The sequence below is a fragment of the Nitrospirota bacterium genome (genome assembly GCA_026387665.1).
Lineage (GTDB): Bacteria > Nitrospirota > Nitrospiria > Nitrospirales > Nitrospiraceae > Palsa-1315.
In genome coordinates this window covers 57,672-115,342 of sequence record JAPLLG010000008.1, presented here as the reverse complement: position 1 = coordinate 115,342, position 57,671 = coordinate 57,672, and the positions used below count along the sequence as shown (strand labels likewise).

49 protein-coding genes and 1 pseudogene (2 of these 50 cut by a window edge) are annotated in these 57,671 nt (G+C 58.1%); 22 read left to right on the top strand and 28 right to left on the bottom strand.

Annotation, left to right across the window (positions count from 1 at the left end):
* Positions 1 to 113 carry the 3' end of a hypothetical protein gene (locus tag NT179_07935; GenBank protein MCX5721942.1) on the top strand. Its footprint begins 262 nt before the window's first position, so only the last 113 of its 375 coding nucleotides appear in the window; the start codon falls outside the window, past its left edge; its stop codon occupies positions 111 to 113.
* 187 nt (positions 114 to 300) lie between these two features.
* Here the strand turns inward: NT179_07935 and NT179_07930 are convergent, their stop codons facing one another.
* Together NT179_07930 and NT179_07925 are read right to left on the bottom strand one after the other, a co-directional pair.
* Positions 301 to 942, bottom strand: coding sequence for an MBL fold metallo-hydrolase (locus NT179_07930; GenBank protein MCX5721941.1), 642 nt, complete (start codon positions 940 to 942; stop codon positions 301 to 303).
* Between the two features lie 25 nt (positions 943 to 967).
* The gene (locus tag NT179_07925; protein ID MCX5721940.1) at positions 968 to 1,657 is read right to left on the bottom strand and encodes a hypothetical protein; all 690 of its coding nucleotides are present in this window, start codon (positions 1,655 to 1,657) and stop codon (positions 968 to 970) included.
* Positions 1,658 to 1,763: 106 nt separating this feature from the next.
* Between NT179_07925 and NT179_07920 the strand changes: the two genes are divergently transcribed.
* The 5 genes from NT179_07920 (at position 1,764) to NT179_07900 (ending at position 5,439) form a co-directional block, all read left to right on the top strand.
* Positions 1,764 to 2,699: an SUMF1/EgtB/PvdO family nonheme iron enzyme gene (locus tag NT179_07920; GenBank protein ID MCX5721939.1), complete on the top strand. Its 936-nt coding sequence runs from the start codon at positions 1,764 to 1,766 to the stop codon at positions 2,697 to 2,699.
* Between the two features lie 50 nt (positions 2,700 to 2,749).
* Positions 2,750 to 3,430: an NlpC/P60 family protein gene (locus tag NT179_07915; protein ID MCX5721938.1), complete on the top strand. Its 681-nt coding sequence runs from the start codon at positions 2,750 to 2,752 to the stop codon at positions 3,428 to 3,430.
* A gap of 81 nt (positions 3,431 to 3,511) precedes the next feature.
* Positions 3,512 to 3,946: a hypothetical protein gene (locus tag NT179_07910; protein ID MCX5721937.1), complete on the top strand. Its 435-nt coding sequence runs from the start codon at positions 3,512 to 3,514 to the stop codon at positions 3,944 to 3,946.
* A 304-nt stretch (positions 3,947 to 4,250) separates the two neighbouring features.
* Complete coding sequence (locus NT179_07905) at positions 4,251 to 4,703, top strand: hypothetical protein (GenBank protein ID MCX5721936.1); 453 nt, start codon at positions 4,251 to 4,253, stop codon at positions 4,701 to 4,703.
* A 373-nt stretch (positions 4,704 to 5,076) separates the two neighbouring features.
* Positions 5,077 to 5,439, top strand: coding sequence for a PilZ domain-containing protein (locus NT179_07900; protein MCX5721935.1), 363 nt, complete (start codon positions 5,077 to 5,079; stop codon positions 5,437 to 5,439).
* Between the two features lie 388 nt (positions 5,440 to 5,827).
* Here NT179_07900 and NT179_07895 read toward each other — a convergent pair whose 3' ends face one another.
* From NT179_07895 to gltB, 6 genes are all read right to left on the bottom strand, one after another.
* On the bottom strand, positions 5,828 to 6,235 hold the full coding sequence (locus NT179_07895) for a hypothetical protein (protein MCX5721934.1): 408 nt from the start codon (positions 6,233 to 6,235) through the stop codon (positions 5,828 to 5,830).
* 32 nt (positions 6,236 to 6,267) lie between these two features.
* Complete coding sequence (locus NT179_07890; protein ID MCX5721933.1) at positions 6,268 to 6,585, bottom strand: hypothetical protein; 318 nt, start codon at positions 6,583 to 6,585, stop codon at positions 6,268 to 6,270.
* 500 nt (positions 6,586 to 7,085) lie between these two features.
* Complete coding sequence (locus NT179_07885; protein ID MCX5721932.1) at positions 7,086 to 7,316, bottom strand: YgiT-type zinc finger protein; 231 nt, start codon at positions 7,314 to 7,316, stop codon at positions 7,086 to 7,088.
* Between the two features lie 3 nt (positions 7,317 to 7,319).
* The gene (locus NT179_07880) at positions 7,320 to 7,637 is read right to left on the bottom strand and encodes a DUF4258 domain-containing protein (protein ID MCX5721931.1); all 318 of its coding nucleotides are present in this window, start codon (positions 7,635 to 7,637) and stop codon (positions 7,320 to 7,322) included.
* A 51-nt stretch (positions 7,638 to 7,688) separates the two neighbouring features.
* Positions 7,689 to 9,125 carry a glutamate synthase subunit beta gene (locus tag NT179_07875; protein ID MCX5721930.1) on the bottom strand — a complete coding sequence of 479 codons (1,437 nt, stop codon included), beginning with the start codon at positions 9,123 to 9,125 and terminating at the stop codon, positions 7,689 to 7,691.
* 75 nt (positions 9,126 to 9,200) lie between these two features.
* A complete protein-coding gene (gene gltB / locus NT179_07870; GenBank protein ID MCX5721929.1) occupies positions 9,201 to 13,718 on the bottom strand; it encodes a glutamate synthase large subunit in 4,518 nt (1,505 codons plus the stop codon).
* Between the two features lie 245 nt (positions 13,719 to 13,963).
* On the opposite strand from gltB, the gene NT179_07865 reads away from it, so the two are divergent.
* The 3 genes from NT179_07865 (at position 13,964) to NT179_07855 (ending at position 17,838) form a co-directional block, all read left to right on the top strand.
* Positions 13,964 to 14,968 (top strand): polyprenyl synthetase family protein, encoded by a 1,005-nt coding sequence (locus tag NT179_07865; protein MCX5721928.1) that lies wholly within the window; start codon positions 13,964 to 13,966, stop codon positions 14,966 to 14,968.
* 106 nt (positions 14,969 to 15,074) lie between these two features.
* A complete protein-coding gene (locus NT179_07860) occupies positions 15,075 to 16,394 on the top strand; it encodes a DUF1015 domain-containing protein (protein MCX5721927.1) in 1,320 nt (439 codons plus the stop codon).
* Between the two features lie 73 nt (positions 16,395 to 16,467).
* Complete coding sequence (locus NT179_07855) at positions 16,468 to 17,838, top strand: sigma-54 dependent transcriptional regulator (GenBank protein ID MCX5721926.1); 1,371 nt, start codon at positions 16,468 to 16,470, stop codon at positions 17,836 to 17,838.
* A 222-nt stretch (positions 17,839 to 18,060) separates the two neighbouring features.
* Here the strand turns inward: NT179_07855 and NT179_07850 are convergent, their stop codons facing one another.
* The 6 genes from NT179_07850 to NT179_07825 all read right to left on the bottom strand — a co-directional run bounded on the left by NT179_07850 (position 18,061) and on the right by NT179_07825 (position 26,816).
* Complete coding sequence (locus tag NT179_07850; GenBank protein MCX5721925.1) at positions 18,061 to 18,801, bottom strand: NDP-sugar synthase; 741 nt, start codon at positions 18,799 to 18,801, stop codon at positions 18,061 to 18,063.
* 105 nt (positions 18,802 to 18,906) lie between these two features.
* Positions 18,907 to 20,010 (bottom strand): phosphotransferase, encoded by a 1,104-nt coding sequence (locus NT179_07845; GenBank protein ID MCX5721924.1) that lies wholly within the window; start codon positions 20,008 to 20,010, stop codon positions 18,907 to 18,909.
* Between the two features lie 291 nt (positions 20,011 to 20,301).
* Positions 20,302 to 21,282 (bottom strand): hypothetical protein, encoded by a 981-nt coding sequence (locus tag NT179_07840; protein ID MCX5721923.1) that lies wholly within the window; start codon positions 21,280 to 21,282, stop codon positions 20,302 to 20,304.
* A 165-nt stretch (positions 21,283 to 21,447) separates the two neighbouring features.
* Positions 21,448 to 25,092: a Fic family protein gene (locus tag NT179_07835; protein MCX5721922.1), complete on the bottom strand. Its 3,645-nt coding sequence runs from the start codon at positions 25,090 to 25,092 to the stop codon at positions 21,448 to 21,450.
* Positions 25,093 to 25,214: 122 nt separating this feature from the next.
* Complete coding sequence (locus NT179_07830) at positions 25,215 to 26,117, bottom strand: HNH endonuclease (protein ID MCX5721921.1); 903 nt, start codon at positions 26,115 to 26,117, stop codon at positions 25,215 to 25,217.
* 321 nt (positions 26,118 to 26,438) lie between these two features.
* Positions 26,439 to 26,816: a VanZ family protein gene (locus NT179_07825; protein MCX5721920.1), complete on the bottom strand. Its 378-nt coding sequence runs from the start codon at positions 26,814 to 26,816 to the stop codon at positions 26,439 to 26,441.
* Positions 26,817 to 26,937: 121 nt separating this feature from the next.
* On the opposite strand from NT179_07825, the gene NT179_07820 reads away from it, so the two are divergent.
* From NT179_07820 to ilvD, 9 genes are all read left to right on the top strand, one after another.
* Positions 26,938 to 29,139 (top strand): glycoside hydrolase family 57 protein, encoded by a 2,202-nt coding sequence (locus NT179_07820; protein ID MCX5721919.1) that lies wholly within the window; start codon positions 26,938 to 26,940, stop codon positions 29,137 to 29,139.
* A gap of 134 nt (positions 29,140 to 29,273) precedes the next feature.
* Complete coding sequence (locus NT179_07815; protein MCX5721918.1) at positions 29,274 to 30,278, top strand: DUF4931 domain-containing protein; 1,005 nt, start codon at positions 29,274 to 29,276, stop codon at positions 30,276 to 30,278.
* Positions 30,279 to 30,460: 182 nt separating this feature from the next.
* Complete coding sequence (locus NT179_07810) at positions 30,461 to 30,679, top strand: MoaD/ThiS family protein (GenBank protein ID MCX5721917.1); 219 nt, start codon at positions 30,461 to 30,463, stop codon at positions 30,677 to 30,679.
* A complete protein-coding gene (locus NT179_07805; protein ID MCX5721916.1) occupies positions 30,676 to 31,614 on the top strand; it encodes a phosphoadenosine phosphosulfate reductase family protein in 939 nt (312 codons plus the stop codon). The genes NT179_07810 and NT179_07805 overlap by 4 nt, the downstream gene beginning before the upstream one ends.
* 116 nt (positions 31,615 to 31,730) lie before the next feature.
* Entirely contained in the window at positions 31,731 to 32,762 is a 1,032-nt protein-coding gene (locus tag NT179_07800; protein ID MCX5721915.1) for a J domain-containing protein, read from the top strand.
* A complete protein-coding gene (locus NT179_07795; GenBank protein MCX5721914.1) occupies positions 32,759 to 33,394 on the top strand; it encodes an NAAT family transporter in 636 nt (211 codons plus the stop codon). Before NT179_07800 ends, NT179_07795 begins: the two co-directional genes overlap by 4 nt.
* A 51-nt stretch (positions 33,395 to 33,445) precedes the next feature.
* Positions 33,446 to 34,018 carry a Spy/CpxP family protein refolding chaperone gene (locus tag NT179_07790; protein MCX5721913.1) on the top strand — a complete coding sequence of 191 codons (573 nt, stop codon included), beginning with the start codon at positions 33,446 to 33,448 and terminating at the stop codon, positions 34,016 to 34,018.
* A gap of 162 nt (positions 34,019 to 34,180) precedes the next feature.
* Positions 34,181 to 34,519, top strand: coding sequence for a PepSY domain-containing protein (locus tag NT179_07785; GenBank protein MCX5721912.1), 339 nt, complete (start codon positions 34,181 to 34,183; stop codon positions 34,517 to 34,519).
* 178 nt (positions 34,520 to 34,697) lie between these two features.
* Positions 34,698 to 36,371, top strand: coding sequence for a dihydroxy-acid dehydratase (gene ilvD, locus NT179_07780; protein MCX5721911.1), 1,674 nt, complete (start codon positions 34,698 to 34,700; stop codon positions 36,369 to 36,371).
* Positions 36,372 to 36,492: 121 nt separating this feature from the next.
* Here ilvD and NT179_07775 read toward each other — a convergent pair whose 3' ends face one another.
* From NT179_07775 to NT179_07725, 11 genes and pseudogenes are all read right to left on the bottom strand, one after another.
* Complete coding sequence (locus tag NT179_07775; protein ID MCX5721910.1) at positions 36,493 to 37,482, bottom strand: serine protease; 990 nt, start codon at positions 37,480 to 37,482, stop codon at positions 36,493 to 36,495.
* A gap of 136 nt (positions 37,483 to 37,618) precedes the next feature.
* Positions 37,619 to 38,737, bottom strand: coding sequence for a DegT/DnrJ/EryC1/StrS family aminotransferase (locus NT179_07770; protein MCX5721909.1), 1,119 nt, complete (start codon positions 38,735 to 38,737; stop codon positions 37,619 to 37,621).
* 123 nt (positions 38,738 to 38,860) lie between these two features.
* A complete protein-coding gene (locus NT179_07765) occupies positions 38,861 to 39,622 on the bottom strand; it encodes an ABC transporter permease subunit (protein ID MCX5721908.1) in 762 nt (253 codons plus the stop codon).
* Complete coding sequence (locus NT179_07760) at positions 39,619 to 40,584, bottom strand: ABC transporter ATP-binding protein (GenBank protein MCX5721907.1); 966 nt, start codon at positions 40,582 to 40,584, stop codon at positions 39,619 to 39,621. The genes NT179_07765 and NT179_07760 overlap by 4 nt, the downstream gene beginning before the upstream one ends.
* A 16-nt stretch (positions 40,585 to 40,600) precedes the next feature.
* The gene (locus NT179_07755) at positions 40,601 to 41,533 is read right to left on the bottom strand and encodes a hypothetical protein (GenBank protein ID MCX5721906.1); all 933 of its coding nucleotides are present in this window, start codon (positions 41,531 to 41,533) and stop codon (positions 40,601 to 40,603) included.
* Positions 41,534 to 42,119: 586 nt separating this feature from the next.
* Positions 42,120 to 42,254, bottom strand: a pseudogene (locus NT179_07750) (prepilin-type N-terminal cleavage/methylation domain-containing protein).
* Between the two features lie 357 nt (positions 42,255 to 42,611).
* The gene (locus tag NT179_07745; GenBank protein ID MCX5721905.1) at positions 42,612 to 44,441 is read right to left on the bottom strand and encodes a tetratricopeptide repeat protein; all 1,830 of its coding nucleotides are present in this window, start codon (positions 44,439 to 44,441) and stop codon (positions 42,612 to 42,614) included.
* A gap of 94 nt (positions 44,442 to 44,535) precedes the next feature.
* On the bottom strand, positions 44,536 to 45,882 hold the full coding sequence (gene dnaB / locus NT179_07740; GenBank protein MCX5721904.1) for a replicative DNA helicase: 1,347 nt from the start codon (positions 45,880 to 45,882) through the stop codon (positions 44,536 to 44,538).
* Between the two features lie 5 nt (positions 45,883 to 45,887).
* Positions 45,888 to 47,291 (bottom strand): ATP phosphoribosyltransferase regulatory subunit, encoded by a 1,404-nt coding sequence (hisZ, locus tag NT179_07735; GenBank protein ID MCX5721903.1) that lies wholly within the window; start codon positions 47,289 to 47,291, stop codon positions 45,888 to 45,890.
* 27 nt (positions 47,292 to 47,318) lie between these two features.
* On the bottom strand, positions 47,319 to 48,902 hold the full coding sequence (gene serA / locus NT179_07730; GenBank protein MCX5721902.1) for a phosphoglycerate dehydrogenase: 1,584 nt from the start codon (positions 48,900 to 48,902) through the stop codon (positions 47,319 to 47,321).
* Between the two features lie 49 nt (positions 48,903 to 48,951).
* Positions 48,952 to 50,091, bottom strand: coding sequence for an alanine--glyoxylate aminotransferase family protein (locus NT179_07725; GenBank protein MCX5721901.1), 1,140 nt, complete (start codon positions 50,089 to 50,091; stop codon positions 48,952 to 48,954).
* A gap of 251 nt (positions 50,092 to 50,342) precedes the next feature.
* Between NT179_07725 and NT179_07720 the strand changes: the two genes are divergently transcribed.
* Complete coding sequence (locus NT179_07720; protein MCX5721900.1) at positions 50,343 to 51,752, top strand: transglycosylase SLT domain-containing protein; 1,410 nt, start codon at positions 50,343 to 50,345, stop codon at positions 51,750 to 51,752.
* Between the two features lie 104 nt (positions 51,753 to 51,856).
* On the opposite strand, the gene NT179_07715 is transcribed toward NT179_07720, so the two are convergent.
* Positions 51,857 to 52,645, bottom strand: coding sequence for a tetratricopeptide repeat protein (locus NT179_07715; GenBank protein MCX5721899.1), 789 nt, complete (start codon positions 52,643 to 52,645; stop codon positions 51,857 to 51,859).
* 126 nt (positions 52,646 to 52,771) lie between these two features.
* On the opposite strand from NT179_07715, the gene bioF reads away from it, so the two are divergent.
* The 3 genes from bioF (at position 52,772) to NT179_07700 (ending at position 56,371) form a co-directional block, all read left to right on the top strand.
* Entirely contained in the window at positions 52,772 to 53,932 is a 1,161-nt protein-coding gene (gene bioF / locus NT179_07710) for an 8-amino-7-oxononanoate synthase (GenBank protein ID MCX5721898.1), read from the top strand.
* A gap of 169 nt (positions 53,933 to 54,101) precedes the next feature.
* Positions 54,102 to 55,160 (top strand): type IV pilus twitching motility protein PilT, encoded by a 1,059-nt coding sequence (locus NT179_07705; GenBank protein MCX5721897.1) that lies wholly within the window; start codon positions 54,102 to 54,104, stop codon positions 55,158 to 55,160.
* Positions 55,161 to 55,195: 35 nt separating this feature from the next.
* Positions 55,196 to 56,371, top strand: a complete 1,176-nt coding sequence (locus tag NT179_07700; protein ID MCX5721896.1) for a PilT/PilU family type 4a pilus ATPase — start codon at positions 55,196 to 55,198, stop codon at positions 56,369 to 56,371.
* 13 nt (positions 56,372 to 56,384) lie between these two features.
* Here the strand turns inward: NT179_07700 and NT179_07695 are convergent, their stop codons facing one another.
* Entirely contained in the window at positions 56,385 to 56,837 is a 453-nt protein-coding gene (locus NT179_07695) for a hypothetical protein (protein ID MCX5721895.1), read from the bottom strand.
* A gap of 39 nt (positions 56,838 to 56,876) precedes the next feature.
* Positions 56,877 to 57,671 carry the 3' portion of a formylglycine-generating enzyme family protein gene (locus tag NT179_07690; protein ID MCX5721894.1) on the bottom strand. The gene runs 39 nt beyond the window's last position, so 795 of the gene's 834 nt are visible here — the last part of the coding sequence; the start codon falls outside the window, past its right edge; it ends in the stop codon at positions 56,877 to 56,879.

Sequence of the window (57,671 nt, the reverse complement as noted above, 5' to 3'; positions counted from 1 at the left end):
GAGAAGAAGGCAAAATCAACGCAGAGCAACATCTCTCCGAAAACATGACCTTCATCAAACAGTCCACCCAGAAACGCCTCGAACGACTCCGCGCCAGGATGGAAAAAGAATAGCCCTCACAAGTCTCTCGCCTTCGGCGAGCCGCAGATGCGGCCCAACAAGAAACGCTCTCCCGTAGAACGCTCAAAAAGACTGTCCGGCGAGGCCGCAGGCGAGTCGAAACCGAAGGCGTGCCCTCAGGGGCACGTTGAGGATTTCGATGAGCCGAGAACGAAGCTGGCAGGCTTTTTCAGCGTTCTACTAAAGACGGACAAACTGATTCGTTTCTTTTTCTATCCCGATCTCTGTCTCCGGTCCATGCCCGGTCACGACGATCGTGGCATCGTCCAGACTATAGAGCCGCTCGCGAATGGATTGCTCGATCGTATCGAAATCTCCGCCCCAGAGATCCGTGCGCCCGATGCTGCCGCGAAAAAGCGTGTCACCGGCCAAGACTAATTTGTCGCCGGGGAAATGAAAGCTCATCGACCCTCGTGTGTGACCGGGCGTGTGGAGCGCGACCACCGAGACTTGCCCGATCAGCAGCTTCTCCTCATCCTTCAACCAATAGTCCGGCAGCGGCACCGGCACATAGGCGACGCCGAAGAGCTCACATTGCACCTCCAGCATCTTCCAGAGGTCCAAGTCATCGTGATGCAAGCACAGGGTCGCCCCTGTCGCCTGCTTCATGTCACCTGATGCCAGAAAATGGTCGAGATGGGCGTGGGTATGGAGAATATGCGTGACCGTCAGACCGAGCTGCTGCACCTCGCGCAAAATCCGCTCCGGCGCGCCGCCCGGATCGACCACGATCGCCTGTTTCGTCACAGGGTCTCCGATGATCGAGCAATTGCAGCCGAGGGGCGGGACGGAAAATGTTTTGCGGATCATCCGTGGCATCATGCCCGCATGCTACAGTCCTGGCCCCTCACGGCGCAAGGAGCGGAGCCTCTTCCTCCGGTCCTGCAAGCTCCTTCTCTTCTTCCGGAGCTTGGATGGCCCAGACGACTTCCGTATCAAGGATCGTCCATTCTCGTCCCCGGCGAACAAACCAGAATAGAAAACCCGCGCCAGTCCCATCAGGACGAAGGATTTCGACATAGAGCAGGGCCTGATCGTTACGAGGACTTCGCGCCACGCGAGAAAAGGCCAGGCGCTCCAGAACTGAGGGTGCTTGAACCGACCTCCCATAGGCCACCGTGACCGGACGAGCCAGGGACACTTCCGGTTCTTCAATCGTATCCCCCGTGGCGAACCGGTAGCCGACACCGAAATGAAATCGCCCTGCAAGCCGGCTCGGCTGCCGATTGAGCAGGATAAATCCCCGGATCAGCTCCAATGACAGTTCGTCGCCGAAATAGCCCCCTTCACGAAAGTTTTCGACCGTCGGCGATTCTTCCTGATCCGGAGCGAGACGAAACCTCGTCATTCGTTCGATGACGACGAGCCGAGCCGCCGACGTCAGGAACTTGCTCGTCACCACCTGGTCATAAAGCGCGTAATCTTCGGCGGGAATGACCGCGCCGTTCTGATCCGACCCGGCTATCGCCCCAGACAGACAGAACAACCCCGTCACCAGCGATAGGACCATGACCAGAACCCTACGACAAGTCATCATGGTGCGAGCATAACGCCGGACAGCAACACGGTCAATTCATGGAACCCGGCGTGGACAAGCTGGAACGAAGCGTGGATAATCGAGAACATCGGATGGAGGGACGTGCGTGCGGGATAAGACTCAGCCGAATCAATGGCCCGAGTGGATCGGAGCGAGCGCGCTCTTGCTCCTCATCGTCATGGGAGGGCCGCAAGACGTGATGGCCGGGGCCAAGTCATCGCCGGAACTGGCCCGCCATTTGGCCGGAATCGCAGCACTGGCTCAGGCCTCGCCAATCGTCACAATCCCAGCCGGTCCGTTCCTGCTCGGCAGCAAGCGAGTGGATGACGACCCCTATGGAAACTGGACCCAGTTCGACAATACGGAGCTGCCGCAACATCGCGTCTGGCTGGACCGCTACGAGATCGATCGCGACGAAGTGAGCCTCGGGGAATATCTGGCTTTCCTGCAACAGCAGAAGCTCCATCCGTCGGACGAGCTGCAAAAACTCATCTGGCACGTCATCACGATCCATTCCGTCTCGGACCAGACTCTCAGCCGGTGGCCCGCCCTCTATGTCACCTGGACCGAAGCGAAAGATCTCTGCGCGGCAAAGCACAAACGGCTTCCGACGGAAGCGGAGTGGGAGAAAGCGGCGAGAGGACCGGACGGCGGACTCTTTCCCTGGGGGAAAGCGGATCCCGACCAAACCCTCGCCATGTTCGGGCAGCACCACATGCATGAAATCCCCATTCTCGCGGCGGTGGATTCGCATGACGCAGGCAAGAGCCCCTATGGCCTCCACCATACAGCGGGAAACGTCGCCGAATGGGTGCAAGACTGGTTCGGGTTCGACTACTACGCCTATATGCCGGAGCGCAATCCGCCTGGCCCGACCAGCGGGCGCTACAAGAGCGTCCGCGGCGGCTCCTGGAAAAGCAACCAGATCATGCTCCGAACCGCGACCCGTGGCGGGTCAGCGCCGGATCAACGGTCCCCCGCCATCGGATTTCGCTGCGCGCAATCGACCGTTCAAGAAGAAACACCGACCGTTGTAAAATAGCCCGTTGCTTAAGCTACGGCACATTCATGATGGCCGATACTCACAGCCCCATGCGCGCTGACACAACCGCCAGACGAGCCACGAGATCTCGCCTGATTCTTCTGATCGCAGCGATCACCGTAACCGGCTGTGCCGGAAGCCAGACAATCTCCACCGACCGCCAGGCCTGTTGCCAGAGGGAAGACGCCAGCCCCCATCGAGCCGCCATCGTCCGCACCGCCACCCAACTCATCGGAGCCAGCACCCTTGAGGTCAACGGCCGCCCGATCGCCTACGACTGCGCCGGCGTCACCCGCGCCATCTTCCTAAAGCACGGCATCGATCTCTACGACAGTAGCGCGCGCGATCCCAACGCCAATGGAGTCCGGCTCATCGATGCCCATGTGCGTCAGTACGGCACCCTCCATCGAGGGCCGGTCGTCCACCCAGGCGATCTCGTCTTCTTCAATAACACCTGGGACTATAACGGGGATGGCAAGGTGAACGATCCGCTGACGCACGTCGGGATCGTCGAATGGCAAGAGCCCGATGGCACCATCCTCTTTATCAGCCGCGTGGCCGGCGCGGTCGAGCGCTACCGCATGAACCTCGCCCTCCCGCACGTCCATAAAACCGCCGACGGCAAAATCCTCAACGACTACCTCCGCCGCAAGGACGCCATCGACCCAGCCAACACCGGCTACCTCACGGGGGAACTTTTTGCCCAGTTCGCCACTCGAATCGGGCGCTAAGAAGAGACGGCATCGTCCGCACCGGCTTCCTCGCGTCGTGGCAGCGACTCCATTCTGCGAAAGCTCTGCTACACTAACTCTATGGCACCATCGTCACCCTCGACTCCGCCAGTCCAAGACAACCCTCTGCGCTGCACGCTGCTGGAGATGCGCGAGAGGCTCCTGTCGCTCTATAGCGCGTTGATTACGGCGGAGCAACTCACCTACGAACGCATCCACGGCCGCGTCGAATCGCCGGACGAGCTCCTCCATTTGGTGCTCCACGATTCCTGGTTCACCTGGCTCTGCCCCGTCCTGGATCTATTAGTCAGGATCGATCAACTCCTGGGCGACGACGCGTGTGACCTCACCCAGGAAACCCTCGAACATCTTGTGACGGCTGTGCGCAGCGTGACCCGCCCCTCAGTTGAGGGCGACAGATTCGAGCGCGCCTACTACGAGGCCCTCCAGCGAACCCCCGATGCCGTGCTCGCCCACTTTCAGATCACACGCATTCTGCTGGCAAAAGCAGCCTAACTCTTCCCACACAAGCCACTCAGCCCTTCCACATTCCATTCCTGCTCCTTAGCAGGCTGCTGAACAACTACAGGATGCTCAAAAAAGCCGTCCAGCAAGGCCGCAGCGAGTGAAGCACCGAGGCGTACCCTTGTGGTACGTTGAGCCTCTTCGTGAAGCGAGAACGCCGCTGGAGGACTTTTTCAGCATCCTGCTACAGGACGGGACTGAATCGACCGATAGTCACACTAACAAGGCAGGCATCGACCTCCCGACTGAGTGCCCGAGGTCGCAGGTTCCCCCAATGATCGAATAAAGGTGTCTTATGGCAGCTGTATCGCACAGAACTTCGACCAGGGAATCCTGCGTCCTCCGCGAAAAAATCCTCGACGTGCGGGGCGGCCTCCTGGGGCTCCATAAGTCCCTCATTTTGGCAGAACAGGTGACCTATGAACGTATCAATGGCCGCGTTGAGTCAACCGGCCAACTCCTACAACTAGTCCTGAACGATCCCTGGTTCACCTGGCTGCACCCCATCTCGCAACTGGTGATCTCGATTGATGACCTCCTGGAGAGCGAGCTCGACCTGTCGCCGGTAGAAGTCGAGCATTTCCTGATAGAAGTCCGATCCCTCATTCGCCCTTCGGAGGAAGGAGACGGGTTTAAACGGAGTTACTACGAAGCCCTTCAGCGGGATCCCGATGTCATTTTCTCTCACGTTGCCGTCAAGAAGCTCCTGACTAAAGCCGCAGCAGAGTCCTCCAGACTCCTCGCCTAGCAGAATGCTGAAAAAGTCCGCCAGCGTCGCTCTCGCATCGTTCAGTCCCTCAACGTATCCTAAAGGGTACGCCTCGGTGCTTCACTCGCTGCGGCCTTGCTGGACGGCCTTTTTGAGCATCCTGTAACAGCTGCCTCCTGCGCCCCCTAGCCGCCCCCGTCTTTCTCGGCAAAAAATGCCTAGCAGCCAGGTCTCCCTCTTGCCACGCTCATTCGAGGCAGCAGCAAGCGAAGAGGCGAGTCGTACTCTCGCCGTACGTTGAGCCTCTGAGCGCCGCGAGAACGCCCCTGGCAGCCCTTGTCAACAGCCTGCCAGTTAAGTTTCCCACATATCTACCGATACACCCTTAGTGCCAATCACAGGAGACCTGACAATGCAACCACGATGTCTTCGAGTTCCCGTCGGCTACTCTGCCAGCATCCAAAGCGATACCGGCGCCGGAGAAGGGGTCGTGCTCGACCTCTCCCCAACTGGTTGCAAGATGCGCAGCGATGTCGCGTTGAACACGGGGACCTATCTCGCGCTACAGATTGCCGTAGCTCAGGAGCGGACTCCTCTGGCAGTAGAAGTCTCGGTGGTTCGCTGGTCCAAGGACGGCCATGTTGGAATAGAATTTATTCGGTACAGTCAAGGCGACCGCGAACGAGTCACAGATCTTGTCGGGATCGTGCCACCGGCGGACATGCCGGCCCAGCCTGACTACGCAACCTCGACGTTAACCGCCATCAGCGCGTAATCCTTCCCACGGCGAAACGCCCGTATCTCGTGAAACGTGAAACGCGAGGTATGAGGGAAAGGCGCGAGCCGAAGTCAGTTTCAGCTTTCCTTCTCAGCCAAGCCTCGGTGGGTCCCAGTTCTTCCAGTGGGGTCGCGCGGCAGCATGCCAGCGCTCAGAGTAGATGTCGATAGGCAGAGAAAGCGAATTAGGTTAGAAAAGACTCCCAGTACATTTTCCTGTCTCCACGAGAGATACAGAAGCCTGGTTACTTTGTTTTCGCTGCTCAACAAGCTGCAAAGTTAAGCAGCGACCCCACACTTTGCATTTAATCCTATCCCCGACAGAAACCCTGTCCGTAACCAGAACGTCCGAACGGGCTCGACCGAAGGGAGTATTGTTCTTTTTATCAAAAAGAATCCCCGTTCATTTTCTTGTTCTCTCGATGCCAAGTACGCTTGACGCTTTTCGACCTACCGTCATAGATATAGATATTTTGAAACTGGCAGTCTAAGTTGAGAGTTAGTAAATATTCGTCAAGGTCCGAGAGCCAGATTTCATCGGGAAACATTGGGTTCATAGCAATGTAGGCCAGCAAGCTCAGTGTTCCCTTCGGCTGATACACCTTCGCCATCTTGCTAGCAATCGCATTTACGGTTGGATCACCAACTCTCACGACTGACGGGACGTCAAAGAGTGGTCCGATGAACTGTCCCCGATAGATCGCGATGCGATCTATGACATCATAAAGTGGTCCTCCATCAGCAAATACTTCGCCAACAAACCCAGCAGGCAGTCCCATTAGTTGTTCAAACACTTGAGCTAGTGAATTCTTTCGTTGCCGCAGGGTCAGGGAATCCCGGAAGCCGATGAAATGTCCGCATCGGAGTAGAGCCCCCGGAAAGCGGCGGCCTGATCATCCGGAAGAACATCGAGATGCTCTTGGCAGGCGTTCTTGGTACTTAGCTGGGCTCCGATTGAGCGGGAAAAGTCGTTATCGATGATCTCGACAAGCTCAAATGCTTGAGGAGAGCCATTATCTGGAATGAAGAGGATATCTGGCTCGGGAATGGGCCTGCTACTGAAGGTTCCACATGGGAGAAGACCACACGTCTCCGCAAAGCTCTTAAAGACAAGCTGCTCACGCTGCTCTCTGGTGAGTTGCACTCAGTACGCCCCATAATAAAGAACAGGACCGGAAATGGAGACAGCGTACTTTTCACACGACATTGTGTCAACCAGACGAGGAGGACAAATGCTCACGCGCGCCAGGGCTCCTCGCTGACTTTGCCGAAGAAGCAGGGTCCCACCGAGGCTTGGCTGAGAAGGAAAGCTGGAAATGACTGAAGCACTGCGATCATATGCGGGTGGCGCGGCGAACTGGGCGCCCCACCGCGCGGAGCGGGGTCCCTACACCGGGCGGGGTGCGAGCACGGTGGGGCTGTTCGCCGTGACAGGACCCGCATATGACCGCAGCCGAAGGAATTCCAGAAGACTTCTGTTCGGATGAGTCCGGAAGGGTCGCTCCGAGAGGCAAGGGAGCGACGAGGTATGGCATCTACTAGAATTGAACGGGATAACTGACCGGTTCGCGCGCAGATACTGATCGATCCCCGCCGCCATCTTGCGCCCTTCGGCGGTGGCCCAGACGATGAACGAGACCCTACTTACGACTTCACTGCTGGAGGCCCCGCGCCAACTAGCGCTGCGCCTTCGCGCTCCAACGCGGTGAGCGCTTTCTGAATCAGCTCCACTTCTTTGGCCTCAAAATATGGCTCGCCACATTGCAGACACACCCACGCCGGGATGGCATCCCAGGACACATGGTACCCCTTCCGATCCAAACTGAAGGGAGCCGTCTTCCGCTCCATCCGCCCCTTACAATGGAGACATTCCATCGCTTACGCCCTCCTCAAGAAATCCGGCGACCATTGCGTTGGATCAGGCACATAGGCTGTGACGACAGCGAGATAGTCATCCTTCGGCGCCACGACGATATGAATCGGACGACCCCCATCTCCAGGGCCAACAAGCAGGCAACTATGGCCGCGAGGATCATCGGGATAATCTTCTACTAATCGACCGGTAATGGCAACCGTTTGCACTTCTTCCGGCGCGATCATCCTGTCTGATCGAGACATCTGTCGAATTGCATGAGGAAGGTACAACAGCCGTTTTCGGCCTGCGGCTCGCACTCGCTCTAGAATGTTCGCTGCCATACGATTGCTCTGGAGCGACTCAGGATCTCACGCGACGCCACCCGTGTCGTACTAAGAAGCGGATTTCTTCGCGGATTGTCCAGCGCGCAAGTATTGATCGATGCCCGCCGCCATCTTACGCCCTTCGGCGATGGCCCAGACGATGAGCGAAGGGCCTCGCTTGGTGTCGCCGCTGGCAAAGATCCCGTCGAGGCTGGTCATGAAGTTATCGTCCACGGCCACTGCGCCACGTGCGTCGTACTTCACCCCGAGGCTGTCCAACAGGCCGTTCTTCACTGGGCCGGTAAACCCCATCGCGAGCAGAACCAGATCGACATCCAGCTCGAAGTCGCTACCGGGGATCGGCGTGAACTTGCCGCCTTCGAACTTCACCCGATTGGCATGGAGCTTCGTCACCTGGCCATTGTGGCCGGTGAACTTGGTGGTCGAGACACTCCATTGACGGTCACAGCCTTCTTCATGCGCATGCGACGTGCGGAGCTGCATGGGCCAGAGCGGCCAAGGCGTCGAATCGGCGCGGGTCGGAGGCGGCTCCGGCAGCAATTCGAACTGATGCGCGTCGACACAACCCTGCCGATGCGCCGTTCCCAGGCAATCGGACCCGGTGTCGCCGCCGCCGATGATGACGACGCGCTTGCCCTTGGCCGTGATCGGCTCCTTCGTGATGGAGATTCCGGCATTGCGCTTGTTCTGCTGCGCAAGGAATTCCATCGCGAGATGCACGCCCTTGAGTTCGCGGCCTGGAATCGGCAATTCACGAGCCTGCTCCGCGCCCATGGAGAGACCGGCCGCATCGAACTGCTGGCGCAACTGTTCGCCCGTCATGTCTTGCCCGATCGTCACACCGGTCTTGAACTCCACCCCTTCGGCCTTCATCTGGTCCAGCCGCCGGTCGATGACCCATTTTTCCATCTTGAAGTCAGGGATGCCGTAGCGGAGCAGGCCGCCGATACGGTCGGACTTCTCGAACACCGTCACACGATGGCCGGCGCGGGCCAGCTGCTGCGCGGCGGCCAAACCAGCCGGGCCTGACCCGACAATCGCGACAGTCTTCCCCGTATTCGTGACAGGCAGGATCGGCTCGACCAAGCCTTCATTGAAACCACGGTCGATGATGTTCCATTCGAGAATTCTGATGGAGACCGGGTCTGAGTTGATGCCGAGCACGCAAGCCCCTTCGCAGGGCGCCGGGCAGAGGCGGCCGGTAAACTCGGGAAAGTTATTCGTCGTATGGAGCGCCTTGAGCGCGTCGTTCCAGCGGCCGCGATAGACCAGATCGTTCCATTCGGGGATCAGATTCACGACCGGGCAGCCAGTCGTACCCTGGCAGAAGGGCACACCGCAATCCATGCAGCGCGCACCCTGGACCTTGAGCTTGTCCTCGGCCAGCGGCTCGTACATTTCCTTCCACTCGAGCACCCTCAGCTCGACCGGTTTCCGCTTGGGGCCCTCGCGGGCATACTTCATGAAACCTTTTGGATCACCCATTCTGTACTCGTCTCTCGTCGTTCGTCTCTCGTCCCTCGCAAAACGCTTCACGTTTCACGAACGACGTTTCACGTTTTATTTGATCGCAGCCGCTTTCTTCTTCCGTTCTTCCAGCACGCGCTTATAGTCCACCGGCATCACCTTCTCGAACTTCGGCAGAATCGCCTCCCAGCTATCGAGGATGCGTTTCGCGTTCCGGCTACCGGTATGCATGAAGTGCGACGTGATCATCTGATGCAGCAGCTTCTTGTCTTCTGCCGTCGTCACCTTTTCCAATTCCACCATGCCGAGGTTGCAGCGAGCGGGGAACTTGTCCAGTTCGTTCAGCACGAAAGCCATGCCGCCTGACATGCCCGCCGCAAAGTTCCGGCCTGTTCGGCCCAAGACAACGACGACTCCGCCGGTCATATATTCGCAGCCGTGATCGCCCGTGCCTTCGACGACTGCCCTGACCCCGCTGTTCCGCACCGCAAACCGCTCGCCTGCCATGCCGTAACAATAGGCCTCGCCCTGCGTCCCGCCATAGAGCGAGGTGTTGCCGATGAGAATCGTCTCTTCCGGCTTGTAGAGCGCCTGCTTCGGCGGGAAGACGACAATCTTTCCTCCCGACAGCCCCTTGCCCAGATAGTCGTTGGACTCGCCCTCAAGAATGAGCGTGATGCCACGGGACAGGAATGCGCCAAAGGACTGGCCGGCGGAACCGGAGAACTTGATCGTGATGGTATCGTCCGGCAAACCCTCAAGCCCGTACTGTTTCGCCACGCGGCTGGACAGCATCGTCCCGACCGTGCGGTTCACATTTCGGATGGGCAGATCGAGCGTGACTTTTTCTTTCTTCTCCAACGCCGACTTGCAAAGTTCGATCAACTTATTATCGAGCACGTCCGCGAGGCCATGGTCCTGCTTCTGCACGCAATAACGGGCAATCTCCGGCCCCACCTTGGGCGCTTGCAAGAGCGGAGAGAGATCCAGCCCCTTGGCCTTCCAATGGTCGACGGCCTTTTGAGCTTTCAATTTATCCACGCGCCCGACCATCTCGTTGATGGTCCGGAAGCCCAGCTTGGCCATGATCTCGCGCAGTTCTTCCGCAATGAAGAAAAAGAAATTCACGATATGTTCCGGCTGCCCGGAGAATTTCTTACGCAAGGCCGGGTCCTGAGTCGCAATGCCGACCGGACAGGTATTGAGGTGGCATTTTCGCATCATGATGCAACCCTCGACGATCAAGGGTGCGGTCGCAAACCCGTATTCCTCGGCGCCCAAAAGTGTGGCGATCGCCACGTCGCGCCCGGTCTTCAGCTGTCCGTCCGTTTCCACCCGGATGCGGCCACGCAAATCATTGAGCACGAGGGTCTGATGCGTTTCGGCCAGGCCCAGTTCCCACGGCCCGCCCGCATACTTGATGGACGAAAGCGGAGAAGCGCCGGTGCCGCCGGAGTCGCCGCTGATGAGAACCTTGTCCGCATGGGCCTTCGCCACTCCTGCCGCAATCGTGCCGACGCCCACTTCCGAGACGAGTTTGACCGAGACCGCCGCGTCCGGATTGGAATTCTTCAAATCAAAAATGAGCTGCGCCAGATCTTCGATGGAATAGATATCGTGGTGCGGCGGCGGCGAAATGAGCTGCACGCCAGGCGTGGCATACCGGAACCGCGCAATGTTCTCATCGACTTTATGGCCCGGCAACTGCCCGCCCTCGCCCGGCTTCGCGCCCTGCGCCATCTTGATCTGCAATTCTTTCGCATTCACCAGGTAATGGCTCGTGACGCCGAACCGCGCGGAAGCCACCTGCTTGATATAGCTGTTCTTGGAATCGCCGTTGGGCAACGGCGTAAACCGCTCCGGGTCTTCCCCGCCCTCGCCGGTGTTGCTCTTGGCGCCCAGGCGGTTCATCGCGATGGCCAAAGTCTCGTGCGCTTCCTTGCTGATCGAGCCGAAGGACATGGCGCCGGTCGTGAACCGCTTGACGATCTCCTTCGCCGATTCCACTTCTTCAAGCGGGATAGGCTCCGGCAGGAACTTAAACTCGAGCAGTCCTCGCAGATTCGCGCGCCGCTTGCTCTCGTCGTTCACCAGCTGGGAAAACTCCGCAAAGGTCTTCGGATCGTTATTTCTCGTCGCATGCTGCAGCTTGTAAATCGTGTCGGGATTCCAGTTGTGGCGTTCGCCCTGGATCCGGTAATGGATCTCCCCGCCGAAATCGAGCTGCCGGATCGGCGCCGGCTCATAGGCCGTGCGATGCCGCCGAAGCGTCTCGTCGCCGACCTCGCGGATGCCGATCCCTTCCACGCGCGACGGCGTGCCAGTGAAGTACCGGTCGATGAGTTCGTGATTCAATCCGATGGCTTCGAAGATCTGCGCACCGCAGTAGGATTGCACCGTCGAGATACCCATCTTCGAGAAGATCTTGAGCAGCCCCTTATTGATCGCCTTGATGAACTTGCCTTCCGCTGTCTGCGCGTCCAAGCCTTCGGGGAAGTAGCCGTCCCGCTCCATATCCACGATCGACTCGAAGACGAGGTAGGGATTCACGGTCCCGGCCCCGTAACCGATCAGCGCCGCGAAGTGATGCACGTCGCGCGGTTCGCCGGTTTCCACGATGAGGCCGACTTCGGTCCTCGTGCAGTCGCGCACCAGGTGATGGTGGACGGAGGCGATGCCGAGGAGACTCGGAATCGGCGCCCATTCTTCGTTGACCCCGCGGTCGCTCAAGATCAGGAACTTGTACCCTTCTTTAATGGCCTGGGACGCCTCCCTGCAGAGCCCCTCGACCGCCGCCCCGAGCCCCTCCGGCCCCTCGGCGACCCGGAACAGCATCTTGAGCGTCTTGCTCTTGAAATGCGGATCGGCGATCTCGCGAATCTTCTGGAGATCGGCATTGGTCAGAATCGGCTGTTTCACTCTGATCCGACGGCAGGACTCCGGATGCTCGTCCATCAGATTAGGCTTGGGCCCGATGCTGGTCGTGAGCGACATGACCAGTTCTTCGCGGATCGGATCGATCGGCGGATTGGTCACCTGGGCAAAGAGCTGCCGGAAATACTTGAAAAGCAGTTGCGGCCGATCGGAGAGCACCGCCAGGGGCGTATCCGTGCCCATCGACGAAGTGGCTTCCTGCCCCTCCACCAGCATGGGCATGATGACCATCTTCAACTCTTCGACGGTGTAGCCAAAGGCCTGCTGGCGCTGGCGGATCGTCGGGTGGTCCGGCTGCGGCACATTGCTGGGATCGGGCAATTCGTCGAGCGAAATTCTATATTGCGTGACCCAGGACCGGTAGGGCTTGCGGCTCGCGATCTCGGACTTCACTTCCTCGTCGTCGATGATGCGCCCTTGCACCGTATCGACCATGAACATCCGACCCGGCATGAGACGGCCCTTCTGCCGGATCTTCTGGACATCCATCGGCAACACGCCGGCTTCCGAAGCCAGGATCACCAGACCGTCCGTCGTCACTTGATAGCGGCAGGGCCGCAACCCGTTGCGGTCGAGCGTCGCGCCGATAAACTTGCCGTCGGTAAAACAGACCGCCGCGGGACCGTCCCAGGGCTCCTGCATCGCCGCGTGGTACTCGTAGAAGCCCCGCCGGTCGAGATCCATGTGCGGATTCGCGACCCAGGGCTCGGGAATCAACATCATCATCACGTGCGGCAGGGAGCGGCCGCCCATGGTCAGGAACTCCACGGCATTATCCAGGCAAGCCGAGTCGCTCTGCTGCTCGGACACGATCGGATAGAGTTTGGCCAGATCCTCACCGAACAATTCGGAATTGAGCCGGCCCTGTCTGGCGCGCATCCAATTCACGTTGCCCTTCAGCGTGTTGATCTCGCCGTTATGGCAAATGTAGCGATAGGGATGTGCCAGGGGCCAGGTGGGGAAGGTGTTCGTGCTGAAACGGGAATGCACGAGGGCCAGCGCGCTCGTCAAACTCGTATCGCCCAAGTCCTGGTAATAGGCCGCCATCTGGTGGGGGAGCAAGAGCCCTTTGTAGACGATAGTGTTGGCCGACAGGCTCGAAATGTAGAAGTAATCGCGCCCCTGAATGGCCGACTGGCGGATGGCGTTTTCCACCCGTTTGCGAATGACATAGAGCTTCCGCTCGAACTGCGCTTCATTGAGGACGTCGCGAGCGATGAACAGCTGCCGCATGAAGGGCTCGGTGCTGCGCGCCACGGGGCCGATCGCATCGCTCTTGACCGGCACATCGCGCCAACCCAAGAGCCGCGCGCCCTCCTCGCCGATAATTCTGCCAACCAGCGCCTCGCACTGTTGCCGAGCATCGGCCTGGGGCGGGAGAAACAGCATCCCGACGCCATATTCCCCGGCGGCAGGCAGGGCCACCCCGACATCGCCGGCGGCTCGCTTGAGAAAGTCGTGCGGCACTTGCAGCAGAATCCCGGCTCCGTCTCCCGTGCAGGGGTCGCAACCCTGCGCTCCTCGGTGACTGAGGCTTTCAAGGATCTGCAGCCCCTGCTGCACGATCGTATGGGATTTCTGCCCCTTGATGTTGACGACAAAGCCGACGCCGCAGGAGTCCTTCTCCTGTTCAGGGTCGTAGAGGCCTTGCTTCGGTGGAAGCCCGGGGATGCTCATCGTTCGTATCTCGTTAAAAAGGTAGGCGTTTAGGCTACTGGACGGAGGCTACACCAGAGAGGCGATCGGGATGGATAACCCCGTCACTCACAAGGCTTATTCCGTTCGTATCAGCTCCGCCCACCTTAATAGAAGCACGATTCCTCTGTCAAGATTTTCGCTTGCACAGAGGCCCCATAGCGGCAGGCCCCCCAAAGGGGTGATTGGCTTGACTTTGTTTCCCCCTCTGCCCTACCATCCGCCGCATGTCCCAAGGCCCAATCACCTCCACTATCAACAACATGGCGGACGTCTGGGAGGCGTACCGCGATGAATTGGACGGGGTGGAGTGTCAGGTCCGGGCGAACCTCGATTCCAGCGTGGCGCTCGTCAATACCGTCGCCGGCCACATCCTGAACAGCGGCGGGAAACGAATTAGACCTCTACTCCTCCTGCTCTCCGCCCGTCTCTGCGGCTATACCGGTCGCGACCATCACCAACTCGGCAGTCTGGTGGAGTTCATCCATACCGCCACCCTGCTCCACGACGACGTGGTCGACGATGCCGATATCCGCCGGGGCCAGCGAACCGCCAGAAAAGTCTGGGGCAACCAAATCAGTATCCTCGTCGGCGACTACCTCTATTCCAAAGCCATCTGCCAGGTCGTCGACTTCCGGAACCAGGGCATCAACGAAGTGCTCTCCGACGCCTGCAAGAAGATGGCGGAAGGCGAAGTGCTCCAGCTCTATTACAACGGCAACCCCGCCATGCTGGAGACGGACTACTTCAAGATTGTGGAACACAAGACGGCTGGCCTGATTGCCGCCGCCTGTCGCATGGGCGCCATTCTCGCGGACGCCTCGGAAGCGCAGCAGGATGCGCTGTTCCAATTCGGCCAGCATCTGGGAATCGCCTTTCAAGTGGCCGACGACACGCTCGACTACACGGCCAACGGCGAACGGTTGGGCAAAACCCTGGGACAGGATCTCCGCCAGGGCAAGGCCACGTTGCCGCTGCTTCATCTGCTGCACCATTGCTCGGAGCAGGACAAGCGAATGATCATCGACCGCATGGAAACCAGAACCCTGACGGAGGAAGACCTCGCGCGGCTCATTCGCCTGATGAACGACGCTGGCTCGATCGCCTACGCCGCAGACCGCGCACGATCCTACATCGACGAAGCCCAACGAGATCTCAGCCTGTTCGAAGACTGTACAGCCAAACGAGCCCTCTCGGTGGCTGCCGATTATATGGTGACCCGCGACCGATAGATGGGCCCCCCGCCTGCCTCCAGGGAAGAGCCGGGAGCCACGATCTGTCTCTTTCGGTAGTTGAACGCCAACTACCTCCATCACTTACGCAGCAGAGGATGACGCGATGTCGACGATTATTCCGTTTCACGGTACGGTGTATGACGCGAAGGTAGTGGGAGACGTCAAACAGGTCGTGGCGCCGCCCTACGACATCATCGATGCAGCCGGCCAGAAGGCGCTGTACGAACGCCATCCGCAGAACATCATCAGACTGGAGCTCGGCCTCGATCAGCCAGGCGACGGCCCCACAAACAACCGTTACACGCGAGCCGCAGCCACCCTGCAAGACTGGCTCAAGAGCGGGGCCTTGAAACGCGACGCGCAGCCGACGATTTACTACCACACGATCGAATATGCGCCGCCCTATGCGCCAGCCAGCGCGCCGACGAAGACCCTCAAGGGCTTTATCGCCACTGTCAAATTGGAAGCGCTCGACTCCGGACATATCTATCCGCACGAAAACACCCGCTCGGCCGCCAAGACCGATCGGCTGAATCTGCTCGAAGCCTGCAAAACCAACTTCAGCCCCATCTGGTCCCTCTACTCGGACCCCCACAACACGGTCATGGGGCTGCTCGAAGCGGAAATCAAAGGGAAACCGGCCCATATCGATTTTCGCGATGACGAGGGATTCCGGCAACAGCTGTGGGCTGTGACGGATCAGAGCGTCTTGAAGCAAGCCGTCGAAGCGCTGCGCACGAAGCCGTTGTTTATCGCAGACGGCCACCATCGTTACGAGACCGCCTTGAACTATCAGAAGCTCCGCCGCCAGCAAGCAGGCGCGCCGGTCGGCCACCAGCCCTACGACGGCGTGATGATGTTGCTCGCCGCCCTTGAAGATCCGGGACTCACCGTGCTGCCGACCCATCGGGTCGTCACCACGCCGCTCCCCTCCTACGACAAGGTGCGAGCCATCCTGGCCGACCAATTCGAGCTACAAGAATTCTCCTTTACTGCGGGAACCCAGGCAGCGGTGCGCGCGCAATTCATCGAATCCTTGCGCACCAACGGCCGCACCGTGCCGATGTTCGGCCTGGCGCTGAAGGGGAAAGACGCCTACCTCACGCTGACCCTCAAGCCGGCCCATCGTCCGCCGGCATCCGCATCGCCTCGCACCAAGCTGGATGTCTCGCTCCTCCAGCAACTGGTCGTCACGAAGCTCTGCCAGACGCAGCAGGAACAAGAAGCGATCCTCTATACCAAAGACGATCATGAGGCGCTGGATTGGGTGGCGAAGGGGACGGGAACGGGAGCCCTGCTCCTCAATCCCACCAAGGTCAGCGAAGTGCAATCCGTCGCGACAGCTGGCGAACGCATGCCCCATAAGTCGACCTACTTCTTCCCGAAACCGCTGACCGGGTTGGTGATCAACGTCATGGAGTAGCGGGGGAATACGGTAGCACCGCGTGCGGTTCACATAGGCCTGCGTTTCACGTTTGACGTTTCACGGGGCACTCATGAAGGCCAAGATCCTCATCGTCGACGACGACCCCGATATTGTCACGATGCTGGAGGATCGCCTCCAGGCCTCCGGCTACGGAACCGTGATCGCGCACGACGGGGTCGAGGCGCTGGAGCGGATCGAACAGGAAGCGCCGCACCTCATCTTACTCGACCTGGACATGCCCCGACTCACTGGCCTCGAAGTCCTCAAGCGGCTCCCGAAAATCAAACTAGCCGAAGAGCTCCCCGTCGTTGTCATGACCGCCCATGCGTCGATCGATGCCGCCGTCGAAGCCATGAAAACCGGCGCCTACGACTTCCTCACCAAGCCGCTGGATAAAGACCACCTCCTCCTCGTCATCGGCAAAGCCCTGGAGCGGGACAGCCTCAAACGGCAAGTGGCCTGCCTCAAGTCCGAAGTCGACAGCCGCTACGCCTCGATCATCGGCACCAGCGCAAAAATCCGCTCGGTGATGGAATCGGCCCAGCGAGCCGCCAAGTCCGACGCCAGCGTATTGTTACTGGGGGAGAGCGGCACGGGCAAGGAACTCTTCGCCCGTTCCATCCATCAATGGAGCCCGCGGCAAGCCCTGCCGCTGGTGGTCATCAACTGCGTCGCCCTCACGGAAACATTGCTCGAGAACGAGCTCTTCGGGCATGAACGAGGCGCCTTCACCGGCGCGGATCGCCTGCAAAAGGGCAAACTGGAAATGGCGGACGGGGGCACGGTCTTCCTGGACGAGATTGGAGACATGTCGCTCCCGCTGCAAGCCAAACTGCTGCGCGTGCTCCAAGACAAGGAATTTCATCGCGTCGGCGGCACCCGCCTCGTGTCGATCAATGTGCGGGTCATCGCCGCGACGAACAAGGATCTCCGTCTGGCGGTCAAGACCGGCGAGTTCCGTGAGGACCTCTTTTTCAGGCTGAACGTCATCAGCCTGACCATGCCCCCGCTCCGCGAACGGCCCGAAGACCTCCCGGCCCTCGCCAAGTTTTTCCTGAACCGACATGCCAAGGACGCGAAGCGGCCCGGGATACTATTCAGCCCTGCGGCCATGGAAGCCATGAGCCGCTACAGCTGGCCGGGAAACATTCGCGAACTGGACAACGTTGTCGCGCGGGCCGTCATCTTGAACCAGTCGGACAGCATCGAGCCGGATATGCTGTCGCTGGAGGGCATGGGCCGAACTGCGCAAGACGAACGACTCGCCTATCTCTCGTTCCCCTACCATGAGTCGATGGACGCGCACAGCCGCTACATCATCGAGCAGGCGCTGAAAAATACTGCGGGGAATCAAACGAAAGCGGCAGACCGTCTCAAGCTTCAGCGCACGTACCTCTCCCGCTTGATCAAACAACAAAAGATGAAAGAAGAGCAGCAATAGCGCTAGACAGAGCTCAGTAGTCCGCACGTGTGGCACAGCAAGATAACTCACCAGCAGGATGCTCAAAAAGACTGTCCATCAAGGCCGCAGGCGAGCAATCACTTACTACGGGGTGGCTGGGATGATCCCAACTGCGCGCGTCCAACGAGGGCCTTCTGAGGCCGCGCGTTGCGCGAGCACGGGGATCCGTCCAGCTACCCCACCTCACTTTTCAGCATCCTGCTAAGCAGGCAACTGCCGTGTTGCGAGGGTGATGAGGCCGGTTAATGCATCCCGTTCGGCTTGCGCATAATGCTCGGGAGTGCCGACGTCGGACCAGTAGCCCTGATGATCGTACCCAAGCACGACCTCATCACGCTGGATCGCCGCGACATAGGCATCGATGATGGAAGACTCCTTCCCTTGCGGCACATCACGCAGAAGGCGCGGATCGAGGATATGAATCCCGGCGAACATGCGAGGCTGGACTGGGCCGGACTCCGACTTTCCGCGGCCGGTAATACGGACGATACGGTTATCCGAATCCATTTCCACGAGCCCCCACCGTACCGCCTCAGGATCTTTGCGCAAGACCAAGGTGGCTGCGGCTTTTCGCTGCAGGTGAAAGGTCCACAAGGCCCCCAAATCAATCTCCACCAACGTATCGCCGTTCAGCACCAGCACCGGCTCCCCTGAGAAATGCGGCTCCGCCTGCTTGAGCCCGCCCCCCGTGCCGAGAATCACAGGCTCATACGAGTAGACGATCCGCATCCCATAGCGAGAGCCGTCGCCGAGCGCCTGCTCGATCATCGGTCCGAGGTGATGCAAATTGATGACGACATTCTGGAACCCATGCCGTTTCAGGAGCAAAAGGTTCCAGACAATCAGTGGCGTGCCAGCCACGGGGAGGAGCGGCTTCGGAGTCGTGTTGGTCAGCGGTCTCAGGCGAGTCCCCAAGCCCGCTGCGAGGATCATCGCGCGCATGGCAACTCCACATGCGCGCAAGTCAAAAGCACCAAGGTAAAAGGTAAAAGTAACATCGCCCTCCCCCTCAAACTTTTGACTTTTTACTTTTGACTTTTTACTTATCTACTGCAATTCCGGAACATAGCGGGCGAGAAGCTTCCGGAGCGGCTCCAGCTCGGGATACTTCTGGAGATTGCGACGGACATAGTCCAGCGTGCGAGGGATATCGGCGAGGAATTTGGGATTGCCTTTGACGCGGTCGATATAGACGAATCGCCCGGCCGCCTTGAGGTTCCGCTGGATACTTGTCAAGTCGAACAGGCGGCGGAAGGCCACCCGATTGGTCCAGACCTGCCGATGCGCCGCCATCTGATCGAGGTAACGGTTGATCAGACGGTCGATCAGCGCCTCGTCAAGTTCGATATACGCATCGCGCAGCAGCGACGCCAGATCGTAGGTCGCAGGCCCCATCAGCGCATCCTGAAAGTCGATCACGCCCAACCTCGCGCCATCCACCATCAAATTGCGTGAATGGTAGTCCCGGTGGACGAAGACATGCGGCTCCCCCGCCAACAATTTGGCGACCTTCTCGAAGGCGCCGCGGATGTCTCGGCGATCCTCGTCGGTCATCGGCGCGCCCTGCCGCACATCGATCCCATATTCCAGGAAGTGTTCGAACTCCCACATGAGGAGCGGCACATCGAAGCTGCGATGGAATGCCAGACAGTTGGGATCGGCCGGCGAGGTGGCCTTCACTTGCATCTCCACGAGCGCATCGACCGCCTGCGCATAGCGCGCCTCCAGCTCTTCCGCACTCGCCTCACGACAGGCTTCCGACAGAGTGAGGTCCCCGAAATCTTCGAGATAGAGCAGGCCCGCCACCTGATCGTAGTGATAGAGGCTCGGCACGGATACACCGGCTTTGGATAAATGGGAGAGGATGTTCAAAAACGGCAGTTCGGTGACTTGCTGGGCTGCCCCGCTCACAGCCTCTTCCGATTGCTTGAAAGCCTCGGCTTCGGCCAGCTGCATAAGAATCACAGGGCGAACATCTGGCCCGGTCAATTCGATACGGAAATAGCGGCGATTGGACGCATCGCCAGCCAAGGGCGTGAGGGATTTAAATTGTCCCGGAAAGGGAAGTCGGGCCTCGACCGTGGCAGCGACAAGAGTGCGGTCCGGTAACGTCGGTGGTTGTTTCGGTGCAACAGGATCAGTGGTAGCCATAGATAGCGGATTATACGGGGATATCGGGAGGTTGTCACGAACAGGATGGGAAAGGGAGGGACGTGAGGGCGACTCCCGTGCTCCCGGAACGCGCACGATAGGAATGTGCTCGTTCGACGGCCGCAATTGGAGTCACCCTCACGCCCCTCCCAATGGGAGAGGGAAGAGAAGATTAAGAAACTATACACGCTGCAAGACAATCTGCAATAGAGTGAGGCGCACCATCAACCAATAACCCCCTGCGCGCCCCATGGGTTTCCTGGAGAAACATAATTCAATTTAATTTTCTTCTCAGCGACGGTAAGACCAACCGGCCACCAACTCGAAAGGTGCATCTATGAGAAACGCCCAAAGATCGCGCACTAACGGTTGACACTCGCCAGAATCTCTGGAGCTTATCCTTGCGCCTTTATGCATAAGCTCATTTCGCTTCGCACGGGCGCTGACAAGACGCTGATACAGATACTCATCGAGCAACCCGCCAGAATGTAACGCTTTCACAGCGACACTAACCTTCATATCATCAAAGGCACCCTTTGATATTTGAGGAACATTATGCTGCCTTGTGGCGAACGACTTAACTGTGCTGTTGGCGACAAGCCCGTAAGCCATAAATATTTCCCGCACCAATGACTCTATGACTGAAAAATTCAGAGCCAAACTTGCAGCAGCATGCTGTTGATTATGAAGTATGGCTGCTTGATAGTTCATGACCATACATGACTGCAAGTCGGCATATTCAAAATCATTTTGTCGCCCTAAAACATGCCGGACATAGGAGATGGCATCGTCAATGCTGCTCTCCTCCAAGAAATAATTCAGATGCTTCCCATTATTGAGAGCATTCACTTTTTCTTCTATGACTCGACTAATCAATTCTGTCCATTGGACGGAAACTGTGCCTTGCACAATATCAAAGCCCGTAATCCTATCTTGCCCGTTATAGAGAGCGCCCGAGAGAGATGTGTGTGCCTTGGCGGCAACCCTTCCAAAGAACGCCGCCGAGACAAAATTGATAAACAGCATACGCTTTTCCTGCAAATCATGAATGCGGTCGGCATCCTCCATTACCTCTTCCGGCACAATCCCTTGGCCATGAAATTTCAGAACGTCTATAGATGCCAAATCGCTTGAATCTGGGAATATGAACCCAAAAGTTCCCATTGAGGTTATGTAAACGGTAGCCACCCCATCGCAATCAAATGTACGAATCACTTTCCAACAGTCGCTCAGCGCTTGTACTTTCCCGAAAAAGTATCTGGTATTAGGCAAGACAAGAACTCTATTGGGGAATCTTGAGTGTGTGGCAGACATAAGGAGGAGCGCTCTTGAGGGGCACTGTTTGGCTTAACACCCGTTCATCAATAGATTCCCCATGAGCTATTCGCAGAAAAAGACAAAGCCAAGAAGTGCCCGGCACCTCACCTTTGATTTTTATCACAACTCGACAAATCGTCGAATCCACAGTTCGGCTAGTGTCGTAAGGTCTCCTTGATCCGCAGCCCCCAAAGCACCGAGATATTGAGTCCGTGCCTCAGGATCTGGCGGTGCGGTCTCTACATGAGGAAGGCCGAGCTTATAGAGCATGGCTGCGAGCAGGACGCGCCCAATTCGACCATTAAAATCCTTGAACGGATGAATCCATTGGAAGCGCCAGTCGGCCCAGGCTAGAAGCTCTGCACAGTTCGCAACCGACTCCTGATTAAGATGTAACAGCCGTACGCTCAGATCGTCGCAGAATTGCCGCATGTGGATCGGCACTTCGTAGTATGGCGGTGGGGTGTGGGAGCCGACCTGCACATTCACATCACGGAACCGGCCTGCCCAATCGGGGAACAGATGACCCGCGAGCCGCTTGTGGCGGACACACAGCCATTCAGAAGTGAGAATGATCTGTTCGGGCCTGCTCTGAAGAATTTCGTCGTAGATCGCAACGAGCGGAACGGCGAGGTGTTCAGAGAGCTCTTGATAGGAGAGGCGGCCTTCGGCGGTCTCGAATTCGCGAGTGGAGCCTAGCTCGCTTTGGCCTTCAGCATCGCCGTCAGGATCTTGAGGCGATCCGTACTGACCGGCTGACTCTCGAACGCCATGGACTGGCTCACTCGCTCCAGCAGGACTTTCCGATGTGCCGCCGCCACCTTCGCCGGGGTATTGTGCTGGCTGCGCCACTGCTTGAGCCTCACCTCGGCTTGCGCGAGGTCGATCGTCTGGTTTGGTTTCTGATTCATGGCTGTCATTTTCCTTCACTTTTAATGAAGATGCAACCGATGCCGCTTCGACAATCTTAATCTCCTCTTCCGTCAAGCCGTAGAGGTCATAGACCAGACGGTCGATTTCTCGGTCCGTGGCGTCGATCTGGCGTTGGAGACGTGTCTTGTCGTCAGGGTGTGTGGTATTGGCCAGCCGCCTGCGCAGGTCCAACATACACTCAACTAAGGACACCATACTGTCATGCTTTGCTGAGTGTTCTGGAGCTAACAGGTTGAGCCGCGGAATGGGAAGCTGATCTAGGTCTACCTTCTTTACTTGAGCAATGCTTCGGCGGTTGGTTAAGGATCGTGCCTGATAGTATACGCCAAGAAGCTTTGAGTTGAGGATACCAAGAATAAATTTCAGCTCGATCTTAGTATGTGGATTAAAGAGAAAGTACAGTGACTGCTCTGGGAAGATTCCAGAATCATCATACGTGGCTATTATCTTATCGCCAGTTTTCCGAAGAAGAACTTTCCGTTTAGCACCGAGTTTCAATGTGTCTGTTGTGCGACCAGTAATGTTCTGCGGTTTGAACTCGAACCAATACAGTGTTTTTGTCTGGTACCTTCCGATACTGTCACCTTTCATGGTTCGGATTTGCTTCGGGTTCGTCCTTATTTCCTGGATTAGCGCTGACTTGCCTCCAAAGCCAGATGTCGAGTCGCATAGGTCTCCGACGTGCATAGTCCTGGAAGGTTCTTCGAGGACGGCGATAACCTTCATAATGTCTGCGCTCTCGAAGTACTCAAAGGTGTGTGCGGGCTGTCTCAGCAATTCGTGTTGAGGTCGTAAAATGTCAGCCTTGTTGTACTCGGAAATTTTAACTGAGTTCGAGTCAGGCCTGCCTTTCTGTAAAGCAAAAATAAGGGTATCCGCAGTTACTCCAGAGAAAGGAGCCTTATACAGCAAAGACACGATCCGTGATTCGGTAAGAATTCTGTTTCTCAGAGGAACGAACTGACTGTTGAAACCAAGCCGGTCAGGAACGATAAAACTGAAGAAGCCTCGTTCACGTGTTAGGTTGAGACCTTGGGACACGAAGTACTCATACATGTTTGGCATGTACGTGTTTCCGTGAAAATGATTTATTAGATAGTCGACTTGGGGTTTTGGAAAGACATCGTTCTTGAACTTCCCAGAGAGAGAGACCCAGGGCGGATTGCCGATGACGGCATCGAAACCACCAGCCTTCATGATCTCAGAAAACTCGGCCTTCCAATCGAACGGATTCACGCGACGCATCTCCTCATCGTCCGGCATGAGTTGCCCCGCGAAGTAGTCAGGCCCGATCAGGCTGTTGCCGCACTTGATGTTCTGGCCGAGATCCGGCAGCGCGCGCACTCTCCCGAATAACAATTCCTGCATGGACTCTTTGTTCTCACCCTCCAAGACTTTCAGGAGAAGGCTGAGCTTGCTGACTTCAACCGCTTGGCTATCGATGTCGACCCCGTAGATGTTATTGAGAAGAATCCGCCGTTTTTCGGCTGTCTTAAGTCGCCAGTCCCCATCCATTCCCTTAAACAGTTCTTTCCGATGCTTCTCGGGGCCGTGCTCGACATACCATTTCTGATGCCAATTCAGCAGGTAGCTATATGCTCCGAGTAGAAACGACCCTGACCCGCAAGCGGGATCGAGAATATACAGCTTGGCAACCTGTGCCGGCGTTTTGCCTTCGCACAAGCTTCCAACCGTATGCTTCACGATGTACTCGACGATATACGCGGGCGTGTAATAGACGCCGCCGGCTTTCTTTACTTCCGGCTTCTCTTCCACCTTTGCTTGATGCCCGGCTGTGAGCCGGATGACCTTGCCCAAAAACTGCTCGTAGACCTGGCCGAGAATTTCGGTGGGGAAGACAGAGAATGCGTAAGGGCTCTGGGGATAGTAGAGACGCGAGATGATGTCTTTGAGGACCGTGTCGTCGATCTTCAGGCGGGGCGTGAGGTCGTCAGGCGATTCGGCCCGGTCCTTTTCAGCATGAAAGTGAAAGAGGCCAGAGTTATAGCGATCATCGGCTTGCTTGTAGACGGCTTGCAGCCGATCGTAGATATTCTTGCGGTTGAGGATGAGCCTAAGCTGCTCGGGAGGCTCAATTCCTCTATCTTCACAGATACGGAGAAAGATAAGACGGTCGATGGTGCGCTGGACAGAAAAGTTCAGCTCGTGGACGGAGAGTGTGGGATTGCGTACCGCCAGGTTCTTGGCGAGCGCTTCCCTCCAGGATTCGATCTCTTTCAGAAATTCCGCATCGACGGTGGTCGTCCCACGCTTGCGATCGGAGATGGCATACTTGTCGAAGGAGCCTTTGAGCACCGCCTCCTTTGTAAAGATGGAGGCGATCTCGTCCCATTTTTCCAGGTAGTCTCGATAGGTGAGATAGAGAATGCGCCCGGTACTGGGTTTATCGGAAGGATTCGGGCGCGTCCGGCAATCGTAGACGGCGAACTCCTCGAAATCTGTCAGGATAGACAACGGGAGCTTGGCCGACCAAGCATAGCGGCGGAGCTGATAGGCAGGGCTGATCTCGTCTTTTACATTAACGGCGGGTTTCTTGGCTTCGAGGAAAAATTTGCGCGCCCCGCCGATACGAAAACAATAGTCTGGAGCTTTGGTGTTGCCGCCAATCTTGATGGCATCCTCATGGATGACATCTTTGTATGCCTCGGCGTGGCCCTGCTTATTGGCGACATCCCATCCAAGCGCCTCGAAGAACGGATCGAGAAACTCCCGGCGCACTTGGGTTTCGTTGTAACCTTGGCTCTTGTAGGATTCGCGGTTCTGCTCGAACCGGTCGATGAGGGTGGCAACGATAGGAGGAGCTTGACTCATAACCGACAGTCACTCTTCGTTTCAGTTTCGATGCCGCCGAAGAATACCCCTTTCTCCGCAAGAAATCACCCCACCTTTTGTGAGACCGTGAAAGGTAAGACGCAGATCGTGAAGACCGGTCTTTATCGCCGGTGCAGCATTCTTCTCAGCTTCGCCAGGTCTTCTTCGCCTCCGTCGAGTTTGTGCAGCATCCGGTGGCAATTCGCACAGACTGTGACGAGATCATTGAGAGACGATTCCACTGTGTCCGTCAGGCGGCTGAGGGGGACGATGTGATGCGTTTCGGCGTAGGCTTTCCCAACGTCCCCATACACCTCACGAAACGTCATTTCACAGACCTGGCACCGATAATTGTCCCGCCTGTGACATTGCGTCGCTAACGTGCGGCTCCGTTCGCGGGCCAAGTGCTGCTGCACCACTTGGCGGTTTTCAATCTGCGCGTAATCGTCCTCGTGTTCTTTCTCCTGTGAACGTGCCGCGAACTGCTGGCTCTTGATGACCTGCTCGAAAAATCTGGTTGCGCGAGTCACGATGCCCAGCACCTGTTCCTCGTTCTCTGGAAGGGCGGAATCATACATCCCGTAGTAGGCATACTCGTTCCCACTCTCTTCATATTCCTCATAGAAGGGGCAATCATATTCACGAGGGTCCAACGGTTTCTTGAGCAGATAGTCCGACCGTGAGCCAGTCGCGAGCCGCATGTCCTTCTCGCTTAACCGACGCACAGGCCGAAGGAACTCTGGCAATGCGGCAACTCTCTTCCGCAGCTTTTCTGCTTGCGTGGCATACAGGCCATACCAAATTCGCCGTTGATCTTTTTTCCCGGCCCATTCGCAGTGCCAGATCTCTAATCTGGGCTCTCCCTGTCCCAACGATCCCAGCTCCACACGCCACCCGTTGGTGTGAGACGGTTTCAGCGGCAGCGTGGTCCGGAGACGGATCAATCTGCCGAGCCGTCGCGAGAGCTCTTTCTGCAGTTCCTCTGAAACCCACTTGAGTCGTTTCGTATCTTCCGTATCGCGCATTACCGTTCTCCCTTACAGGCCCAAGCAACCAAGGACTCAACCATATCATCTAGCAGGATGCTGAAAAAGTCCGCCAGCTTCGTTCTCGGCTCATCGAAATCCTCAACGTACCCCTGAGGGTACGCCTCCGGTTTCGACTCGCCTGCGGCCTTGCTGAACGGCCTTTTTGATCATCCTGCAAGAATATCTTCCTGTTACGCCATACGCGCAAACTCCCGAAAACCTCGCGTCCCAACATAGTCTTCCTCAGCCTGCTAGTCGCCGGACGAGACGACCAGAACTGAGAAAAGGGGACATTCCCTTCTCACCGTGAACCCACCTTCACCCCGATGCACTGGTCTTTACAATTCGACCGACGCCCACCGCGGCAAGCGCCGCGCCAACCGTATCGGCCAGCCAATCCTGCCAGCTCGCGTTGCGGAGAGGCACGAAGGCTTGATGCACTTCGTCCGTGAGGCCATAGACAGAAGCCGTCACAATCGCCAACAGGACTGCATGCCGAGCGGCAGCGGGCCCCGCGGCCCAGCGAAACGCTCGGTAGCAGAGGAACGACAAGATGCCATACTCCACCGCGTGCAAAATCTTGTCGCTGACTTCTTGAAGCAAAAACGACGGCAGTTCATCTTCCAGGTGCGACAGGGACGACAAAAAGAAAATGACTCCGGCATAGAACCCCACCGGCAGCCAGTACCCCAACACCTGAACCGTCCCACCTTGCCGAGCTACGTGACGCACCGTTTGCCTATCTCTCTGTTTATTGCAGGCCCTTTACCTCTATGACATACTGACTTTGAGTTCTCGATAACCTTAACACTTGAGCATGAAGACTGCCCACATCTGTTTTCTCTGGCATATGCATCAGCCCTATTACACGGACCCGGTCGCGGGGTCTGCCAGTATGCCCTGGGTGCGCCTTCATGCCACCAAGGCCTATTACGACATGGCCTATGTGCTGGAGAAGTTTCCCACGGTCAAGGCCACGTTCAACTTCACCCCCTCGCTCCTGCGGCAGTTGCAAGAAGTTGGATCGGGAACGGTGCGCGACCTCTTCTGGGAACATGCGCAGCGTCCGGCGGCGGACCTCCGTCCTGAAGAGAAGGCCTTTCTCGTCCGCCATTTCTTCTCCGCCAATTGGGCCACCATGGTGCGCCCCTACCCTCGCTACCATGAACTGCTCGTCAAACGAGGGGCCGACAGCTCCGGTCACGACTTGGAGCGGGTGGCGCGGCAGTTTTCCACGCAGGATCTCCTCGACCTACAGACCTGGCACAACCTCGCCTGGTTCGGCTACGGCGCCATCAGCCGCTATCCGCGCCTGGCTGCGCTCCGCGCGAAAAACCGGGGTTTCACTGAAGAAGACAAACAAGAAGTCTTGGCCCTCCAACTCGTCGCCGTGAGGGAAATCGTGCCGCTCTATCGGCGCCTGCTGGAGCGGGAACAGATCGAGCTGACGACGACGCCCTTCTTTCATCCGATCCTGCCGCTCCTCATCGATACGGACTTCACCAGACGAGCGAGGCCGGATCTCCCCCTCCCCGCGCGATTCCATGCGCCGGACGATGCGGAAACGCAGCTGCGCCGCGCGGTCGAGTTTCATACCGCCACATTCGGTCTCCCCCCCGTAGGCCTCTGGCCGTCGGAGGGTTCCGTCTGCCCGGAGCTGATCCCGCTGTTGCCGAAGGTCGGACTCCGCTGGCTGGCGACCGACGAGGGCATCCTCGCCCGCTCGCTCGACGCGGCCCAGCAACCGTGGCAACGGCAGCAGGATCTCTATCAGCCTTACTCGGTCGGGCCGGAGGGCCAAGAGGTCACGATATTGTTTCGCGACCGGGAGATCTCCGATGCCTTCGGGTTCGTCTACCACAAGACCTCTCCCGACATGGCAGCTGACGATGTTCTCCGCCGGCTCCGCCAGATCATTCACGATACGCTGCAGGAACAGGTCACCATCGCGATTGTGCTCGACGGGGAAAATCCCTGGGAGCATTACCACGAAGGAGGCGAACAGTTTCTCTCGCTCCTCTATAAGGCCTGCTCGACCGGCGCGCTCGATAGCGACGCGGTTCGCGCCACCACCGCCACGATTTCCGAAGCGCTCGAAGCGGCTCCGGCCACTCGTCGGGTCAGCCACCTCCATTCAGGCTCCTGGATCAATCAGGACTATAAGATCTGGATCGGCCACCAGGAAGACAATCGGGGCTGGGATCTGATCAGCCATACGCGATCCCGTCTCACCGAGATTTCCGCCACCCTCCCGCCGGAACGAGCCCAGGCAGCCTGGGATGAACTCTATGCCGCAGAAGGCAGCGATTGGTTCTGGTGGTACGGGGACGACTTCGATTGCGGCTACAACGAGGAGTTCGATCGGCTCTTTCGAACCCACCTTCGCAACGTCTGGACGATTGCAGGGCTGACTCCGCCGGACCTATTGAATCAGCCGATCTGTCGCCCGCGCGGCGCGCCAGAGGCAGACCAGGTGACCGAACCTCTCGCCTTACTAAGCCCCTCCATCGATGGGCTGGTCACCAGCTTTTTCGAATGGCGAGGCGCAGGCAGGATCACCACGCAGCCGCCGCTCGGCGCGATGTGGAAAGCGGAAGGGGTGCTGACCGCTATACACTTCGGCTGGAGCCTTGACCACTTGTATCTCCGGCTCGATCCGGACGAGCAATCGCAACCACGCCAGGCAGGATTGACGGTCGAGCTGCAACTCCAGACACCGGAACACCTCTACAGCCTGTCCTTTCCCCTTACGCCGTCAGGGTCCAACCAGTTCTTGCTCTCGCGGAAGTTGCCGAGCGGACATTGGCAGGAAATCGGCCCTTCCCCATCGATCTGCTGCCGGAACATTGTCGAACTGGCTGTGCCGTTCACAGACCTCCAGCTCACAGCCGGACAGGAAATCCACATGACCATTCTGGTGATGGAGCATGGGCTGGAAGTCGCGCGCTACCCGCACCACAAGCCTGCGACCTTCCTCGTGCCTGGTCCTGATTTTGAGGCCAATCTGTGGCGCGTGTGATGGGCGTGAAAGGTAAAAGGTGAAACGTGAAACGGAAAATGTTGGTACTGAGGCACCTCTGAGCAGTGGGCGGCCTTCTTGCCCCTGGCATCCCACGTTTCACGTCTTACGTCTCACGTTTAACGGAGGAAAAGATGCCTGATTTACGACGTGATCCGATTGTCGGCCGGTGGGTGATTATTTCGACGGAACGCAACGCCCGCCCTCACGACTTCACTCCCGTGCCAGCAGCCAGGCCGTTGGCCGCGTCCCTCTGCCCCTTTTGTCTGGGACAAGAGCGGCTCGCGCCGAAAGAGATCATGGCCTACCGGCCGCAGCCGTCCGAGCCCAACAGCCCGAACTGGACCGTACGCGTCGTGCCGAACAAGTTCCCGGCGCTCCAAGTTGAAGGCAACCTCGATCGCGAAGGCCTCGGCCTCTACGACCGGATGAACGGGGTCGGCGCCCATGAAGTCATCATCGAAACTCCAAGCCACAAGGACAGTCTGGCCGACATGCCGACGAAGGGGGTCGAAGACGTGCTCTGGGCCTACCGCGACCGCATGATCGATCTGAAGAAGGACTTGCGGCTCCGCTACATTCTGATTTTCAAGAACCATGGAGCATCGGCCGGCGCCTCATTGGAGCACAGCCACTCGCAGCTCATCGCCTTGCCGATCACCCCCACCAGCGTCCTGGAAGAAATCGATGGCTGCCGGGCTCACTATGAAAAAAAAGAGCGCTGCATCTACTGCGACATCCTCCGGCAGGATCTTTCGGATGGAGACCGTGTGGTGGCGGAAAACCAGGAATTCCTTTGCGTCACGCCGTTCGCGCCGCGCTTTCCCTTTGAAATGTGGATTCTCCCCAAGCGCCATGCCGGCTACTTCGAGGAAAGCCAGAAGACGCAATTCGAGTTCCTGGCCCCCATCCTCTCGGAAGCCCTGCGGCGCATGAACAAGGTCCTCGCCAACCCGGCCTATAACTTCATCCTGCACAGCTCTCCTCTCCACGAGAAGACCGGCGACTTCTACCACTGGCATATCGAGATCATTCCGAAACTGACCCAAGTGGCCGGCTTCGAATGGGGCACGGGCTTCTACATCAATCCTGTGGCGCCGGAAGAAGCAGCCAAGTTTCTGCGGGACGCAACGATTTAAGGAGCCGTGAGACGTGAACCGTAAAAGGTGAAAGGTTTCGAGAGCAAAGCCACCGATATCCCTACGTTTCACCTTTCACCTCTGACCTTTTACGGCTCTCGATCACGAAGCTAGCGGCATTTTTCAGCACCCTGCCAATCTCACCTCTTGCCCCCTGCCTATACGGCAGCCTATGATGCCTCATGCAAGTTCAACTGAGCCACCCATCCAGAACTGTTGAAGTCAAAGGTCCTAAAAAGGTCAAGGATCTCCTGCGCGAATTGAATCTCGTCGTCGAAGCCCATCTGGTCATCAAGGGCGACGATCTCGTCACAGAAGACGAGATGCTCTACGAAGGCGATCAGATTGAAGTCAGACCAGTCATCTCCGGCGGCTCACCACGCTTCACGAGCCCCCAATGAATTGCACCAAATGTAAAACCAAGGCGGTCATCGGCCTCACCCGCCACAATGCGGCCTTCTGCAAAGGTTGTTTCAACGGTTTCGTCCACGATCAGGTGGCGCGGGCCATCAAATCGGAGTGGATGTTCGGAAAAGAGGCGAAGATTCTCGTGGCTGTGTCAGGCGGGAAAGACAGCCTGGCGCTCTGGGACATTCTGCTCAAGCTCGGCTACAAGGCCGACGCACTCTATGTAAATCTCGGTATCGGGGCCTATTCCGAACAGTCGCATGCCAAGGTCACGAAGTTCACCGAAACGGTCGCCGCCGCTCATGGCGCCACGCTGCACGTTCATACGGTCGAGCAGGAGGCCGGCGCAGGGATCAAGGAGCTGGCCCAGCTCATCCATCGCCCCACCTGTTCGACATGCGGCACTATTAAGCGCTACCAATTCAATCGCGTCGCAATCGAGCAGCAATACGACGTGATGGCCACCGGCCACAACCTCGACGACGAGGCGGCCAGGCTCCTGGGTAACGTGCTCCATTGGCAGGAAGAATATCTGGACAAGCAGGGTCCCTCGTTGCCGGCCTCGGTGGCAGGCTTCGCCAAGAAGGTAAAGCCCCTCTATCGGCTCTCGGAACGGGAACTCGCAGCCTATGCGGTCTTGAACCGGATCGATTACATCGTCGAGGAATGTCCCATGGCCAAGGGTTCCAAGATGATCCAGTACAAGGAAGTCTTGAATCGTCTGGAGACCGAGTCGCCTGGCACCAAACAGACCTTCTATTGGGGGTTCCTCGAAAAGCAAAGCAAGAAGCAGCCGACGGCGACCACCATGGCGGAGAAAGACCGCGCCGTCCTCCATCCCTGCACCTCTTGTAATCAACCCACTACCGCCGAGGTCTGCTCCTACTGCAAGATGATGGCGAGGGCCAAGACCGTCGCCCCACACTGACCAACACACCAGGTAGCAGCCACTACCCCTCATCGGTACTTGAAAAGCCCTGATCGACCTCGTAAGCTGCGCCAACGACTATTGATCTTTTCTCTCGCGACATTATCTTCCGCTTTATGGCTACGACACCACGCGACTACTACCAGGTTCTCGGTCTCCCCAAGTCTGCCTCGGCGGACGACATCAAAAAAGCCTATCGCCGCCTCGCCCGCCAGGTCCATCCCGATCTCCATAGCGGGTCCAAGAAGTCGGAAATGGAAAAGAAGTTCAAGGAATTGAACGAAGCGCACGAAGTCCTCAGCGATCCGGCCAAACGCAAAAAATACGATCAACATGGAGCCAACTGGGAGCAAGCTGAGGCCTACGAGCAAGCGCGCCGACAAGCCGCTGCCCGCGGGGAGAGCGGCCCAGAGTTTTCATCCGGAGGAGAAGGCTTTTCCGACATCTTTGAAAATCTGTTCAAGGGACGGGGGCGAGCCGGTAATGGTCGCGGGTTTGCCATCCAGGGCGAGGACCTTGAAACGGAAGTGCAACTGACCCTGGCCGAGGTCTTCACCGGCGTGACGAAGCGCCTGACCTTGCAAGAGCCGGTGCCCTGCTCCACCTGCCACGGGAGCGGAGCCCTACGAGGACGAACCTGCCCAACCTGCCAGGGGCACGGGGCGACATTGCAGCCCAACACGATCGAAGTCCGAATCCCCGCCGGGGTTCAGGATGGCACGAGGGTGCGAGTGGCCGGCAAGGGACAAGCCGGCGCCAACGGCGGCAAACCAGGCGACCTCTACCTGCGCGTGACAATCATCCAAGACAAAGTCTTTCGCCGGCAGGGCAGCGACATTCACGTCTCCCTCCCCGTCTTCCCATGGGAAGCGGCCCTGGGTGCCGATGTAATGGCTCCCACCCTGATGGAACCGGTTCGCGTGAAAGTTCCGCCTGGGAGCAAGGCTGAGGGCAAGCTTCGGTTGAAGGGCAAGGGCCTCCCAGCTGCAGCGGGCGGCCATGGCGATCTCTTTCTGACGATCCAAATCGTGATGCCGCCCTCCCTGACCGATGAAGAACGCAAACTCTACGACCAACTCCGGGCTATCGAGCATCCGGACCCGCGCGCCGAGCTACTGGCCCAGGCTAAACGCCGATCACAGCCATGACACTCACTGAATACGCAGTCCTGGCGTTCAGCTCCCTCTTTGTCGTCGTCGACCCGATCGCCACGGTGCCGGCCTTCCTGGCCATGACGACTCGCGATTCGATCGGCCAACGGCTGCGGATGGCTCGCACCGCCTGCCTGGTCGCAGCCGGAATCTTGACGGTCTTTACCCTCATCGGCCAATGGCTCTTTACCCTCTTAGGCATCACGCTTCCTGCCATCCAGGTCGCCGGAGCGCTCGTGCTCTTATTGGTCGCCCTGGACATGTTGCGGGCGCAACGGTCTCCGGTCCATGAAACTGCGGCGGAAACGGCCGAGGGGACCACCAAGGATGACATCGCCATCACGCCCCTGGCCATCCCGATGCTGGCAGGCCCCGCAGCTATTTCCACGGTGATTCTCTTGGAAGCCCAGGCCATCTCCTGGGCACAACGAGGCATGTTGCTGGCTTGCGTTGCGTTGGTCGGTCTGGCAAGCTATATCACCTTGGCGCTCGGGGCCACCGGGGCCAAATGGATCAGCCCGATTGCGGAAAAAATCATCACCCGCTTGATGGGGCTCTTACTGGCCGCGCTCGCCGTGCAATTCCTGTTCAATGGGCTGAAGGGCGAGCATGGATTGCTGGGGCCATAGACATTGTGAATTATACGCGTTTTCATCTCGGTTCAACCTAGGGAGGTCTTCATGAAGCAGGGAACAAGCACCATCGTGACGCTGGGCGTCGCAGCCGTATTTGCGCTGAGCGTTGGAATTGCCGGAGCCTGGGCCAATGAGCCTGGCTACGGCAAGGAAGGACACGGAGAGAGCGGGCATGGTTCGATGGGCGGACATGGCGCCGGCATGATGCATAACAGCACCGGCCACCTGATCCGCCATCTCCTCAAGCACGAAAAGGAAATCGGGCTGACGGCGGAGCAAGTAACGAAACTCAAGGACGCACAACTCAACATGGACAAGCTCCGCATCAAGAGCGAAGCCGATATCCAGGTCGCAGAGCGCGAGTTCAAGGCCTTGAATGACGATGAGAAATCAGACCTGGGAGCGATCGAAGCCAAGTTAAAGCAAAGCGGGGACCTGCAAGTCGGCTTGCGCCTGGCCTCAGTCAAGGCCCGCCGTGAAGTCCTGGCCCTCTTGACTCCGGAACAGCGCGCCAAGGAAAAGGCCGAGCATGAGAAGATGATGCAGCAGCACAAGGATGCCGACAAGGGGCACAGCAGCCCCCATGGCGGCGCCATGAAGAGCAACCCGCATAAGTAAGGACGAGCAGCTCAACGATGAACGATGAATGCGGAACGATGAAGTGACAATCATTTCTTTGCCCATAGTTCATCGCTCACCGTTCAGCGTTTTCGACTGGCGGACTTTTTCAACAGCCGCCAAATAGACAACCGGGCCAACCATCCAGCTAGGAGGTGTACCATGAAAGCAGTGGGAATCATCACAGCAGGAGCCGTCGGATTACTCATCGCACTGGGTTCCAGCGCCTGGGCCGATGATAAGGAAAGCAAGATCACGGACCTCGCCAAAGACGCCAAAGTCACCATCGATCAGGCGATCAAGACCGCGTCCGAGAAAGTGCCTGGAACGGTCGTCGAAGCGGAACTCGAAAAGAAACATGGCAAGACCGTCTGGGAAGTCGAGGTTCTCGGCGCGGACGGAAACGTTACGGAAGTCCACATCGACGCAGCCACCGGCTCTGTAATCGACACGGAAGCGAAGAAGGACGAGAAGAAAAAAGAAGGCAAAAAGGGAAAGTAGTTCTTAGCGTCAGATCGACTCACGCATACGTCGATACCTCCCCAGGCTGATCACCAGGTCGTCCAGCAAGGCCGCAAGGAGAGAGAGCCCCGAGGCATACCCGAGAGGGTACGTTGAGGGGTTCGAGCGACTGAGAACGAAGCTGGGGAACATTTTCAGCAGCCAGTAAGGGGACGTTATGTCGAAAGAGTTGAAACTGATAAGCCGCGAGTTGCTGGCCGGTCCCGATCGGGCGCCGGCCCGCGCGATGTTGAAAGCCGTTGGATTCACGGACGAGGATCTGTCTCGTCCGATCATCGGCGTCGCCAATACCTGGATCGAAGTCATGCCCTGCAACTTTCACCTGCGCCGCTTGTCGGAACGGGTGAAAGCCGGCATCAGAGCCGCAGGCGGCACCCCCATCGAATACAATACCATCGCGGTCTCAGACGGCATTTCGATGGGCACCGAAGGGATGAAGGCCTCGCTGATCAGCCGGGAAGTGATTGCCGATTCCATCGAGCTCGTGGCTCGCGGGCACCTGTTCGACGGCGTAGTAGCCCTCTCAGGCTGCGACAAGACTATTCCAGGCACCGTGATGGCCCTCGCGCGATTGAACCTACCCTCGGTGATGCTCTACGGAGGGTCGATCATGCCGGGCCGCTTTCAAGGCCACGACGTGACCATTCAAGACGTCTTCGAAGCGGTCGGGAAACATGCGGCCGGCACCATGAACGATGCCGACCTCAAGGATCTCGAAGACCATGCCTGCCCCGGCCCAGGCGCCTGCGGCGGTCAGTTCACGGCCAACACCATGGCCATCGCCTTCGAATTCCTCGGCATCTCGATGATGGGACGGAACGGCGTGCCGGCCATGGATCAGAAGAAAGACGACGTGGCCTTCGAATGCGGCGTGATGGTCATGGATCTGCTGAAACGCGACCTGCGCCCCAAGCAGATCATCACGCGAAAGTCTCTGGAGAACGCCATCGCCGCAGTGGCCACCACCGGGGGCTCGACAAATGCGGTGCTGCATCTGCTCGCCATCGCGCGCGAAGCCAAGATCAAGCTAAGCATCGACGATTTCGACAAGATCAACCGGAAGGTGCCGTTGCTCGCCGACCTCAAGCCAGGCGGCAGATTTACCGCGTCAGATCTCTATGCGGCTGGAGGCACCACCTTGGTCGCCAAGCGGCTACTCGATGCGGGCATCCTGCATGCCAATCAACCAACCGTGACAGGCAGGACGATCGGCGAAGAGGCCAAGGAAGCCAAGGAAACTCCAGGGCAGCAAGTGCTCCGGCCCCTGTCGAACCCGATCAAGAAAACCGGCGGGCTCGTCATCTTGAAGGGAAACCTGGCTCCCGAAGGCTGCGTCGTAAAGGTGGCAGGCCACTCGATCATGACGTTCCGCGGCCCGGCGAAGGTCTACAACCGGGAAGAGGATGCCTTTGCCGCAGTCCAGTCCCGTAAAATCAAAGCGGGCGATGTAGTGGTGATTCGGTACGAAGGTCCATCCGGAGGACCAGGCATGAGGGAAATGCTGGGCGTCACGGCTGCCATCGTCGGGGCCGGTCTGGGCGACTCAGTCGCGCTCCTCACAGACGGCCGCTTCTCCGGCGCGACCCATGGACTGATGGCAGGCCATGTTGCACCGGAAGCCATCAAGGGAGGTCCGATCGGCGCCGTGAAAAACGGCGACATGATCGTCTTCGATATCGCCAAGCGAACATTGACCGTCGAGCTCTCGCAGAAAGAGATCAACGCCAGGCTCAAGAAGGTCAAACAGCCGAAGCCCCGCTACACCTCCGGCGTAATGGGCAAATATGCCAGGCATGTCTCCTCTGCCTCGGAAGGAGCGATTACGACGTAGGAGTGAGCAGGCACGCGGCGGGAATATTCGGCGAACACTCCAGACTCAGCAACTCACAACTTGCGCGCCCGGCCTTTAGTGCCGGGCGCGCAGACTGTCGAACAAACAACCTGTTTCCCTTCTATCTCCCCTTCATCCGTCCACGCATCTCAGACATCATGCTGTCGAGATCCGCTTCCGCCTTCGCTCGATCGCTGATCAGCTCATCCAGATTATAGGGACGAACCGGGGCCGGTTGAATCACCGGCGGCTTGACCGTTGGCTTAACCGGCAGTTCAGCTTGAGGAGGCGAGACTGGCTTGGGTTGAGGCTGCGCTGGCTGGGCCTGCGGCTGGTCGGTCACAGGCTGTGTTTGTCCGGCTGGCAATTGCGTCCCTCGCAGGGTCACGCCTTGTTCCTTCAACCACTTTCTGGCAACGCTCGACTTAAGCGAAAAACTGATACTCGTGATCGGAAGGCCATCAGGAGCCACGCGAGCAATTGCCGTATTGACCCCGACCATATGGCCCTCGCCATCGAGCAATGGGCCACCGGAATTGCCACGATTGAGCCCTGTCTCCGTTTGAAAAACGTGCTTACCGCGGACTCCGTTGAAATTGTCTACCTCGGCGCTGATCACGCCGGTGGTGAGGGTCCATAAGCCACCCTGTTCAGGATGGCCGATGGCGACGACGTGATCCCCGATCCTCGCCAGCCCGGACTCACTCAGATCGACGACAGGCAGGACCTCAGTCACGCCATCCAGCTTCAGCAGAGCCAGGTCCAACGGTTGCGAATAGGCCAGGACCTTGGCGCGAACCATACGGGAAAGATCGCTCTTCGACTCTCCCGTCACCCTGGCCGGTTTGAGAAAGACAGACAGCCTGGCATAGGGTTTCCCGGTCTGTTCTTCGATCACCACATGGGCGTTCGTGAGGACCAGTCCGTCAGACTGAATGATCGAACCGGTTCCACCGCTTCCCTTCCCTCCGCCATCCGCATAGCCCATCACCATCACGACGCCGGGAGCCACCTGCTCGTAAATCTCGCGAGGCGAAAGGTCCTTGCCGATGGCAACAGCGCTCCACATCAGGGAAAGCGAGAACAGGATTCCCCACGTCAGCGACCTCATTATGGACTCCTTCTTCTAGCAGGATGCTAGTGTTCGTCTACTTCGAATGTATGTTCATGATATGCCGGGATGCAGGAATGGATAGGGTTGACGGGGGCGAGAGACTCGCCAGAAATAGAGGTGTAACGGAGCAGAGCTAACCGCGCTTGTAGAACTCCGCGATCATCTCTACCACATAGACCTGCTGCACTTCCGTCAGTTCGGCATAGATCGGGATAGACATCACCTCTTCAGCTGCCTGCTCCGATAGAGGAAAGGCCCCCTTCTGATGGCCTAACTCGCGATAGCAGTGTTGGAGATGCATCGGGAGCGGATAGTAGACTTCCGTGCCAACCCCCTTCTCTTTGAGAAAGGCACGCAACTCGTCGCGCTTCGGCGCCCGGACCGTGAACTGGTTGTAGACGTGGAAATTGCCCGGCGTGGTATGCGGCAGGGTGATGCAATCCGCATGTTTCGTCTTGGCAAACAACTGCCGATACCGCTCGGCGTTCTTGCGTCGCCCCTCGGTCCACTGGTCGAGATACTTCAACTTGATAGTGAGCACCGCAGCCTGGAGCGCATCCAACCGGCTATTGATCCCCACCGCTTCATGAAGATAGCGGACCTGGCTCCCGTGAACACGGAGCATCGCCATCGAATCGGCAAGGGCTTTGTCGTTGGTCGTGATGAGCCCCCCATCGCCAAAACCGCCCAAATTCTTGGTAGGGAAGAAGCTAAAGCAGCCTGTGTCCCCGAGGACCCCGGCTCGTTTCCCCTGCTGGCCGGCTCCGATGGCCTGACAGGCATCCTCGATGACATAGACATTTTTCCGCCTGGCAATCTCGTTGATCGCCGCCATGTCCGCACATTGCCCGAAGAGGTGCACGGGCATGATGGCTTTCGTGCGTGGCGTGATCGCTCGCTCGATCAGCTGGGGATCGATGTTGAACGTGTCGGACTGAATGTCCAGGAACACCGGCTTTGCGCCCAACCGTGAAATCGCGCCGGCTGTAGCGAAAAATGTAAACGGGACTGTAACGACCTCATCGCCGGCCTTTACACCCATGGCCATGAGGGAGAGCAATAGCGCGTCGCTCCCGGAGGCGCAACCGATCGCATAGCGCGACCCGATGTATTTGGCGACGGACTCCTCGAAGGCCACGACGCGTGGTCCCAGGATAAAGCCCTGCTCGTCACAGACAGTTTGCACCTCCGCCATGATCTCCGCGCGGATGGGCAGGAACTGAGCTTTCAAATCGAGTAATGGCACATTCATCGAAACGACTCTCCCGTAGAAATCTTCATGATCGAAGGCCCGACAAGCTGTCGCGCCACTCCCTTCAATACCTTGCCCCTGGAGAGAATGCAAGTAGAGAATCCGAGCAGCGGTCCGACAAGCTTAGCGGAAGTCGCGCCGATGAAAAATCAGGCTGGCAAGAAAGAGGAGAAACGCCGTGTAGGTTGCGCCGTAGGCGACAATCAACAGCAAATCCGACCCGCTAACTTCCAGGTGATGCACGACATGGCCCTTCAAGTTGAACCGTTCGAGGTTGGGCAGGAAATAATAGATCCCGTTCAATAGCCCCCGGCTGAGATCATCCATCTTCGCCCCAGCCGTTTTCAGGTCGGCCGTAAGATGCCCGATTACATACAGCGCCAGCGTGAAGATGGCGCTCAGGGTGGCACTGGTAAAGGTGGAGAACAGCAGGGCCACCGCGGTGATGACCATGAACTCGACAAAAATCAGCGCCAGCGCCTTGAAGAGCACCCCCTCGACGGGCACATCCTGGGCATAGAGCACCAACAACAGTCCCAGCGCCATGACCACCGTATTAACGAAGAGGGTGATCGTGAGGCCCAGATACTTGCCGAGCAGAAATTGGTAGCGCGCCACCGGCTTGGAGACGATCGTATAGATGGTCTTCTTCTCGATCTCCTTGCTCACCAGCCCGATCCCGACAAAGATGGCGATCAAGACTCCGAAGAAATTAATGCTCCCCAGCCCGAGATCCAGAATGAGGCGGTGAAACTCTCCCAAGGTCAACCGCGAGAGGAGCACGGAGCTGCCGATCATGAGCAGGGCAAAAACCAGCAGATTATAGAGCAGCTTGTCTCGCAGGTTTTCTCGGAAAGTATTGAGCACGATCGATAGGATTTTCATGGGCGCTGCTCCGACGGACTCCGATGGCCCTCAACCTCCCGGATGAAGAGGTCCTCCAGCGATCCCTTTTGAGGATTGAGCGACACCAAATTGGCCTTCGCGCTGCGGATAATCTCCAGCGCCCCGCTAACGTGTTGTTGATTCTTCAGCACCACCAACATCCGATCCCCCTGCTGCACCACCTTGTCAGTCAGCGGGCGTAAGTGGCCCAATCCTTCCTGTGTCAGACGGTCCACGACCAATTCCACTTGGTGACTCGCCCCCTGATCCAGCAAATCGGTCACCGAACCACAAGCCACCAGGCGCCCCTTCAGGATCATCGCCACCCGATCGCACAAAACTTCGGCATCGTGCAGGATGTGGGAGCTAAACAAGACCGTCTTCCCGGACTCTTTGAGCCGCAGAATCAGATCGCGCACTTCTTTTCGTCCGATAGGGTCCAGCCCTGACATGGGCTCATCCAGCACCACCAACTCAGGATCGTTGATCAAAGCTTGGGCGATCCCCACCCGCTGCAACATACCTTTCGAAAACTTCCTGAGCTGGAGATCCTTCGCAGAGATCATGCCGACCAGTTCCAAGAGTTCGTCGATCCGCTTGTCCAAATCCGCCCCCCACAGACCGAACAAATGGCCGTAGAACCGGAGAAACTCCCGGCTCGTGAGGTAGTCATAAAAATAGGGGGACTCGGGAAGAAATCCCAGCCGGGCCTTGCTCTGCGGATCGCCCAGATCCCTGCCGAACAGTTTCGCGCTCCCGCTCGTCGGGTAGATGAGCCCCATCAACATCTTGAGAGTGGTGGTTTTCCCAGCGCCGTTCGGGCCGAGAAACCCGAACACTTCCCCACGACGGACTTCGAGGCTCAGGCCGTCCACTGCGGTCACACGTTTCCCCCAGAACCCCACACGGAAAACCTTGGAGAGTCGGTCTGTCTGTACCACGAGATCGGAGCTAGGCGTCATGGCTCACTTTCCTACACTATGCAGGCTGCTTCCGTTTGAAAAACGTGCGGAGACGTTCCGGATGAGTCGAACTAGAGACTAAACCGGTCTTGCGATCCAACAGATAGTTCCCTCCAAACGGTTCCAAGGGCAGCATCGGGAGGGCTCCTGCCGCGACGAGATCCGTCAGTGTCGCAGGAAGGGCCCGATGTTGCGCCCGGTAGACGGCGATAGCTTTCTCCAACATGAGAATATCCCGTTCGATGATAACTTCTTTCATCCGCTTCGCCAAGAATTCTCGCATCTCCTGGTCTTGTGTCTCTCGCAATCTGGCTTCCAAAAACACCAGAGCCGTCTCAGGCTGCCCTGCCTCCGCAGCCATGCGAGTAGCCAGTCCGGAAAGATAGTCAGGACGGCCAGGCAAACTGGCCGCCTGCATAATGTATTCTGCCCCCTTGGCTGGATCGCCAAGTAGAAAATAATGGTTGTACCCAAGCAGAAAAGGAATGTTCCAGACGGCTGGATTTGCGGTGGCGCCCTTTTCAAGCAACCGATTGCTTAAATCTGTGCGGTTAGCGAGATCACCGAGAATCACCCCGCCTGCATAATAGGCATAGGCATATTGAGGATCGAGCGTCGTGATGACGTCCAACGCATGGTACATCCACTCATACTCATCTTTGCTATTTCGTTTTTCCCCGATCACTTGCACGAGCCTGAGCCAAAGCACATCGGCCCCTACGTGATGATAGCCTAACAACGCAGGCTTGAGATATTCGCCGCGCGGCAGTTGCGCCAATTCTTCGATCCTCATGGTGTGCTGATCGAGCCGTCGATCCAGGCTCTGCTGAAACCACGTAAGAAGGGCCACAAGACCCAGGAATGCGGCAACCACCGCCAAGGGGACGAGTTTCGCTCGCACATTCATATGATAGATGGTTGATGGCTGGAAGAGAGGCACCACATTCATATCGGTAACAGAGCCTCTTTCAAAACACAAGGTCCCGCCGACTGTTGCCAGTCGGCGGGACGATTCGCCACGAACAGGATTCGCCTATTTACTAGAAGTCACCTGTCGTGCAGTCTTGCGCACCCGTACCATCGGCCACTGCCCAGACGGAGATCGTAGCGTCTCCATCCAAGTTGCTCGAAGCCGTCGCTCTAAAGCCAACGGCGGTCGGGCCAGCATCCAGAGTTCCTACCTCATGAGCAATATTAGCGGCAGGTGCTAACACTGGACCAAGACAGGATGTCTGTGTAGCGGCATAGGTACCAGTTGCATAATTGTACATAACGTTACCGGTTGGCTGAAAACCCAAAGCCGCAAAGTTTCCTGTCGTGACTCCCGCACCAGCAGCACCAACGCACCATCCGGTAGCGGCGTTCGCAGGGGTGGGAACAATTGCGGCGGCACCCGGGAACCAGGGCGCGAATGTATTCTTCGTCCCAGCTACAGGAAGAGCCGCCACCGGCCATCTGCCTACCGTCAGGAAGCAACCACGCTCACCGTTCCAGGACACCTCTGACGTTTTGATCGCCATCAGATTCGTCTTGGCCTCAGACTGCCGAGACTTCAGCTGATACTGCAAGAAGTTCGGAATGGCGATAGCCGCCAAGATCCCGATGATCGCCACGACGATCATCAACTCGATGAGGGTGAAACCCTCTTGTTTGCGGAATGTCTTAACCATCGTACTGCCTCCTTGGTGATAGTTCACTAACGCCCCTTTCACACCCTTGCTTTCGTTGCTCAATCGGAACGACGTCCGATTTCTGCTACCTAGGCCTTTAGCAGATTCGGTGCCAAGCGTTATTCCAAGTCAGAAAAACCAACAGCACCGTTACATATCAATGCGTTACGACTTGCGCCTCGCAACAGGGCCAATCCTGGCTGGACAATTTCAATCCTGTTTTTGCCTGAATATGCCAATATTTGTCACAAAACTAGCCTGGACTTGGCCCATTCCAGAGTTTTTTGACGATCCTGGCTGCCGGCTATAAAGGAAAGATAGAGAAGAAAAGGGAGAAAACAGGAACGACAAGGCGAACTAGGGATTAGGGGAAGGGCTTTGTACTTTCTCGGATACACGCTGCTTGGCCTGCTGGATACGCTCTTCCTTCGCTGGGTCGCCCAGCCCCAAGTCACGGAATCGGTCCATCAACTTGTGATTGGAGGGGTCGAGCTCCAGTGCACGGAGCCAGGCCTCGCGGGATTCTGAGAGGTTTCGTTGCTTGGCGTAGATATCACCTAGATGCTCATAGAGCACCGCGTCCTCGCCGACGAGGGCCAACGCACGCTTCATCTCGGTCAAGGCCTCTGGCAGCAAGCCTGATTTAAACAAGGCCCAGGCGAGACTATCGACATAGTACCCATTGGCCGGTTTAAGCGCGACGGCCTGTTTAGTCAGGGAGAGCGCTTGCTCGATCTTGACCCCTCGCTCTGCATAGCTGTACCCCAAATAGTTGAGCGCATCGGCATGATGGGGATCGAGCTTAATCGCAGCCTCCATGACGCGCACCACGTCATCGAACCGATTGAGCTTGTCGTAGACCGTGCCAAGATTAAAGTGCAGGTCGGCGCTTTTGGGATTCTGGCCGATGCCTTCCTCCAGGACCCTGGCCGCATCATCGAACTGGTCCTTCTGCAAATAGGTCAAGCCCAGTACGATGTAGGCTTCCGGCTGTTTCGGATTGATCGTGACGGCCTTGGTCAAATGGGTAATGGCCTCGGGAAATTGCTTCAACCGGTAAAACAACACACCAAGATGCAGATGCCCTTCGAAATAAGAGGGCTCCAGTTGCACGTTAAACGTGTAGGTCTCGAGAGCTTTCTTCGTGTCCTTGGCTTCCTCGTAGAGAAACCCAAGATAGTCTCTAATTTTGAGCTCTGTCGGGCGAACCTTGAGAATCTGGATCAGTTGATCAATGGCCTTGGGATAGTCCTTCTCTTCCCCATACAGAAGCGCCAGCCTGAGCTGGGCATCGAGGTCCGACGGATCCTCCGCCAGCAATTCCCCTAACTCTTTCCTGGCATTCGGGTAATCCTTCGCCGCCACATGGAGCCGAACCAACTGATGCCGGATATCCCGGTTTCGCGGATTCACGGTCTGGAGATATTTCCGCAGCACAGCGATCGCGCGCCCATAATCTTGTAGCGATTCATAGATCGAAGCGAGCGAAAGGTAGGCCGGTTCAAACGCCGCATTGGCAACGATCGCCCGTTCCAAACTGACCGCTGCCTCCGCCCCCTTCCCCGCATCCAGAAGCATACGCCCCAAGTGGTAATGGCCGACGGACGATTCGGGAGCCACAGCCAGACCGGCTCGAATGGCCTGCTCCGCCTCAGACTGCTGTTTCAGATTCAGAAGCAACAGGCCCTTGGTAAAATAGGGGTCGCCGGATGTCGGGTTCAGTTCGATGGCGCGATCCAACAGTTTCACCGCACGTTCCCCCTGCCCCACACTGGCCAAAATGCCTGCCATCTGCGTGAGCAACGGGCCGTCCTGAACGGATCCCTCCGTCGCTTCGTTCGCGTAACGAATGGCCTGAGCCGCATCGCCCAGTGAAAAATAGAGGCTGGCCAGCCTGGCGTTCACCGAATGGGACGTCGGGTCCGTCTTCAGCGCGGCCTGATATTCCTGAATCGCACGATCTGTGTCCTGGACAAGCTCAGCCTGGTAGCCGAGCATGAAATGGTAGGAGGCTGACGCATCGGGACGGTGAGCCGACGGCGCGACCTTCGCCACACCAGCAGGGGCAAGCTTCCCGTCCGGCGCATGGGTCGGCGCAACGCAAGCCCCCAGGGCCAAGGGAATGAGCGCGCAGAGCACCCGCCTCAGCGGCGTGAGACCTCGGCTGTTCGCCGTTCGGCTCGACATAAAGGGCATCGTGAGAGTCGGCACGATCCTCTTGCTGGATAGGTGAATGAAACTGCGGTGATCAAAAAGATTATACGAGCAGGGGTCGGCAGGGTCAAACGACTTCGCGATTATCGAGGCTTTCGAACTTCGCGAAGCGGTCGTGGAAGAAGAGTTCTTTTCGCCCGATCGGGCCGTTCCGATGTTTACTGATCAGGATATCGGCAATGCCCTTCCGTTCAGAGTTCTGGTCATAGACCTCCTCACGGTAAATGAACATGACGACGTCGGCATCCTGCTCAATCGCGCCGCTCTCGCGAAGGTCGGCCAGCATCGGAACCGGCGGTTTTCTGGCTTCCACCGCGCGGCTGAGCTGCGACAGCGCGACGACCGGCACATTGAGCTCCTTGGCCAAGGCCTTCAACGAACGGGAAATATCCGAGATTTCCTGCTGGCGGGATTCCGAATCGCTCCGTCCCTGCATCAGCTGAAGATAATCGACGATCAAGAGCCCAAGCCCCTTCTCCGCTTTCAATCGGCGAGCCTTACCCCGCATCTGCTGCACGGTGATGCCGCCGGTATCGTCGATATAGATCGGCGCCTGTTCCAGCCTGCCTGCCGCCTCCGCCAGACGCCACCAATCTTCTTTTTGCAACTTGCCGGTCCTGAGGCCATGCGAATCGACCTTCGCTTCTGAACTCAACATACGCAGCACGATCTGCGGCTTGGACATTTCCAAACTGAAAATTCCGACCACGGTCCCGGCGTGGATGGCGGCATGGGCGGCCATCCCCAGCGCCAAGCTCGTCTTGCCCATGCTAGGCCGTCCCGCGATCACCACGAGGTCGGAGGGTTGAAGCCCCGCCGTAATGTCGTCGAGATCGTAAAATCCTGTGGGCACACCCGTGACATGTTCTTTTCGCTTCGACAATTTGTCGACGAGATCAAGACTTTCCTTGATGATGGACTTAATAGGGGTGAACGAGCGATCCAGCTTCCCCTGGACGATGCCGAACACCGACCGCTCCGCGAAATCCAGCAGGTCGTCGATTGACGAGCTACCCTCATAGCCGCGCGTCAGGACTTCCGTCGAGGTACTGATCAGCTCTCGCAACAGCGCCTTGTCGCGCACAATCTTACAATGGTAACGAACATTGGCGGAGCTGGCCACGCTCTGCACGAGCTCGGCTAAATAGGACGCGCCCCCGACTGCCTCGATTTCCCCTTCCGCCTTCAACCGTTCCGTTAGCGTAATCTGATCGATCACCTCGCCGATCTCAGACAATTCCAGCATCGCCGCATAGATCTTCTTGTGCGACGTGCGGTAGAAATTCTCTTCGACCAGCAATTCCATGGCCTTGGCCATGGCGCTATTGTCCAGCAGGATGGCCCCGAGGACCGATTGCTCGGCTTCCACATTCTGAGGGGGCAGTTTTGGCTGGGAGAGATCGATGGCTGACATGGATTTCACGACCGTTCCTTTGTCTTCCGTCTGAATCGGCAAGCCGCCGCCACCAGGTCAGCCAGCCCCATCTTCTTCGAGAGATGACTCGTCTTGCCGGGCCTGAGGCCTGACCTCTGAGCCGCGAGATCCAGCACCAACACATCATCAGGCTCCACTCCTGGCGCAGCCACTACGACCACAGAGGTTGCCTGCTGGGCTAATCCAGCTGTCGCTGCGACGGATACCAGCGTGGCGTCACTCCCCTTCATGGTCTGCTGCACCACTCTGGCTCCTGCCCGGCGCAACTGCGCTGCGACCGATGCCAACCGGCGAGCGGCCCTGCGTGGCGCAACCACCAGATAGTCCACGCGCGCGGCGATCGAGCCCTCCTCGGGGAAGGCCACCGTGCGGAAGAGCCGATCGACATCCAGGCCAAAACCGGTTGAGGGCAACGGCCTGCCGAATCGACCGATCAAGTGATCGTACCGTCCGCCTCCTCCTAGCTCCGCCCCCATCCCTTCGGCAAATACGTCGAAGACAATCCCATCGTAATAATCGAATCCTCGAAACTCTCCGAGGTCCAGCAACAACGAGTCCTTGTGACCTGCCGCACAGAGCAGCTGATAGACCTGGGCCAGCCGGTCAAGCGGAGCCAGCAAATCAGGATCGCCGGCCGCGAGGACCCGTCCCCGTGCCAGCACTTCTTCTTGGCCATAGAGCTCCGGCGCTTCACGAATGGCGCGAGCGGACCTCTTGGAGATCCGCTCGCTCGCCAGGACCTCTTCAAGTCGTGGAAGATCTTTTCTCGCCGCCGCCTGCTCCGCCAACTTCTGCCCCTGTGCCGACAGCCCGGACCGTAATAGAAGCCCCTTAATGAAGCCCACATGGCCGAGCGAAACTTTAAACGATTGCAAACCGATCGTGTGGAGACACTCGAACATCAGATCGATGACTTCGCTGTCGCTCGCAACATCGTCCAAGCCGATCAGTTCTGCTCCGACCTGAAAAATTTCACGGCCCCGCCCCGCATGTTCCGTTTCATAGCGGAACACAGAGGTCCGGTACGAGAGACGCAACGGCAACGCCGCGCCCGTGAGCCCCATCGCGACCGTTCTGGCGATCTGCGCCGTGGCGTCTGGACGGAGAAGCAGTGTGCGCCCCGTCGTACGGTCGACGAATTGATAGCAATGATCGATCAATTCCGGCTCCAGCCCAGGAGCCAGGACATCGAGGTACTCGAACGTGGGCAGGATGATCTCGTCGTAGCCCCACCGGTTGATCTGCGAGAGCAACTGTTCTTCAAGGCGACGGACCTGCTTGGCCGCATGGGGAAGAATCGTCGCCATGCCCACGGGCACGAGCGAGCGCTCGCGGGACGACGCGACCTGTCCCGAAGAGGGGCGGGGCTTCGAAGGAACGGAGGCCATAGCTGATCCGATGGATGGCGCGCGGAGTTAGGACAGGGCCGCGACTTTGACCGAGAGAATATCTTTGCTGGATTTGATGGCGTTCAACACCGCATCCGGGAACACCGTGTCTGAGCCGATAATGAGCAACGCGTTCCCGCCCCGCTTCTCAATCGCGCATTGCATCCGGACGATGTTGATCTTGCTGTCGCCGAGCACCTTTCCCACCATCCCGATCACCCCGGGGCGATCGACATTGAGGATCAGGAGCATGTGCCCCTCTGGGACCACCTCGACGTTGAACTGATCGATTTCAACGACGCGCGGATCTTTCTTATGATAGAGCGTGCCAGCCACCTGGTACGACTTCTTCCCCGCCTCGACTCGCACGCGAATCAAGCTGGTGAAATCGCCCGCATCCGAGCTCTTCACTTCCCGCACTTCGATCCCGCGTTCCTTCGCAACGATCGGCGCATTCACGTAATTCACCGGCGCTTGCATGATCGGGCTCAGCAAGCCCTTCAGCACGGCAATCGTGAGCGGCGCAATCGACAGACTGGCCACTTCTCCGCTGTATTCAACCGTGACTCGTTCGATCCCGCCTTCACACAACTGAGTCTGCAACTTTCCGAGCTGCTCGGCTAAGGACAGGAACGGCTGGAGCCGCGGGAGCAATTCCGGAGAAACCGAGGGGATGTTGACCGCCCCGCGGGCAATGCCCTTGGTGAAATAGTCGACGACTTGTTCCGCAATCCCGACCGCCACATTCTCTTGCGCTTCAGCCGTCTGGGCTCCGATGTGCGGGGTGCAGATGAAGTTATCCAGGGCCAGCAACGGATTGTCCGCCTTGACAGGCTCCTCTTCGAATACGTCGAAGGCCGCGGCCGCCACTCGCTTCGTCTTCAACGCCTCAACCAAATCACCCTCATGAATGATGCCGCCTCTGGCACAATTCACGATCATCACGCCAGGCTTCATCGTCGAAATCGCTTTCGCATTGATGAGGCCCTTGGTCTCAGGGGTCAACGGCGTGTGCACAGAGATAATGTCGGCCCGCTTGAAGAGTTCATCCAGCGGCAGCATGGTGACGCCCATCTTCTGCGCGCGCTCTTCGGCCAAATAGGGATCGTAGGCGACTACGCTCATACCGATCCCCTGCGCCATTTTCGTCAGATGGCTGCCGATTTGCCCTACGCCGACGATGCCCAGCACCTTATTGTAGAGTTCGACCCCCATGAATTTGTCTTTTTCCCACTTGCCGGCCTTGATGGAGGCGGTGGCTTGGGGAATGCGCCGGCTCATGGCGCAAATCATCGACATGGTATGTTCGGCAGTGGTGACGGTATTGCCGCCCGGCGTATTCATGACCACGATACCACGGCGGGTGGCGGCTGGCGTATCGACATTGTCCAATCCAGACCCGGCCCGGCCGACGATCTTCAATTGCGGAGCTGCGTCGATCAACTCTGCCGTCACCTTGGTCCCGGACCGGACGATCAAGCCATCAGCATCCTTGATCTCCTTGAACAAATCTTCCTTCGAGAGCTTGGATTTGACCACCACGGTAAATCCCGCTTTTTCAAGAAGCTCTACACCCTGACTGGAAAGGCTATCGCTGATCAGAATTTTCATTACAGTCCCGTCCAATTTGCCGTCATGAATTCGCTGAATGTCTGAATCCCTACGCCAAGAGAATTTCTTGCGCCTTTGCCACACCGCTCCCAAGCTTCACGGGATGCCCCAACCCCTTGAGCACCATTTCAACCGCGGCCACAGCGATGATGATATCGAAACGGTCCATGTACCCCATGTGGGAGAGCCGGAAAATCTTCCCCTTCAAGTGGTCTTGCCCACCGGCCGCCGTAATGCCGTACTGCACACGCAAATTCTTGTAGATAGCCTGCCCGTCCACGCCTTCCGGCGCGAGAACCGCGGTCAAAGCATCGCTGGGCGATTCCTTCGGAAACAGCGCCAACCCGGCACCCTGCAACCCTTCGCGCATGGCCTTCGCCAGCATGGCTTGGCGGCCGAACAACCCCTCGAGCCCCTCCGCCTTCATCATCTTCAGCACTTCCTGCAAGCCGACGATGAGGGAAACGGCCGGCGTATAGGCCGTTTGATTCTTCTGCTGATTCTCGTGCTCTTTTTTGAAATTGAAATAAAACGCCGTGTTCTTCGCTTTGTCCGCCAGCTTCCAAGCCTTATCGCTGACGCTGACAAAGGCCAGACCAGGCGGCAGCATCAAGGCCTTTTGCGACCCGGTAATCACGACATCGAGCCCCCACTCATCGGTCTTGATGTCGAACACGCCAAGGGCGGTAATGGCATCCACCACAAGAATGGTGTCGCTATAGGGCTTCACGATCGCGGCCAACGCCTTAATGTCGTGCGACACGCCGGTGGAAGTCTCGCTCGCCTGCACATACACCGCTTTGATGGAGGGATCCTTCTTGAGGGCATCGGCCACCAATTGTGGATCGACGGCATGGCCCCATTCCACCTTAATCTCGGTTACTTCGGCGCCGAACGTCTTACAGAGCTTGGTCCAGCGCTCGCCGAACTTGCCCCCGTTAATGGTCAGGGCATGGTCGCCAGGAGAAAGAAAGTTCGAGACCGAGCCTTCCATGCCTCCGGTTCCGGATGCCGCCAGCATAAGCACGTTATTTTTCGTTTGGAACAACCACTTGAGTCCATCACGGACTTCCGCAAACACCTTGTCGAACTCAGGAGCACGGTGATGGAACATGGGCCGCGCCATGGCCAGCAAGACTTCTGGTGGCACAGGCGTCGGACCGGGGGCCAGCAAATACCGCTTCAGCATCGACGGATCCTCCTCGGATGAAACGTGAAAAATCCTACGCAGGAAGAGGGGACGATACCATTGCCCCCCAAAAGCTGTCAAGGCGAGGAACCCTGTAGACCCGCATGTTTGCAGACAGTTGCAGCCTATTGAGGCCGGCGCCGCCAACGTGCAGGATTCTGCGCACGGGACCGAGCGCCAGGCCACGGGACGAATGCCAATCCCCTGCAATTTCTTGACAACCACGAGGTCGATCGATAGTCTAGTCTCACATGAATATCATAAACCGCCCATACGATACCGATAGCCTCCGCGCTTCGACCATACCGTTCAAACCGGGACAGGCCATCCTCCCGATGGCGCTCCTCCTTGGACTGTGCGTCAGCTTCACCACCCCTATTATGGTGGCGCAGGCTGCAGCCCCGTCCGAACCAGCCACGGTTGGCTCCTTGCCTCTTCTGGACGAAAACGCAGTGGCGGAAGACGACCCGGATGATAATCTGGTCCCGCTCGACACAGAAGGACCGGCCCAGGAGACAACCAACTCTCATACCACAACCACCAGCAGCGTCCCCCGGACCGAAGACCTCTTACAGCTGAACCAAGCGGGAAACTCCCCTGCGACCGCGCGATTCTCGGACGCCTTGAACCCTCCGGCTGAACTGGGCCTGACCCAGGACTCGCCTCGGAGCGCGACCGCGGAATACACCGCCTACGATATGCCAATCGTCATGGATCCCTCCGTCCAGGCTCACATCCGCTACTTCAATACAGGCATCCACGATCGCTTTGAACAATGGCTCTTCCGGCTCAGCCGCTACCGGCCGATTGTCGACAAAATCTTCACGGAGTTTCATCTCCCCAGCGATCTGGTCTACCTCTCGCTAGTAGAAAGCGGCTTCAATCCCTACGCCTTCTCACGGGCCAAGGCCACGGGGCCCTGGCAGTTCATGAAGGGCACGGCCAAGGCCTACGGCCTCCGCGTCGATAACTACGTGGATGAACGCCGTGACCCCATCAAGTCGACGGTCGCGGCCGCCCGCTACCTCCGGGACCTCTACGACCTCTTCGGCGCCTGGCCCCTCGCGATGGCCGCCTACAATGCCGGCGAAGGCAAAGTGATGCGCGCCCTCCATACGGCCCAAGCTGAAAGTTTTTCCGAGATTTCCCAGACACGATTGATCCGGCGGGAGACGAAGGAATATGTGCCGCGGTTCATGGCCGCCACGATCATTGCGCGGAACCCCGATCGATACGGGTTCTCTCAGGAAGCGGCCGAGCCGCATCAATTCGATGAGGCGATCATCAGCCGAACCGTCCATTTCCGCGCGATCGCCAATGCCACCGGCATTCCCTATGAAGAACTCCGGCTCCTCAATCCTGAGCTACGGCGAGACGCCACCCCCCCGGGCAACGAGACCTATCATCTCAAGGTGCCGGTGGGCATGAAAGCGAAAGTCGAGCAGCTGCAGGACCGCATTCCGGCCTATAAGTTCCCACAACTTCCGGAGAAGACGCAGGTTGCAGCAGCCGCCTCGTCACATTGGTATAAAGTGCGCGTGGGAGACACGCTGGGAAAAGTATCAAAGCGGTTTCGCATTCCCGTCAAGACGCTCAAGACCAAGAACAATCTCTCCAGTCCGAACATCCGACCGGGCGATTTCCTCGTCATTAGCCGCTAACGCAAAACTTCGTCGTTGGCATCTCGTATCTCGTCGTTCGCAGACGGGATTATCGCTGCTTGCGAGATCCTCGTCACGCTTCACGAGCGGCGGTCTTTAACCTGCTAGGGTTTCTTCTTGCCTGCTGAGGGGGAGGAGGGGGAAACCGGGGCAACTGGCGCTGTGACAGACGTCGTTTCTTGCGCTTTCTTCACGTCCATAACCTTGGTCCGGATGGTCGCTTCACTGGTAAATGGCGAACTCGGATAGGTCTTGATCAGTTCCTGGTAATGGGCGAGCGCCCCTTCAGGCCGAGACTGAGACTCTTCCAGCCGAGCCAATTCAAACAGGGCCTGATCCCGGTTCAATGTGCCGGGCGTCTCCAGAATGGCCGTGAGCGCCTTGACCGCCTGATCCCGCTCACCCTTGAGCAAGTAGGCATAGGCGAGACGTTGCTGCACCAGCCCGGCCATGGAAGGATTCGAACCGTAGAATGCCAGATAGCGTTGATAGGCCTCGATCGCCGCACCCAGGTCATTGGCCTGGACCAACGTATTTCCCAAATGATACAACGCGAGTGGCGCTGTGGGGGTTCGAGGATATTGATCGACCACTTGCCGGTACCGCGCAATCGCTTCCTTCAGCGCTTGATCCATCTTTTGAGGATCGTTCACTGCAGGATCGGTCAAGAAGCGCATCGCCTCACGTTCGAGTTCTTGCGCTTTCTGCGCGGACTGGCGGTCCACATAGAAGACCCCTCCCACCACGGCAGCCGCAAGCAGCAATACGCCCAGACCGACCAGCAGGGGGCGTCGATAATTCTGTAGCCGGTGCAGCGCATGGTCGAGCGAGCTCAACATGTGGGCTTCATCGACCGGAAGAGTTTTTGCCGGGACCTTGATATGGTAGCTCATGGATAGATTCTTCGAAGAGGGCGGAGCCCGTTTCCCTAAATGGTGTTCGGCCTTATACTAAGGATGTGACAAGCTTGTCAATGAGGCGGCGGATTCCCTTCGATTCCCGGAAAGCACATAGACCCCATGTTTAAACAGCAGCTGGACGAATTCGCCGCGAAACATCTCACCAGACGGCTCACGCCGCTCCAGTCAGGCGTCGGCCCGGTGGTGGAGATGGCAGGACGTCAGATCCTCCTCTTCGCCTCCAACGACTACTTAGGGCTGGCCATGCACCCGGAGGTCATTCAGGCTTCCGTCGAAGCGACACAACGGTTTGGCGCGGGCGCGGGCGCCGCACGGTTGGTCTCAGGCTCCTTGCCCCCGCACCAGGAACTGGAAGATGCGCTGGCCCAATTCAAAGGGACCGAAGCAGCCCTGACCTTTAGCTCCGGCTACCTGGCCAACATCGGCGCCATCCCTGCACTGATCGGACGAAACGGATTGATCCTGGCCGATCGCCTCTGCCATGCCAGCTTGCTCGACGGCTGCCGTCTGAGCGCAGCGGACTTTCGAGTCTATCGCCACAACGATACCGAACAGCTACAGTCCCTGCTGGCCGCACGACGCCAGGCACGGCGCACGCTAATCGTGACCGACGGCCTCTTCAGTATGGACGGAGACCTCGCCCCCTTGCCGGAACTCAGCCGGTTAGCCCAGACCTATGGAGCAGACCTCTACGTCGATGATGCTCATGGCACAGGCGTGATGGGAGAGCATGGGCGAGGTACGGCGGAACACTTCGGTCTTGAGACCAGCATCCCCTTTCAGATGGGAACCTTGGGCAAGGCCTTCGGTAGCAGCGGCGCCTACCTCGCCGGCTCCTCGACGGTGATCCAGTATCTGATGAATACGAGCCGGTCCTTCATCTTTACCACCGCGCCGCCGCCTGGTTCGGCTGCCGCAGCCACAGCAGCCCTCCGAATCGTCCAGCGGGAACCGGAACGGCGAGCGCGCCTCTGGGCCAACCGGGACCGGCTCTTCACGGGGCTGACAGAGTTGGGATTCAACCTCCCCCCCAGCGTCAGCCCGATTATCCCGATCCTCGTCGGCAATGCCGACCGAGCGCTCTCCTTTGCCGAACATCTGTTTGCGGAAGGCATCTATGCCCCGGCGATCCGCCCTCCCACCGTCCCGGACGCGACCAGCCGCATTCGTGTCACGGTGACCTCCGAGCACAGCCCTAGCCACATCGACCAGGCCCTGGCCTCGTTTCAACGGGCGGGACAGGCCTCGAAATTGATCTGACGGGGGCCTTCTCTACAGGGCCTAACCCCTCGACAAATCCGCGTCGCCGCTTCCGGCTATTTCCTTGCTTTCCCATTACCCTATGGCATCATGACTCTCAAGCAATGCTGCGGCCTGACAGGCTGAAGCCCTGCTTTCGTTCATCCATTCTCACCGAGGAGTCCGCTCCATGGATATTTCCAAGCTCCTGACCTTCGCGGCCAAAGAAGGCGCGTCGGATTGCCACATCAGCGCCGGGGAGCCCCCGATGATCCGCCTGAACGGGGACCTTAAGAAGCTCGACCATCCTCCCCTGACCACGGAAGAAACCCATTCGCTCATCTACGACATGATGAGCGATACCCAACGGAAAAATTTCGAGGAAAAACGCGAATGCGACTTCTCATTCGAACTAGGCGACATCGCCAGATTCCGCGTCAATGTCTTTGTCCAAACCCGCGGACTGGGCGCCGTCTTCCGCAATATTCCCACTGAAATCATTCCGCTGGAGAAGCTCGGCATGCCGCCGATCGTGCGCCAGCTCTGCGATCGCGAAAAGGGACTGATCCTGGTCACCGGCCCGACCGGCTCCGGCAAATCGACGACACTGGCCGCCATGGTCGATTACTTGAACAACACCTTCGAAGGCCACATCCTCACCATCGAAGATCCGGTCGAGTTCGTCCATAAGACAAAAAAGTGCCTGGTCAACCAGCGGGAGCTGGGGGTCCATACCATGTCCTTCGCCAATGCGCTGAAGTCCGCGCTCCGCGAAGACCCGGACATCATCCTCGTGGGAGAAATGCGTGACCTGGAAACCATCCAGCTCGCGCTGACCGCCGCGGAAACTGGCCATTTGGTTTTCGGCACACTCCACACCTCCAGCGCGCCGAAAACCATCGACCGCATCATCGACGCCTTTCCTCCGAACCAGCAATCCCAGATTCGCACGCAAATCGCCGAAGCCCTGGAAGCCGTCATCACACAGACCCTGCTGAAGAAAAAATCAGGCGGCCGTGTCGCGGCGCTCGAGATCATGGTCGCCACGACCGCCGTCAGGAATCTCATCCGGGAAGGCAAGCTCCACCAGATTCCCGGCACCATGCAGGCCAGCCAGAAGGACGGTATGCAAACGATGGACATGGCGCTGGTCGATTTAGTGACCCGTGGCATCGTCACCAAAGCAGAAGCCCAATCGCGCAGCATGAATCCCAACCTGTTCGCGCCAGCGCTGGGCGGCGCAGCCTAAGTAATCACGCAAGCAAACGGGGGTGGCCGGTGGAAATGGACGTTCGCAGTCTTTTGAAAGTCATGGTGGACCAGGAAGCGTCAGACCTCTACCTGACAGTCGAGTCGCCTCCCGCCTATCGTGTCCACGGCGCGACGCAGCTCACCGACGCGCCGCCGTTCACCAACGAACAACTCGAAGCCCTCGCCCTGGCGCTGATGCGCGGCCAGCAGCGCCAGGAGTTCGAGGAAAAGATGGAAATGAACCTGGCCCTCTACTACAAAGAGCTGGGCCGGTTCCGCGTCAATATTTTCCGGCAGCGAGGGAACGTCGGCCTGGTTTTCCGGCACATCAAAGCCGAAATCCAGACCGCCGACCAACTGGGCCTGCCTCAAATCGTGAAAGACATCGCGATGACGAAGCGCGGGTTGGTGCTCGTGGCCGGATCCACCGGCTCAGGAAAATCCACCACCCTCGCCGCCATGATCGACCACCGCAATGCCACCCATCCAGGCCATATCGTGACCGTGGAAGATCCGATCGAGTTCGTCCACAGCCATAAGCGCTCCATCATCACACAGCGAGAAGTGGGCTTCGACACCCTCTCCTTTCAAAGTGCCCTCAGAAATACGCTGCGGCAGGCGCCGGATGTGATCCTGATCGGTGAAATCCGGGACACGGAAACGATGGAAGCTGCGATCACTTTTGCAGAAACCGGACACCTCTGCATCGGTACGCTCCATTCGAACAACGCGAATCAGGCCATCGAACGCATCATGAACTTTTTCCCGGTGGAGCGGCATGCACAAATCTATCTTCAGTTGTCGCTCAATCTCCGCGCCATCATCTCGCAGCGGCTCGTGCCGTCTATGGATGGGAAGCGGGCCCCGGCGCTGGAGATCATGCTCGACACACCCCGCATCAAGGATTTGATCAAAAAAGCCGAGGTCGATTCGCTCAAGGAAGCGATGGAGCAAGGAGTGGACGAAGGATGTCAGACGTTCGACTACGTCCTGTTCCAACTCTATAAGGACGAGCGGATCACGCTGGAGCAGGCCTTGATCAACGCCGATAGCGCCAACAATCTCAGGCTCAAGATCAAGCTGGAAGGTCTCAAAGGGGATGATGCGGTCAACGCGCTGCTCGACAAAAAATCCGGCGATCCCACGAACAGCGCCTTTAAAATCCAGGGGGGAGCCCCGGGAAACGTCGCGCCTCTCCGCAAAGTCTAACAAGAATCATCGCTTACCGATCGGCTGGCGCCCCTTGCCGCTCAAGATAGGCCGCAATCTTCTCCAGTGCGAGGGCACTGAGCTTCGCGCCATACCAGGTCGGCATCGTGCCAGCCGGATAGCCAGGCACCACGAATAGCCCCGGCTCAAGGACCGACTCCATTACATACTGATGCACCGTCTCTGCATGCCCCCGATACGACGGATCGGTCAATCGCGCAGGCCCCGTAGCGCCCAAAAGCAGGGGCGGCCCGACTCGCCCATCGGCCCCAGGAATACCGGGGACCGTGTGGCATACGGCACAGCCGGCTTTCGTAAAGATCGCCTCAATCGGTTCGTCTCCTGTCACGAGCGGCACCATATCCGGCGCCAGCGTCACAGAAGAGGAATCAGTGGAGCGGAGAGCCCACAAGCCCCCCAGGAACAGCGCAATAATGATGAAGGGCGTCAGTAATCGTTCAGACATGGAATTGATCGCAGGAAAAATCAGGCAGGTCGCAGTCTCTCACTTCGAACCATTCATCGCACAACGAAATCCAATCGTCCGATCCTCGAAATCCGGCTCAGCTGAGAGCCGCGCCGTCACACGCAAGGCAGCAGGCAAGTCCGCCCAGGACCCGCCTCGGATTACGCGTTTATCGCCAGTGGCAGAGCCCGGCGGGTTCTTCTCGGGACTCTGCTGATAATAGTCGCGCCCATACCAGTCTGCCACCCATTCTGCCGCGTTTCCCGCCATGTGAGAGAGACCGAAGGAGCTCTTCCCGCCCCCTTTGAGCCCATGCCGCACGCTCATGCCCTCGAGCCCGCTAGTGACGGAAACCAGCGTGACGGCTTCGCTCACCCACATACCCCGATTGTAGTTGGCGATATCGACGAACGGCTGCATCTCTCCCCAGGGATACCGGCGTCCATCGGTCCCCCTGGCCGCCTTCTCCCACTCAGCCTCAGTCGGCAGCCGTTTCCCCGCCCATTGGCAATAGGCAGAAGCTGCGCTCCAGCTCATCCCGACGGCCGGCCGATCCCCTACCGTCGTCGCAGCCTCATCGTCCCAGGTCGGAGGAGACGCCTGTTTTCCCGACTCTAAAAACTTTCGATAGAGGCTAAGGGTCACTTCATACTGATCGATGTAATAGGCATCCAGCGTCACGGTATGTACAGGCCGCTCGTTCGGGAGGCCCTCGTCGCTGCCCATGGTGAAGGGACCGACAGGGACGAGCACCATCGGGGCACCATCCTTCCCTCGGCTTGCTTCGGACGACACCGCCTCTCCCACCACGGGACAGAGAATTCCTGCCATGAG

What these genes read in the sequence shown, in the direction of transcription:
- NT179_07930 (MCX5721941.1), bottom strand. Translation starts at nt 942, where the DNA reads ATGATGCCACGGATGATCCGCAAAACATTTTCCGTCCCGCCCCTCGGC.
- NT179_07925 (MCX5721940.1), bottom strand. Translation starts at nt 1,657, where the DNA reads ATGATGACTTGTCGTAGGGTTCTGGTCATGGTCCTATCGCTGGTGACG.
- NT179_07915 (MCX5721938.1), top strand. Translation starts at nt 2,750, where the DNA reads ATGCGCGCTGACACAACCGCCAGACGAGCCACGAGATCTCGCCTGATT.
- NT179_07910 (MCX5721937.1), top strand. Translation starts at nt 3,512, where the DNA reads ATGGCACCATCGTCACCCTCGACTCCGCCAGTCCAAGACAACCCTCTG.
- NT179_07905 (MCX5721936.1), top strand. Translation starts at nt 4,251, where the DNA reads ATGGCAGCTGTATCGCACAGAACTTCGACCAGGGAATCCTGCGTCCTC.
- NT179_07900 (MCX5721935.1), top strand. Translation starts at nt 5,077, where the DNA reads ATGCAACCACGATGTCTTCGAGTTCCCGTCGGCTACTCTGCCAGCATC.
- NT179_07885 (MCX5721932.1), bottom strand. Translation starts at nt 7,316, where the DNA reads ATGGAATGTCTCCATTGTAAGGGGCGGATGGAGCGGAAGACGGCTCCC.
- NT179_07880 (MCX5721931.1), bottom strand. Translation starts at nt 7,637, where the DNA reads ATGGCAGCGAACATTCTAGAGCGAGTGCGAGCCGCAGGCCGAAAACGG.
- NT179_07875 (MCX5721930.1), bottom strand. Translation starts at nt 9,125, where the DNA reads ATGGGTGATCCAAAAGGTTTCATGAAGTATGCCCGCGAGGGCCCCAAG.
- gltB (MCX5721929.1), bottom strand. Translation starts at nt 13,718, where the DNA reads ATGAGCATCCCCGGGCTTCCACCGAAGCAAGGCCTCTACGACCCTGAA.
- NT179_07865 (MCX5721928.1), top strand. Translation starts at nt 13,964, where the DNA reads ATGTCCCAAGGCCCAATCACCTCCACTATCAACAACATGGCGGACGTC.
- NT179_07860 (MCX5721927.1), top strand. Translation starts at nt 15,075, where the DNA reads ATGTCGACGATTATTCCGTTTCACGGTACGGTGTATGACGCGAAGGTA.
- NT179_07855 (MCX5721926.1), top strand. Translation starts at nt 16,468, where the DNA reads ATGAAGGCCAAGATCCTCATCGTCGACGACGACCCCGATATTGTCACG.
- NT179_07850 (MCX5721925.1), bottom strand. Translation starts at nt 18,801, where the DNA reads ATGCGCGCGATGATCCTCGCAGCGGGCTTGGGGACTCGCCTGAGACCG.
- NT179_07845 (MCX5721924.1), bottom strand. Translation starts at nt 20,010, where the DNA reads ATGGCTACCACTGATCCTGTTGCACCGAAACAACCACCGACGTTACCG.
- NT179_07835 (MCX5721922.1), bottom strand. Translation starts at nt 25,092, where the DNA reads ATGAGTCAAGCTCCTCCTATCGTTGCCACCCTCATCGACCGGTTCGAG.
- NT179_07830 (MCX5721921.1), bottom strand. Translation starts at nt 26,117, where the DNA reads ATGCGCGATACGGAAGATACGAAACGACTCAAGTGGGTTTCAGAGGAA.
- NT179_07820 (MCX5721919.1), top strand. Translation starts at nt 26,938, where the DNA reads ATGAAGACTGCCCACATCTGTTTTCTCTGGCATATGCATCAGCCCTAT.
- NT179_07815 (MCX5721918.1), top strand. Translation starts at nt 29,274, where the DNA reads ATGCCTGATTTACGACGTGATCCGATTGTCGGCCGGTGGGTGATTATT.
- NT179_07810 (MCX5721917.1), top strand. Translation starts at nt 30,461, where the DNA reads ATGCAAGTTCAACTGAGCCACCCATCCAGAACTGTTGAAGTCAAAGGT.
- NT179_07805 (MCX5721916.1), top strand. Translation starts at nt 30,676, where the DNA reads ATGAATTGCACCAAATGTAAAACCAAGGCGGTCATCGGCCTCACCCGC.
- NT179_07800 (MCX5721915.1), top strand. Translation starts at nt 31,731, where the DNA reads ATGGCTACGACACCACGCGACTACTACCAGGTTCTCGGTCTCCCCAAG.
- NT179_07795 (MCX5721914.1), top strand. Translation starts at nt 32,759, where the DNA reads ATGACACTCACTGAATACGCAGTCCTGGCGTTCAGCTCCCTCTTTGTC.
- NT179_07790 (MCX5721913.1), top strand. Translation starts at nt 33,446, where the DNA reads ATGAAGCAGGGAACAAGCACCATCGTGACGCTGGGCGTCGCAGCCGTA.
- NT179_07785 (MCX5721912.1), top strand. Translation starts at nt 34,181, where the DNA reads ATGAAAGCAGTGGGAATCATCACAGCAGGAGCCGTCGGATTACTCATC.
- ilvD (MCX5721911.1), top strand. Translation starts at nt 34,698, where the DNA reads ATGTCGAAAGAGTTGAAACTGATAAGCCGCGAGTTGCTGGCCGGTCCC.
- NT179_07775 (MCX5721910.1), bottom strand. Translation starts at nt 37,482, where the DNA reads ATGAGGTCGCTGACGTGGGGAATCCTGTTCTCGCTTTCCCTGATGTGG.
- NT179_07770 (MCX5721909.1), bottom strand. Translation starts at nt 38,737, where the DNA reads ATGAATGTGCCATTACTCGATTTGAAAGCTCAGTTCCTGCCCATCCGC.
- NT179_07765 (MCX5721908.1), bottom strand. Translation starts at nt 39,622, where the DNA reads ATGAAAATCCTATCGATCGTGCTCAATACTTTCCGAGAAAACCTGCGA.
- NT179_07760 (MCX5721907.1), bottom strand. Translation starts at nt 40,584, where the DNA reads ATGACGCCTAGCTCCGATCTCGTGGTACAGACAGACCGACTCTCCAAG.
- NT179_07755 (MCX5721906.1), bottom strand. Translation starts at nt 41,533, where the DNA reads ATGAATGTGGTGCCTCTCTTCCAGCCATCAACCATCTATCATATGAAT.
- NT179_07745 (MCX5721905.1), bottom strand. Translation starts at nt 44,441, where the DNA reads ATGTCGAGCCGAACGGCGAACAGCCGAGGTCTCACGCCGCTGAGGCGG.
- dnaB (MCX5721904.1), bottom strand. Translation starts at nt 45,882, where the DNA reads ATGTCAGCCATCGATCTCTCCCAGCCAAAACTGCCCCCTCAGAATGTG.
- hisZ (MCX5721903.1), bottom strand. Translation starts at nt 47,291, where the DNA reads ATGGCCTCCGTTCCTTCGAAGCCCCGCCCCTCTTCGGGACAGGTCGCG.
- serA (MCX5721902.1), bottom strand. Translation starts at nt 48,902, where the DNA reads ATGAAAATTCTGATCAGCGATAGCCTTTCCAGTCAGGGTGTAGAGCTT.
- NT179_07725 (MCX5721901.1), bottom strand. Translation starts at nt 50,091, where the DNA reads ATGCTGAAGCGGTATTTGCTGGCCCCCGGTCCGACGCCTGTGCCACCA.
- NT179_07720 (MCX5721900.1), top strand. Translation starts at nt 50,343, where the DNA reads ATGAATATCATAAACCGCCCATACGATACCGATAGCCTCCGCGCTTCG.
- NT179_07715 (MCX5721899.1), bottom strand. Translation starts at nt 52,645, where the DNA reads ATGAGCTACCATATCAAGGTCCCGGCAAAAACTCTTCCGGTCGATGAA.
- bioF (MCX5721898.1), top strand. Translation starts at nt 52,772, where the DNA reads ATGTTTAAACAGCAGCTGGACGAATTCGCCGCGAAACATCTCACCAGA.
- NT179_07705 (MCX5721897.1), top strand. Translation starts at nt 54,102, where the DNA reads ATGGATATTTCCAAGCTCCTGACCTTCGCGGCCAAAGAAGGCGCGTCG.
- NT179_07700 (MCX5721896.1), top strand. Translation starts at nt 55,196, where the DNA reads ATGGACGTTCGCAGTCTTTTGAAAGTCATGGTGGACCAGGAAGCGTCA.
- NT179_07695 (MCX5721895.1), bottom strand. Translation starts at nt 56,837, where the DNA reads ATGTCTGAACGATTACTGACGCCCTTCATCATTATTGCGCTGTTCCTG.